The sequence below is a fragment of the Rhodococcus sp. NBC_00297 genome, assembly GCF_036173065.1.
Lineage (GTDB): Bacteria > Actinomycetota > Actinomycetes > Mycobacteriales > Mycobacteriaceae > Rhodococcoides.
The window spans coordinates 115,343-173,013 of sequence record NZ_CP108042.1 but is presented as its reverse complement, the minus strand read 5'-3'; the positions used below and the strand labels follow the sequence as shown (position 1 = coordinate 173,013).

The following is a 57,671-nucleotide window of genomic DNA, read 5'->3' as shown; positions in this document are numbered from 1 at the left end:
GTGGTCGGGGCTGTTCTGGATGTGCGACTCGTCGCGCAGGGTGGTGATGCCGGCGTCGAGGGCGCCCAGTGCGCCGGTCAGGTTGCCGATGTAGACGTCGTCCGGGGTGAACTCGGGTCCCCAGGTGAGCTGGATGTGCTGGCGGTACTTCGGGAAGTCCCATCCGGTGCCGACCTGGCGGATGGCGCCCTGCCAGGTGTGGCGGTGGGTGTCGACGAAGCCCGGCAGCACGGCGCGGTGGGTGCCGTCGATGACGGTGGCGCCGGTGGCGTCGAGATCGGTTCCGACCTCGACGATCTTGCCGCCGTCGATGAGGACGTCGCCGACGAAGTCGCCGAGGGTGTCGTCCTGGGTGAGAAGGTGGGCGCCGCGGATGAGGATGCGGCCTTCGGGGACGGTCTGCGTGCTGCTCATCGGTGCTCTCCTTCGGCACCCAGGCGGTCGGCGAACCAGTCGCCTAGCCGGGTGTGCTTGTCGTGCGAGTGGTTGTAGATGCAGTGGTCCCCGTCGGGGAACTCGCTGAACGTCTTGTCCTGCGAGGCGGCACCGTCGAAGAGTGCGCGCGCGTTCTCGATCAGGAAGATCTGGTCCGGGGTCCCGTGCATGACGTGCAGCGGGCAGGTCAGGGTCGACAGCGCCTGGTCGGTGAGTACGAAGGTGTTCATGACCCTCGTCGCCTGGTCGGGGTCGTCGATGCCCAGCAGCGCTTGCACTTTGGTGACGAACCGCTTGAAGCGGTCCAGGATCTCCGCCGGGCGTACGGTGCCGCCGTTGACTGCGCACGCGGCGATGCGCGGGTCGGTGGCGGCGACGAGCGCGGCGAGGAATCCGCCCATGCTGTTGCCCCAGATGCCGACCCGGTCGGCGAGGCGGTCGTCGGCGTACAGGTGGTCGATCATCGCCGAGAACGCCATGGGCACTTCGGAATCGAGGTGCAGGCCCTGCAGGATGCGGGTCTCGCCCTGGCCGGGGCCGTCGACGAGGAGCACCGCGACGCCGCGGGCGAGCAGGTACGTCGCCCCCACGTGGTACTCCTCACGCCACCCGTCGAACCCGCCCATGAGGATGACCACCGGCGGAGGGTCGTCGGCGGCGGGGTGAAGCAGCCAGCCGCAGAGGTTGCCGCCCCGGTAGGGGATCTCGACGTGCTCGACCGGTGGGTCGCTCAGTTGTCCTGCTGCGCCGTAGAACTCGATGAGTTTGTGGTACATCGGCTTCTTGCGCGGGTCCGAGTCGGGCAGGGGTACCTGCCCGGTCCGGTAGCAGGCGCTCGCCCGCAGATAGTTGCTGCGGGCGGTGACGCGGTGCCCGTGCGCCAGTGCCTCGTCGGCGGTCGCGGCGATCGCGTCACCGAGTTGTGCACCGGCGTCGGCCCAGGGCACGCCGGAGTCGGCGAGGGCGTAGAGCTCGATGACGTCCGCGTAGTCCAGGCCGTTGCCGATCAGTCGTTGCATCGGCATGGCCCGTTTGTGGGCGGCGACTTCCGCCGCCCACGGGTTCTCTTCGGTCGGGTGGTGGTCGGAGTCCGCCACCTCAGACACCTGCCGGGGTGGCAGCGCCGGTGTGGGCGGCGGCGATCTCGTCCGGCTGCGGCACCCGAGCGGGGGTGGGGAAGCGGCCGGCGAAGCCGTCGGCGAGCGAGTCGAGCAGGGTGCCGGCGTCGACGGCGTGCTCGGTGGAGCCGAACAGCCAGAAGTCCGGGCGCACCAGGACGGTGGTACGTCCGAGGTCTGTGAGCCACTGTGCGTAGGTGCCGTCGACGTCGACGATCGCTGCACCCGACCCGGGCGCTCCGACGTGGGCGAAGACGATACCGACGCGCTCCATCAGATCCTTCTGCTGCGCCGACAGCGAGGTCTGGGCGTCGGCGTCGGTGCTCAGCAGCACCCAGCCGGTGCCGACGAGGTCGTCGAAAAGTCCGGTGGTGCCGTCGACCTCGACGTTGCCCTGCACGCCGACGGTGCCGCCGGTGGGGTCGTTCGGGCGCACGAACGCGGTCGGGCCGGGGATCTCGGGCATCGGCGGCATCAGCGACGGGTCGGCGAGTGCGGCGCGCAGACCCTGATCGCGCATCGCGGCGATCTCCGGGTCGGTGATCACACACGGCAGACCGATCTCGCGGGAGAGGTTCATCCAGGCGACGAAGATCGGCTTGCGGTCGGCGGTGTAGCTGTCGAGGATCTGCGGCGATGCCTGCCCGCGCAGCACCAGGTTCAGCCGCCACGCGAGCGCGGACGCGTCGCGGATGCCGTTGCACATCCCTTCACCGGCGAAGGGCCACAGCACGTGTGCGGAGTCGCCGGCGAGGAACACCCGCCCGTCCTGCCAGTGCTCGGCGACGACCTCGCGGAAGTTGTAGACCGGTCGGCGCAGGATCTCCACGTCGTCGGGGCCCACCCAGGGCGTGAGCAGCTCCCAGACTCGTTCCTCGGTGAAGTCCTCGGGCTTCTCCCCCGGCAGCAGCGTCCACTCCCAGCGGTGGTGGTGGGCGCCGAGCTGGAACAGGCATCCCGGCCGGGCCGGGTCGGCGAACTGACCGTTGTCGAACTCGAAGTCCAGCTTGTGCTTCTCGCGGCAATCGACCACGAGCTGGTTGTAGTCGCAGTTGCCGACCCAGGTCTTGATGCCCAGGGCTTCCCGGATGGAGCTGTTCGCGCCGTCCGCGGCGATGAGGTACTTCGCGCGGACCTGGCTGCGCTCACCGCTCTTGCGGTGCTCGAGGGTGATGGTGACACCGTCGTCGTCCTGCTCGAAGTCCACCGCCTTCGTGCCCATAGTGAGGTCGACGTTGCCGGTCTCGGTGACGGCGCGGTGCATCGCGAGCTCGAGGTAGTTCTGGTAGAAGATCCAGTGCCCGCGGTGACCGTGGGGGCCTACCTGCGACCAGTCCATGCGCAGCAGCAAGTCACCGTCGAAAGCCTTGGTGCGCATGTCGTACATGTCCCACGGCACCGCGTCGGACTTGAATTCTTCGTCGATGCTGATCTTCTGCAGCGTGCGCACGATCTCGTCGTCCATGTGGCCGGCCCGAGAGAGTCCGTAGAGCGTCTCGTATGCCTCGAACGCAGCCACGGAATGCCCTGCCTGCCCGAGCTGGGCGCTGAGCATCTGCCCCACGGGTCCGAAGCCGATGACTACGACGTCGTAGTTCTTCATCGCTGATGGTCCTTTCGAAGTTCTGTCCTGTCGCCGCTGAGGCGTGTGGTGCCCGCGTCGGTTCGGTGAGCACCCAGCTGGTGTGCCGGTCGCATCGTGTGGTGCGACCGACGGTCCGGTTCGCCGTGGAGACTGTTCACGCTGCTAGATCCAATATTGTCCGTCTGACGGACAACAGTCCGTTATAGTGGTTTCTACTGTGCCTGTTCGAGGGACTGTGTGTCAAGCGTCATACGACTACCTCGGTGTGGTGCGGTGCACGTGAAGACGTCCAACGGCCGAGGTACACACTGGTGACCGAGCGGACACCGGGTGACGCGAGAGGAGGAGGGGACGTGGCCGAGCGAGGACAGGGGCCAGATTTCATCGAGGCTCTGGCACGGGGATTGCATGTCCTGCGATCCTTCTCGGTCGACAGGCCGATGATGTCCTTGACCGAGGTGGCCACACAGACCGACCTGGCCCGGCCGACAGCCCGCCGGATCCTGTTGACGCTGGAGGAGCTTGGGTACGTGAGGTCCGGTCACGATGGCTATGTGTTGACCCCGCGCGTTCTCGAACTCGGTATGGCCTACATCGGCGCACTGAACCTGTGGGACATGGCACGACCCCACCTCGAGGGGCTGGTCGCAGTCACCGGAGAGTCCTCGTCGATGGCTCAACTCGACGGTTCCGACATCGTCTACGTCGCGCGGGTTGCAGTGCCGAAGCTGATCTCGTTGCGTGTCGACATCGGCACACGCTTTCCCGCCATGGTCACCTCACAAGGGCGCGCACTGCTCTCGGCGATGGACCGGCCCTCCGTGCACGAACGCCTCGAAGAACCGAGCCGCTCCGGACTCCCGACGAAGTCGTACACGACCGGCGAGATCGACGAGATCCTCGACCGCACCGCCGAACGCGGATGGGCACTGGCCGACCAGGACCTCGCGCCTGGGGTTCGCTCCATCGCGGTGCCGGTACGCGACGGACGAGGAGTCGCACGCGCGGCCATGAACATCACCGTCCACGCCGCCGAAACCTCCATCGACACCCTGACCGGTGTGTACCTGCCGCTGCTTTTGACGGCCGCGAAACAGACGTCCTCGGACTGGAGTGCATGGCAGCGACGCCCGATCGAACCAGCGCCACGCGGGGCGTCGCGCTGACGTACGCCGGTGCCGGCGAGCATGCGTGGTCGAACCGCGGCCGGCAGGGGCGGCAGCCGATAGAGCCGTCCGTTCCGATTTGTCGTGCTGGCGCGACATCCGTTCCATCGCGGCGGGCGCCCGGTGCACGCTGCCTCGCAGCAAGTCTCAGGCCTTTAGCTGACAGAACGAAATTATCATCAATGATTACTGATGTCGAACTTGTTCACTTCAGGACCACGAGGCGTTGGGTGGCGCGTGTCATGGCCACGTAGCGGTCGACGGCGCGATCCACACCCGTCGGATCGATTCCGGGTCTGTCGACGAGGACGACGAGATCGAACTCCAGTCCTTTCGCGGAGCGTGCGCTCAGCGATCGGATCCTTCTCGTGTCCGGCAGGGATGGCATTCCGATGACGCAGGCCACGCCCTCGCTCGTCGCGGCCCACTCGTCGACAATTGCGTCCAGGTCGTCGATCCCGGCGTGGCGGACGCTTACCCCGGTGCTGCGGACCGAGCGCGGCACGTTGGCGTCGGGGAGGACCGCTCTGATGACGGGTTCGGCCTCGGCCATGATCTCGGAGGGTGTGCGGTAGTTGACGTCGAGCGTGGATACCGCGATCTCGGTGAATCCGACCCTCGTCAGCCGCTCCTGCCAGGGTTCCGGGAAGCCGCGGTGGGCCTGCGCGCGGTCCCCCACCACCGTGAGACTGCCCGACGGGCAGCGGGCGCGGACCATCTGCCACTGCGCATCCGTCAATTCCTGCGCCTCGTCGACGACGATGTGCGAGAACGGGCCGCCCAATCGATCCGGTTCGACTGTCGATGAGTCGATGTCGTCCAGCGTGTTCTGCAGATCGTCGCCGCGGAGCATCGACATGACGCGCAATTCCGAATCGTCGGACGCGACGAGATCGTCGATGACGGCGCGTCGTCGCGCACGCTCGGAGGCGACGACACGAACACGCCGTTCCCGCAATGCCGACGCCTTCGGGTCTCCGAGGCGCCGACGCGCGACGTCGAGAAGAGGGAGATCCGCTGTCGTCCAGGGAGCGCCGAGGTCTCTGCGGACCGCGGCCCTGTCGTCCTCGTCCAGCCAGGGCGCGCAGTGCCGCAGGTACGCCGGCACGGCCCAGAGGTCGGCGACGAGATCGGGAGCATCGATCACCGTCCACGACGACTCGACCCTGTCGCGGAGCTCGTCGATCTCCCGCAACGACGAGGCAAGGTCGGTGGCCGACACGTCGGCGGCGAGGCGGTCGACGACGGTGTCGCCCAGCGCCGCCCAGATTTCCTCCCGCGCATCGTTGTGCGGAGTCGCCGCATCCGGTGCCGCGAAGGCTTCCGCCCAGTCCGCTGCCCGGAGTAGCACTGCCCCCCACTCGGTGTCGACGACCATGTCGGTCGCGGGCGGTGTCTCGTAGAAGCGGATCGCGCGGTCGATCATCTCCACCATCGCTGCGGAACCTTTCACTGCGGCGGCGCGTGGTGAGCTTTCCGCGACGGCTTTCCGGCCCTCGGGGACCATCTCGTCGAGCAGACACACCCGGACGCCGTCCTCCCCTAGATCGGGGAGCACATCGGCGACGTACGACAGGTAGGGCTCGTGCGGCCCGATCACCAGGACACCACCGCGGTGGTGCCCGACCTGCGGATCCGCGTACAGCAGGTAGGCCGCACGGTGCAGCGCGACGATACTCTTTCCCGTTCCGGGGCCGCCGTCCACCACGCGAACTCCTCGGGACGGGGCGCGGACGATCGCATCCTGGTCCGCCGCGATGGTGCCCAACACGTCGCGCATGCGCGACGAGCGCGCCGCCCCGAGGTCGGCGACGAACGCCGACCGATCGTCCAATGCCACGGCGCCGACGGGGATCTCGGCGGTGAACACCTCGTCCCAGTAGTCGCTCACCCGCCCTGCGGTCCAGCGATAGCGACGCCGCCAGGCGATGCCCATCGGGCGTGCCGGGGTCGCGGCGAAGAACGGTGCTGCCGCCGGTGAGCGCCAATCGATGAGCAGAGGGCGACCGGTGTCGTCGAGGAGTCCGCGTCGCCCGATGTACACCGGAGCTGTTCCGTCCGCGGGTACGAGCCGCCCGAGGCACATGTCCTGGCCGACACGTCGCACCGCACGGATTTCGGCGGTGAGTCGGTGTGTCTCGAGGTCGCGTTCCATCGCGTCCTGGCCTGATCGGCCGGGGTCGGTGCGTGTCCGGGCGAGGCGTTGTTCGAGGTCCGCGAGGGAGCTACGCAATGCCGCGTCGATTCTGGCGAGATGTCGGTCGTCCGCCGCGATCGACGCGGGGTCGGCCTTGGCGCGGCGGTGCGGGGGCAGGGTGAACACGGTGTCCACAGGGCGGCTCCGATCGGAAAGATGCAGGTCGTGGCGTCGAGCGAGCCATTCTGCGCCGACGACGGGGTCTTGCCGCAAGCCCCACCGTGCGCTATACCTTGAAGGTGCAAGGGGTCTTTCGCCACGCCCGCTGTTCTTGGCCCACCCTTTGCGGTCGTGTGCGCACTACATCGCGATCAGGTGCGCCGGCTCGGGCGCACCGCGTTCCAGCGCGAGACACCTGCACCGCAGCTGATTATAGGCTTCAACTGACAGAACGCGAATATTGGCGACGATTGTCAATGTTGCCAAAGGTGTTGGCTGTCGACCTTGTGTGCGGTGGTGCCGGCCGAGCCGTACCCATCAGGACGGCGAGTCCGGCCATGATCAACGCGATACCGATCCATCCCGCGATGGTGGGTCGTTCACCGACGACGATCACCGCGAGAGCGGTAGCGAACACGGGTTCGCTGAGTGTGAGCGTCGTGGCAGTGGCGGCGTCGATCCTGGCGAGACCGTGACTGAACAGGATGTAGCCGCCGAACATGGGAACGATCGCGAGGTAGGCGATCACCGTGAGGGGTCGTGCTGACAGATCCGAGGTGAACGCCGAGGCCAGGACGATCGGGAGCAAGGCGATACCGCCGACGCCGAAGACGGCCCCTGTCGATGCGCCGCGACCGATGCCCCCGTTCATCAGCTCCCGGAGTGATCGGGAGTAGCCGGCGTAGGTGAGTCCGGCGACCAGTCCGAGACCGATCCCGGCAGCGGCGGAGGTATCGCCGGGCGAGTGGACGCCGCTGCTCATCAACATTGTCCCGCCTATCCCCAGAGCCGCGGCGACGATCCACGCGCGGGTGAGGTGAGTCCGGTCGAGTACGCGGTCGATGACAGCCGAGGCCAGCGGAGCAGAGCCCAGAGACACCGCAGTTCCCACCGCGATGCCTCCGACGCGCATCGAGGAGTAGAACGCCAGCGGGTAGATCGCCACGCACAGACCTCCCGAGAGCACCACTGCCCATCGGGCCGTCAGCGCTGCGCAAGCGCGGCGGAGAGCGGCGACGTTCAGTGCCGCCTGGAGCAGACCGCCGATGCCCATCGCCGCCGCGCCGACGGCGAGGGCACCGATCGACGGGGCGAAGGACGCGACGGTTCCGGTGGTTCCCCACAGAACGGACGCACCCAGTACGGCCGACGACCCCAGAACTGCCCTGTTCACAGGGTTGCGAGGATGTTCTCTGCGATGGCTCTGGCGGCGAGGAGTCGGTCCGGCGTTCCTTCGAGGCCTGCGCGCGACATCGCACCTTCGAGAATGAAGGACAGCTGCTCGCCCGTTGTCCGGGCGGTCGATACCGAGTGTGAATCGCTCAGTTCGTCGACGATGATCTTCTCGACCTGCTCTTTGTGAGCTCGGACGGCGACCCGGCCGGGGGCATCGGCAGGCAGCTCGGCGGCGGCGTTGAGCAGGCCGCAACCACGGAAGCCGTGCGGGTACGCCATGCGTGCGTGGTCGAGGTAGGCATCGAAGACTGCCAACACGCGATCATCGGACGTCGTTGCTTCCGCACGTCGACATTCATGGAGCCGTAGCCACTCCTCGTGCCGCTCGCCGAGATAGACCGCGACCAGATCGCTCTTCGATTCGAAGTTGTTGTACAGGCTCATCTTCGCCACTCCTGCGGCCGCGGTGATGGTGTCGATGCCCGTCGCCGCGATGCCGTCGGCGTAGAACCGTTCAGCCGCCGCGGACAGAATCCGGGTACGCGCCGACGGTGGACGAGTAGATGCCATGCAGACACCATGCCATCAGATAGGTAGACCTGTCTATCTAGTAGATGAGACAGTTTCGGTGCTGGAACACCGGTCTTGGTCGGTACGTACGACGACTAGTGACTCGAACGCCACACATGCGAACCGGGCGGTACTGTCCCTCTGTCCCCTTGTTGTGACTTCGTCCCGATCCCGAAGGGGAATCTCGTGACCTTGACCCACCCCGCCAGGCACAGGGAACGGGTTCCGGCCGAACACCGCGTGCTCGGCCTCGACCGCCGCACCATCCCCGCCGCTCTGATCGTCGTGGTGGTCTTCGTGATCCTCACCGTCGTCCTCCCGCGCGTGGACACGGCGATCGACTGGGACGATCCCGTGCGCCCCGGCGACCGCTTCGCTCTCGCCGACACCATCGAGATCACCCCCACTGCAGGGTGGAACGTCGAGAGCGGCTACCGCGTCGACGACCGAGACCCGAACCAGAAAGTGGGCGAGGTGACGGTCGTGGGAGACGGCGTCACCGTCGACATCTCCCCCGGCCCCTTCGACGGCACCCCGGCCGAGTTGCTCGACCAGACGGACAAGGTCACCACCCTCGCCAACGACCCCACCTTCCGGGTCGACGGCGACAGAACCACCATCACCACCGCCACCGGGCAGACCGGAATCCTGCAGCCCTACGCCAGTGTCCTCAGCGACGGACTCGCCGCAGCGTTCGTCATCGACGGGACCGGCCTGAAAGTGCGCGTGTACGGCCCACCCGCGCAGATGACCGCGTCCGCCGACACCATCGACGACATGCTCACCAGCATCCGCCGAATCGACGAGGACAACGCATGAGCGGCAACGACATCGACCCCTCGGCCGACTCCACCACCACCACCGAGACTCGACGACGCCAGCTCGAAGCACTGGAAACCTCCGGGTGGGGTGAACGGTTCCACTTCGTGCAACCCCACAACCTGTCGTTCTGGGTGTACGTCGTGCTGACCGTCATCGGCGCGCACCAGGTGTGGGCGTACTTCGCACCGGAAGCGTCGTTCTACGCCGGCGGATACGCCGTCGCCGCAGTCCTGTGCGCCTTGTGCGGACTCGCCTGGGTCGCATGGTTCCGACACATCGACCGCTGGGAACGCCAGCCCGCGTCGCTGGTGGTCGCCGCGCTCACCTGGGGCGCGGTCCCCGCCACCTTCGCGTTCGCCATGACCGCGAACACCGCGATGCTCAGCATCTACCCCAAACTCTTCGGCCAGGATTGGTCCGCGGACTGGTCCGCCGGCGCCACCGCACCGATCACGGAGGAGGCAGCCAAACTGTGCGGCTTCCTGTTGCTGCTGAGCCTGGCGCCGCGACTGATCCGCACCGCCAACGACGCTCTCATCGTGGGCGCGTTCATCGGACTGGGTTTCGGTGTGTTCGAGGACTTCCTCTACGCCGTCAACGCCTCGGCGTCGGACTTCGGAACCGATCCCGTCGGCAACGCCGTCCAGGTGTCCATGACCCGCATCGCATTCAGCTTCGTCTCCCACCCATTGTTCAGCGCGCTGGTCTGCGGGGGCGCCCTCTACCTCATTGGCACCGCAGCGCAGCCTCGACGACTCGGCCTCGGGTCGGCGCTGGTGGCGGCGGGGGTATTCCTGCACTTCACCTGGGACGACGGCGCCGGAATCAGCGGCGGCAACGGACTTCTCGCGATCGGCGTCATGATCGCCTCCATCGTCTTCGGTCTCACGGTTCTCACAATCGCGTTCCGCAGAGCGGCGCCGCGCGAGCACCAGTTCGTCCGCGACGTCCTACGACCCGAAATCGACCAACGGATCGTGACAGAGGCAGAAGTCGACAGTGTCGTGAACAAGAAGGCACGCAAAGCTCGACGAAAGGCCGCGCCGAACCGCGCCGCACGCCGAGCGGACACGCACCTGCGCACCGCGATTCTCGATCTCGCCCACGACATCGCACGCGACAAGGGCGCCGACACCAACGCCGTGCGGCACTCCCGCGCCGAAGTCCAACGACTACGAACCCGAACCGAACTCACCCACTCCTGAGCAGAACGGTTGCCGGTCGAGTCCAGCCCGGCGGCGGCCGGCCACCGGATGAGCGTCCCGAGGGATGACGTCCACTGGAAAGCGATCGTCGTTGCATGTCGTCCGGTCATCCCGTGCAAGTCACTCGGGTTGGCCGCACCGGTGCGGCGTACCCACCGGCTTCACGGATAGATACGTGTATGGCAGATCGTCGCGGCGAGAGCATGGATGTCCATACCTTGACGCTGCGCGTCGGCGGCGATTCGGGCGGTGGCCTCGAGAATGCCGACGTCGTCGATCACCATCACGATGCCCACCGCCATCGCCTCGATGCGCCGGTGGTCTAGAGCAGACCGCAGACGTGCGGCTTGTTTGGTGTCGTCGGGTGAATCGGCTGGCTGGTGCTGCGACATCGGGCACGCTCCCGGGTTCACGCTCTGTGGGAGACAGGCGCGCGACAGAGTTCGGACAAAAGATCCGAACGGCAGGGGCTGTACCGAACGAAGCCGACCCTACGCCGTCGGGTGTGACAAGGTGGCGCCACGATCCGCATACCCGGTACGTGCCCCATCAGCAGACGAAAAGGTGACCATGCCCGACAACCGGGAGAGCGGTGGCGATCCGGAGCCAGGATCGTTGGGACGGGCGCTGGCCGAGATGGCCCGCACCATTCAAGTCGATCATGGCAGCGTCGACGAGACCCTCGCTGCCATTACCGCCCATGCGGTGGAGCTGATTCCCGGCGCCGACCATGCCGGCATCACCCTCGTGACCAAGAACCACAAGGTCGACTACCGTGCCGCCACCGACGCCCTGCCCCGCGTCATCGATCGACTTCAAGAACAGTGCGGAGAGGGCCCCTGTCTCGACACTGTGTGGAAACACCACAGTGTCCGAGTGACCGACATGGCCGCCGAGGATCGGTGGCCCATTTTTGCCCCCGCCGCCGCAGGTCGAGGCGTGCGCTCGATGCTCACCTTCCGCCTGTACACCCACCACGACCACCTCGGGGCGCTCAACCTGTATTCCGACACTTCGCACGGGTTCGATGACACCGACGACGACGCCGGAGTCCTGCTCGCCACTCACGCCGCCGTCGCTCTCGTCGCCGCCGAACGAGAAGCGCAACTCGAATCGGCCCTCGTGACCAGGGATGTCATCGGTCAGGCGAAGGGCATCATCATGGAACGCTACGACCTCCGAGCCGATGCGGCGTTCTCGATGCTGGTGCGTCTGTCGCAGGACTGGCACATACCCGTCAACGACCTCGCCGAACGCATCGCCCGACGAGACAGCGAGTGACCATTCGTCAGCCCGGCGACTTCACATCCGGCTGACAGCGGTGCTCGTCTCCGGCGTCGGCGGGCCGTACTCTGATCACCCTTTCGCCCAGCGACCGCTGAGGGCTTACCGTCGGGCCTGCGCTCGCGCCCTCTCGTCGAGGTGGCATCGGGTTTCTGTCGGCACCGTGGCCGACGATCGTTATGTGTTCTGCACTAATAGTGTTGGGCGTGTTCCGTGTGCGGCTAGAAGATGGACAGTTGCGCCGGATCGAGTCGTGCTCGTCGGCGCCGCGGTGCGCTGCTGGGCCGGCGCGGCTGCGGTGCGGCAGCGGGATCCGCCACTCCCGCCCGCTCGGCGATGAGGGCTCGCAGCTCTGCGCGGCGGGTGCTGCGCACTGCGCGGGTGATCTCGTCGGAATTGTGGAACCGTGTGCGCCACTGCGGGCTGCCCGGTGGCGGCACGCCCATCACGGTGTCGGTGACTCGATGGAGCAGCACGGACCCACCGACACGGACGCATCGGCAGATCGCTCCCCCGCCCGGCGCACAGGGTCCGGTCGTTCTGGCGGGTGTCCGTGACTCGCCGGGTCATACTTGTGGTCATGGACAAGGAGGACGCGCACCGGGCGACGCAGGACTCGGTCCGCGAGAGCGACACTCCGCACGTGCGGTGGGGCCACCCCGGGCAGGAGGCCGACCTCCGCGGCGCGCTCGGGACGTCCGTCGACACCGATGAGGGACTCGACCGTGCGTTGCGGTCGTTGGTGGCGCTGTCGTCGAAGGCCATCGACGGCGCCGCCAGTTGCGGGGTCACCGTGCACGTGGCGAACCGCATGTTCACCGCCGTGCACAGCGACGCCCGCACCCTGCGCGTGGACGCCGACCAGTACGAAGCCGGATCCGGACCGTGCCTGCACGCCGCCCGCACCGGAGAGGTCGTCCGGGTCGACTCGGTCCAAGCCGAGCGGCGGTGGCCACGGTTCGCCGACACCGCCCGCGAGGAGAACATCCACTCGTTCCTCGCCGTGCCGCTCAGCACCGAACGCAGGCGATTCGGCTCACTCAACCTCTACGGGGAAGCGCCGTCGGCGTTCACCGAATCCGACGTCGACACCGCAGTCGGCCTGACCGCCATGCTCTCGGAGGTGCTCGGGGACTACGACCGCTTCGACACCCTGCGCTCCGAGGTGCAGGGGCTGCGCGAGGCGATGGCGCACCGAGGCCCGATCGAGCAGGCCAAGGGCATCCTGATGGCCGTGCACGGCGTCTCCGCCGACGAGGCGTTCCAGGTGATGGTGGAGCGGTCCCAGCACACCAACCGCAAGGTGCGCGACCTCGCCGTCGAGCTCATCGAATCGGTGCGGGACCCACAGAAACGGCCCCGCTGACTGCGGCACTCACGGGTGAAATCGGCAGGTAAGACTCGCGCCGCCTCGGCCCCGCTAGTCGAACACGACGTCGTCGCCACGCCGCCGCAGCTCGGCCAATCCCGCTCGGAAACTACGCAGGTACTCCGGTGAATAGTCGACCTAAGTCGGTCATCTCGCCGAGATCCTGGACCGGTCGTCGGCTGCGGTACGACCGGTCGGACTGCCGGGGAACTTCTTGCCGGTGACGTTCGGGTCAAGTACGCCCCGGACTCGTGCACCTGAGAACGCGCCGGCGTTTCGGAGCTCCTGCCATCGGAGCCCTCCGCTCGGTGATATGCCGGGCAATTGTGCGGTGCACAGTGGGTCTTGCCGCAATACGCCGACCCGGCGAAATTGTGAGGGGGGACAAGCGGTTAGCCGCGGACCGGATGGTCGATCACGCGGTACGCGAACACGCCGTGATCCGTTTCTGCCGTGAGTAGCATTTGTGGCCGTGCGAATCATTCGCCGGGTCGTCGTGTTCGACGCAGCCGACCTCCACGCCGAGAGCACGTTCTGGGCTGGAGTGCTCGACGGACGAGTCATGGCACACCGTGGTCGACTCGGCCGGGCTTGTGGAGCATCGGAGTGCAACTGGCACCGGACGTCGACGTAGCCGGTGCCTCTGGAACTGGCGACCTCACGGACGCGTTCGGCAGCTAGGGCCGAGACCGGGCGTTGCCTCACTCCAGACGGCCCGGCGTCAACGCCGCCGGGTTCGCCGCGATCCCGGTGGGACGGCATGGCGCCCGATAGATCTCCTTGTGCGGGGACGCCTCGGCCCCGGATGTAGGCGTCCTTCCACAGCTGTCGCGCAGCGGTCGACTCGGCGACAGCGCGTTATGAATCGGTCAGCGAATATGAACGGCATTGAAGTCGTCAAATGGTGCGGCATTCAGCGAAACGTGGCATGTCGAACTCCCTGTCGGTGCTGCGACGCGCGTTCGGCGGCGGTCGCGGGTGGACGCGCCGTAGGTGTAGCGCATTGACACCGGAATCAACGTGACACATTCTTGTTGGCACAATGCCAACTGGGATTGATCCCCCGCGGTCGTATGCAACGGCCACGCAGGGTCACCGAAGAGAGGTGGGGCAGATGACGACCGTTGCCGCCAGGGCGCACAGCGTCGACGAACTCAACGATGTCCGTGCCCTGGCGCGGGACTTCTTCGCGAGCGAGGTGGCACCCCGGCGAGAGGAGTTCGCCACAGCGGGTCGTCCTGATCGCGAGGTCTACCGCAGCGCTGGCCGCCACGGACTGCTCGGGATGTCCGTTCCCGAGCAGTACGGCGGCGGAGGCGGGGACTTCCGCCATGAGGCCGTGCTGTTCGAGGAGCAGGTCAGGGCCGGCGACTCGTCTCTCCAACTCGGAGTGCATTGCGGGATCGTTCCGCATTACTTGCTCGCGTACGCCTCGGAGAGAAACAAGCTGAGGTGGTTGCCCCGCCTGTGTTCGGGGGAATGGATCGGCGCCATCGCCATGACCGAACCCGGTACCGGGTCCGACCTGCAGGCGATACGGACGCGGGCAGTCCGGAACGGCGATGACTATGTCGTGACGGGAAGCAAGACCTTCATTTCCAACGGCGGCAGCTGCGACCTTCTCATCATTGCGGTCAAGACCGACCCGGACGCGGGGGCGCGAGGGGTGTCATTGCTGGTGGCAGAGGTATCCGACGACACGCCCGGTTTCACCCGTGGTCAGTTGCTGCACAAGATCGGACAGAAAGGTCAGGACACGACCGAGCTGACGTTCGACGGCATGCGTGTGCCTGTGCCTCATCTGCTGGGAGATACGGAGGGGCACGGCTTCGTGCAGCTGATGGAGCAACTTCCCCAGGAACGCCTCATCTGCGGCGTCGCCGCGAGCGCGATGATCGACTCTGCGGTCCGGGAGTGCGTCGCGTACACAAAATCGCGCAATGCGTTCGGACGCACCATTTTCGACCTCCAGAACACGCGATTCGAACTGGCCGAGTGCGCCACCCTCGGACGCGTCGTCGACACGTTCGTTCGCGATGCCGTCGACAAGCACCTCACCGGTGACCTCGATGTTCCGACGGCGGCAATGGTGAAGTACTGGACCACAGACCGACAGGTCGAGGTGGTCGATCGCTGCCTTCAGTTGTTCGGCGGGTACGGGTACATGGAGGAATACCCCATCGCGCGCATGTACCTCGACAGCCGCATCTCGCGCATCTACGCCGGCGCCAACGAAGTCATGAAAGACATCGTGGCTCGCTCGCTATGACCAACTCACCGACTCGAAGGACTCCCATGACCGAGAACGTCGTTCTCGAAACGCCCACCATCACCGTCGTCGTCGACGACGAGCGAATCGCCCGGCTCGTCATGGACGATCCGACACAGCCGACCAACACCATGAATGACGCGTTCGGGCGGTCGTTCGCCGACACGGTGGCGTGGCTGGAACGCCACCGAGACGACTATGTCGGAGTCGTGATGACCTCAGGAAAGGATTCCTTCTTCGCCGGCGGTGATCTGGAACTGCTCCGCGACGCCGGGCCCGATGACGAGGGTCGAATCGCGGCGGCGCTCGACTTCACCAAGAACAACCTCCGACGGCTCGAGACGCTGGGTCGCCCCGTGGTGGCCGCACTGACCGGCACCGCGCTCGGCGGTGGCTTCGAGGTCGCTCTGGCGTGTCACCGCCGCATCGCCCTCGACCGCCCGTCGTCGCGATTCGGTACACCCGAGGTCACCCTCGGACTGCTGCCGGGTGCAGGAGGAGTGACGCGGGTGACCCGAATGCTGGGGGTGACCACCGCACTGACCAGTGTCGTAGGTCGTGGTCAGCGCTACCGCCCAGCCGCAGCATTGAAGGTCGGTCTCGTCGACGAGATCGCCGACTCCCCCGACGCCCTTCTGCGCAGCGCGCACCACTGGATTCGGGCCAATCCCGGCGCCCGACAACCGTGGGACCACGAAGGTTTCTCGGTGCCGGGCGGGACCCCCACTCGGGCCGAGGCGTCCACGGCATTCACACCGATCCCCATCACCGATCGTGAACGACTTCGCGGCGCGCAGCGATCCGCCTCCGAAGCGGTGTTTCTCACGGCGGTCGACGGAGCCGCGCTCGACGCCGATGCCGCGTTTGCGCTCGAGACTCGGTACTGCACGGAACTGGTCTGCGGGGCCACGTCGGGAAATTTGATTCAGTCGCTTTTCTTCGACATGGGGGCCGTCACCAAGGGCGCGTCCCGCCCGTCGGGCGAGCCCCGGCGAGAACCGACCCGAGTACTGGTGGTGGGCGCGGGGATGATGGGCGCGGCGATCACCCACGTGGTCGCCTCGGCGGGCATCCCGGTCGTGTTACTGGACGTGACGGCTGAAGCGGCCGAACGCGGCAAGCAATACTCACGGACAATCCTGGGCAAGCAGATCTCCGCCAGCCGAACTACGCTTGCGCGGGCGGACGCGGTGCTCCAGCTCATCACTCCGACCGACGATCCCGCCGCCGCGGCGGGATGCGACCTGGTGGTCGAAGCCGTCTTCGAGGACCTCGCCGTGAAGGTAGGCGTCTTCGATCGCGTTGCCGGGCACGTCGCCCCCGATGCATTGCTCTGCACGAACACCTCCACACTTCCGGTGTCGAAAATCGCAGCGGGCATTGCCCGTGAATCGGATGTCATCGGCACCCATTTCTTCTCCCCAGTCGACAAGATGCCACTGGTGGAGGTGGTCGTCGGAGAGAAGACGACAGACGTAACACTGGCGCGCGCAATGGACTTCGTGCAGGCGATCCGCAAGACCCCCATCGTGGTGAGAGACAGTCACGGATTCTTCACCACCAGGGTGATCGGTCGATTCATGGACGAGGCGATCTCCCTCGTCGCCGAAGGGGTGCACCCGCAGACCGTCGAACGTGCCGCAGCCGGAGCGGGCTACCCCACCGGCGCTCTGGCGCTGATGGACGAAATTTCGTTGACGTTGTCTCGCCACATCCGCGTCGGCATGGCGGGAGCGACGCAGCGGCGCGGGGATCTGTGGACGGAGTCGAAGTCGTATGCGCTAGTCGACAGCATGATCGATGACCACGACCGCCCCGGCCGCAGGGCCGGTCGCGGGTTCTACGACTACGACGACACAGGGGCCCGGATCGGGCTGTGGCCGGGCCTCGTCGAGCGCTGGCACCGCCCGGAACACGGCATTCCTTACGAAGACATGATGGATCGCATGTTGGTCGCGCAGGCACTCGACGCGATCGCCTGTCTCGATGCCGGCATCGTACGCACCGCCGCCGAAGCAAACGTGGGTTCTCTTATGGGCATCGGTTACCCAGCGTGGACCGGTGGAGTGGTCCAGTTCGTCGACCAATTCGAGGGCGGACTCTCCGGCTTCGTGGAGCGCGCCGACACCCTGCGCGAACGGTACGGCGACCGCTTCATCGTCCCCGGGAGTCTGCGCGGTCGGACGAGGCCCCACAGATAGCGGTGGAGGTCCGCCGAGAGTCGATGTCATCATGGCGACCATGCCGCAGACCGATGCTCCTGGCGTACGAGCACCTCGCTTCAGCAGGCTCGAACCCGACGAACGGCGAACGCAGATTCTTGCGAGCGCTGTTCGTCTCTTCGCCGACCGTCCGTACGGTGAAGTGTCCATGGCGGACATCGCCGGATCCGCCGGGGTCGCTCGCGGCCTGATCCATCACTACATCGGCAGCAAGCGAGACGTGTACCTCGAATGCGTCCGATTCCTCGTGACCGTGCCGCCCGTGGACGACGTGAATCTACCGACCGGGACGCACGACGAACGCGTCGCGGGAGCGGTGCACTGGCTCGTCGGCGTGATCGAAGCGCACGGCCGAGCATGGGTGCGTATCGCGAGCGGTACCGGGGTGGATCCCGAAGTGTCGGAAATTCTGGATCGAGCCGACGAACTCGCTGCCGAGCGTGTGCTCGCGTCCGTCGGGTTCGACGGCACTCGGAAGGAGCGTGAACTCACCGTCTCCGTCATCCGCGCCTACGGGGGGTTTGTCAAGGCCGCAGGGCACGAGTGGCTCATTCGGGGCAGCCTGACTCGAGACGATGTCGAACGCCTCCTCGTGGCAGCACTCTCGACGTGCCTCGTCACAGCCCGAGACTTGCGTCGATAGTTGTGAGCTCACGTCGCTCGACGACGTTCGGGAACGCTTTCGACGTTGTTGACACTGTGCCAACAACGTGCAAGTGTGAGCCCACTCACCCACCACCCATCGCAGAGGTAGAGCGACATGTATCTCACCCAGGGCCTCCACCGGTCTGCTCGAACCACTCCTGATCGGCCGGCCTCCGTCTTCATGGGTCGCGTGCGCTCATTCGCCGAGCAACACGACCGTGTCGCGCGTGTGGCATCCGGCCTCCACGACCTCGGAGTCGCCGAGGGTGACCGCGTGGGCATCCTGGCGTTCAACAGCGACCGGTACTCGGAGTATCTCCTGGCCGTACCGTGGGCCGGCGCAGTCCTCAACCCGATCAACACCCGATGGAGCCCGGTCGAAGTCGCGTACGCCGTCAACGACTCGGACACCACCGTGCTGCTTCTGGACGACACCTTCGCCGCTATGGCACCCGCGCTGCGCGCCTCCTGCCCGGGTCTACGGACGATCGTGCACTGCGGCGAGGGACCCACCCCCGACTCGATGGTCTCGTACGAAGGTCTCGTCGAATCATCGGAACCGTGTGACGACGCTCGGCGTAGCGGAGCCGATCTCGCCGGGCTCTTCTACACCGGTGGGACCACGGGATTCCCGAAGGGCGTGATGCTGTCGCACGCGAACCTGGTGACCTCCGCGCTGGGCACGGTCGCCACTGGCCAGCTGCTCGACGAGGGCTCGGTCCTCCTCCATGCTGCTCCGATGTTCCACCTGGCCGATCTTGCGGCGTGGGTGGGCCAGATCATGCTGGGTGGCACGCATGTCATGGTTCCGTTCTTCGAACCGGACGCCGTCGCCGCGGCGATCGAAGCTCACGCGGCCACGGACGTGTTGTTGGTGCCCACGATGATTCAGATGCTCGTGGATTCCGGAGCGGTGGACCGCCACGACCTCGGGAGCCTCTCGCGCATTCTTTACGGAGGATCGGTGATCTCCGCCGGCGTCCTGGAACGGACACGGGCCCGGCTCCCCCGCGTTCGATTGACCCAAGCCTACGGAATGACCGAGTTGTCTCCGGTCGCCACTCTGCTGTGGCCCGAACACCACGAGGGCGAGCGCATCGCGTCGGCCGGTCGCGCCGCACCGCATTCCGAGGTCCGTGTCGTCACCGCGGACGGGGCACCGGCGCCGAGCGGTGTCGTCGGAGAGATCGTGGTACGGGGCGGACATGTGATGCTCGGGTACTGGAACAAGCCGGAGGAGACTGCCGACGCGCTGCGCGACGGATGGATGCACACCGGGGACATGGGATATCTGGACGGGGAAGGTTTCCTCTTCGTCGTCGATCGTCTCAAGGACATGATCATCACCGGTGGCGAGAACGTGTACAGCGCCGAGGTGGAGAGCGCCCTGAGCCTGCACCCGGCCGTTATGGCCTGCGCCGTGATCGGTGTTCCCGACTCCGATTGGGGTGAGCGCGTCCATGCGTGCGTCGTGCTGGCCGAGGGTGCCGACGCCACCGCTGACGAACTGCGTGATTTCGTCCGCACGCGCGTGGCCGGGTACAAGACCCCCCGCACCGTCGAGTTCCTCGAGGCCCTTCCGCTGAGCGGCGCGGGCAAGATCCTCGAGCGCGAACTGCGGCCGTCGCGCGACACGGTGCCGATGTGAATGCCGACGTGGCACCGGGGCTGCGGACGAAGAACACGTCGCCGACGACGTTCGAGTCCCGCTCCCCGGCGGACGGAACGCTCGTGGGGTGCTGCACCGTATCGACCGAGCAGGACGTCGGATCGGTCGTCGACACGGCGCGCCGTGCATTCGAGGCCTGGTCGTCGTTGCCGGTGGCAAGCCGGAGTCGTCACCTGCGACAGTGGCGCGCCGAAATCTGGTCACGCCGAGCCGAGTTCGCCGAGCTGATTCATCGCGAGACCGGCAAGCCCCTCGAAGACGCGCTCCTCGAGGTGGTTCTCACCCTCGAACACATCGCGTGGAACGAGAAGAACGCCGCACGCCTGCTGCAGACACGCCGCGTGCGGCCCGGTCTCCTGCTCGCGAACTCCCGCGCGCGCATCGACCGTGTGCCACTCGGCGTCGTGGGTGTGATCGGGCCGTGGAATTACCCGCTGTACACCGCCAACGGCGCGGTGTCCGCGGCGCTGGCCGCAGGAAACACTGTGGTACTCAAGCCGAGTGAGCACACTCCCGGTGTCGCGGTCCTCTACGCACAAGCCTTTGCGGCTGCGAATCCTGGCATACAGGTGGGCGTGCTGTCCGTGGTGACCGGCTTCGGTGACACGGGCGTCGCGCTCTGCGAATCGGGAGTGGACAAAATCGCGTTCACCGGGTCGACGGCGACCGGCACCGCGGTCATGGAACGCTGCGCCCGAACGCTCACACCCGTGGTTCTGGAGTGCGGAGGCAAAGATCCGGTGATCGTGGCGGCCGACGCCGACATCGCAGCGGCAGCCCGCGCGGTGGCGTGGGGTGCCTTCACCAATGCCGGACAGACGTGCGTCGGAGTCGAGCGCGTCTACGTCGATGAGGCTGTGGCCCCGGCGTTTACCGCCGAGCTGGTTCGACACGCGCGTAGAGCCGAGCCGGGGATGGGTAGGAAGGCGACGTACGGGCCGATGACCATGCCCGCTCAGATCGACGTCGTGCGCCGCCATGTCGATGCGGCGCTCGCCGCAGGGGGGCGGGCACTGTTCGGCGGGCCGAGCTCGATCGGTTCCGCTGTGATAGGGCCGATCGTTCTCACCGACGTTCCCGAGAACAACGACGCGATTCGGGAGGAGACGTTCGGGCCGACGGTGACGGTGACGACAGTGTCGAACGTGGACGATGCCGTCCGCCGGGCGAACGACCACCAGTACGCCCTCGGCGCATCGGTGTTCTCGCGTCGCCACGGCGACGCCATCGCCCGTCAACTCTCTTGCGGGCAGGTGACCGTCAATTCCGTCATCGCGTTCGCCGGCATGGGATCGGTACCGATGGGCGGTCTGCGAGCAAGTGGATTCGGTCGCGTGCACGGCGAGGAGGGGTTCTACGAATTTTGCCGAACCCGCTCGCGCGTCGAGAAACGGTGGCTCTTACCGGGATTCGATCTGACCACGCTGAAGCGGCGACCGTGGATCTCACCCGTTCTCGACCGCGTTCTCGGACTCAGGCATCGCAGCTGACGCCGTCGCTACCGGCGAGGGCGTCGTGGCCGTCAGGATCGGCACCACGTTCCGATAGCCGAATGCCACCAAGTCGTCGGTCGTGTCGAGCGGGACGCGGGCGTGTGGCGTCAGGAGTATCGAGTGCACCACACGCACGACGACCTCGGTTGCCTCCGGGATCACGTATCGATCGTTTGCACTTCCCGTCGGCCGGGCGATCGCGTCGGCGACGACTATCGCCCGCTCGAGGAACCGCGAGCCGTGGACCGTCAGTTCCTCGAGCACGGCGGACTCGCCGGATACGAACATCGCTCGCAAGATCGGGTTGGACCGCACGAGCACCACCGTGGCAGCGAAGGCGTGCGCGATGCGGTCCTGCGGCGACAGCAGGCCGGACGCCGCTTCGGACACGCGGACGAAGAGTCGGTCTGCTTCGCGCGCCATCACCTTCTGCAGCACGTCGATCTTGGAGCCGTGGCGGCGGTACACCGTCACCCGATTGACTTTGGCACGGTCGGCGATGTCGCCCACCGTGGTCCTGTCGATGCCGATTTCGCCGAACAGCTCCAACGCGGCGTCGAGGATCGGCTGGTCGTCGTTCTCCGCTGGCATCGAATGATCGTACTCGCGACACAATGCAACATTGCAACAATATTCGTTGCTCTGTTACATTGAACTCGACGAGGGAGATGATGTGAACAAGAGTCACGGCGTCGAGTACACCGACGAGTCGTACGCCATCACCGCCAGGGCGGTGAAATTCGACTGGACGGACGTGCCACTGCAGTACATCCCGAACGACTGGTACGCCACCCATTTCTGGAACGTCATGCACCTGGTTCTCCCGGAAGGTGAGCGCGCGATGGCCGATGTCTTCGCCCGTGCGCTCACCCTGATCGACGACCGGCGCCTTCACGAGGAAGTGGTGGGATTCGTCGGCCAGGAGACCACCCATGCCGCGTCGCACGAGAGCTTCCGCGACTACCTCCGCACACACGGAGTGGACGTCGACCCCGTGCTGACCAGAATCGGCTACGCCGTCGACGTCGTGTTCGGCGATCACGGACTGCGCGGCCGCGCAGGACGCGCCTGGCTCCACGAACGCCTTGGAATCTACGCCGCAGCTGAGCATTTCACCGCCGTGGTCGGTGAGTGGTTGCTCGACAACGCCGAGTTCGATCGGATCGGCGTGGATCCCACAATGCTGGATCTGCTGCGGTGGCACGGCGCCGAGGAGCTCGAACACCGCAACGTGGCGTTCGATGCGTACCAGTACGTCGACGGCGGTTACTTCCGGCGGGTCCGCACCGCCGTCATCGCCAGTGCCGGTCTCGCGCTCCTGTGGTTCACCACCGCCTCGCATCTCTATCGAGACCGCGTTGCCACACCCGCCCCGACGAGGCGAGGATATTTTTCCGGTCGCGCGCGGACGCCGTGGCCCCTCGCTTTCGCCCGTGCATCGCGTCGACACTTGATCCCCGGCCTGTCCTTCCTCTTCGTACAGTTGGCCCTGTACGTCAGGCCCGGATTCCACCCGTCGTCGATGGGCAATATCGACAAAGCCGTGCGGTACCTGGCTCTGTCACCCGCAGCCGTCGCGGCGCAACAGTGACGACGACGGTGCCGTCCCCCCCTGATGCCGGAGGCGCGGTGTTCGAACGCCTCGGTTCGGTCGCACCCGCTGAACCGGGAATGGTTCTACGCGGAATCGGCGCAGCTTCCGGCCTGTACGCCCTGCTTGCGGCGCACACGAAGACCGACTCGACCGCATCGCTCCGGCGCGTCGGCTACGACGTCGACATGGTCGTCGACGACGCCGTCGACGAGGCCGACGGTGTCCGCTCGCTGCTGCTGCGTCGGTCCGACGGGGCACCTGTGCACCGATGGAAGGCCGGTGCCCATGTCGACCTCACCACACCGTCGGGCGCAACGCGGCAGTACTCGCTCGCTGGCTCGGTCCCCGGTGGACGTCATCACCGGATCGCGGTCCGACGTGTCGAGGGCGGCTCGGTGTCCGCCGAGATCCACGCCCTACCCGTCGGGTCGCACGTTCGAGTCCGCGGACCACGCAATGCCTTTCCGCTGTCCGCGGCACCGAGCTACCTCTTCGTCGCCGCCGGTATCGGTATCACGCCCATCCTGTCGATGATCGAGGCGACAGCGTCGTTATCGACACCGTGGACCCTGTACTACCACGGCCGAGCGCGGGCGAGCATGCCGTTTCTTGCGATGCTCGGTGAACTCGCTGCCATGTCGGGCGGGCGACTGATCATCCGAAGCGACGACGAGGACGGTCTCCCCGACTCGGAGGCTATCGCCTCGCTGGCGCGGCCGGGGACCGCCATGTACGTCTGTGGGCCGGCCGCCCTGACGCAGATCATGCGAGTGCGCGCGCGCGCACTGCCCGACGTGGAGTTCCACGCCGAACTCTTCTCGCCCCCGCCGGTCGTAGACGGCGAGCCCTTCGCTCTGACCCTGATGTCGACCGGTGAGAAGATCGTCGTCGGGCCCACCGAAACCGCATTGGACGCGGTCCGCCGCCTGCGGCCCGAACAAGCGTTTTCCTGCCGGCAAGGCTTCTGCGGAGCGTGCGTCGTGCGCTATCGGTCCGGTGAACCCCGGCACCTCGACAGGGTACTCCGACCGATGGAGCAGTCCTCGTCGATGGCGCTGTGCGTCTCGCGCGCCGCTCGCGACACCAATCTCGTCCTCGACCTGTGACACACAACCCGGGAGACCGATGATCAACACTTATCCTCGCATCGACGTCGCGATCATCGGGGCAGGCTTCGGCGGTCTCGGTGCCGCACTGCGCCTCGACCAGGAGGGCCGCGGCGACTTCCTCGTGTTCGAGCGACACGACGCCGTCGGGGGTACCTGGCACGTCAACACCTACCCCGGAGCGCAGTGCGACATCCCCTCCGCGCTCTACTCCTTCTCGTTCGCCCCGAACCCCGAATGGACGCGCCTGTACGCGCTCCAACCAGAGATCGAGGACTACCTCCAGTCCTGCGTCGAGAACGGCGGAATCGCCGATCGCATCAAGTTGAATCACGAGGTTCGTCTAGCAACGTGGAACGAGCAGAGCGCGCGCTGGATCGTCGAGACGAGCGGTGGAACGTGGTCCGCGCGAATCCTGATCGGAGCGCTCGGTCCGTTCAGTGAGCCGTCGACACCCGATTTGCCCGGGTTGCAATCTTTCGAGGGCGCGGTCTTTCATTCCGCCCAATGGGATCACAGCCGCGACCTGGTGGGCAAGAACGTCGGGGTCATCGGCACTGGCGCCTCGGCCGTCCAGTTCCTGCCCCGAGTGGCTCCGGACGCCGCCCATCTCACGTTGTTCCAGCGCACGCCGACGTGGATTCTGCCGCACCCGGACAGGCGAATTCACTCCACCTTCGCCCGCATCTTCACTCTCTGTCCTCGAACGCAGCGTGCGCTCCGGTCCATGTTCTCGGGGGTCCAGGCCGCGTTCGTGCCAGGCCTTGTCCGTCACCCGTCACTGCTGTTCCCTGCGGCAGTGCTGGGACGGATTCATCTGCGTCGCCAGGTCCCGGACACCACGCTGCGTCGGAAGCTGACACCGACCTACCGGTTCGGGTGCAAACGCCCGACGTATTCCAACGCCTTCTATCCGGCGCTCTGTCGCGACAACGTGCACGTGGAGACCAACCCGATCGCGATGGTGCACCCGAACGGCATCGAAACTTCCGACGGACACCAGCACGAGCTGGACACGATCATCCTCGGCACGGGCTTTCAAGTGGCCGGTCATTCCGGGTTCCGCCGCATCGTCGGACGACACGGGATCTCGCTCAACGACGCATGGAGAGATGGGGAAATGACGTCCTACAACGGCACGTCGGTCCACGGCTTCCCGAACTTCTTCATTCTCCTCGGCCCGAACTCGGTGGTCTACACCTCGCAGGTTGTCACCATCGAGGCGCAGGTCGACTACGTGCTCGCGTGTCTCCGGGCGATGGACGAACAGCAAGCGGTGTCGGTCGACGTCCGCAGGGAAATCCAAGCGCGATTCACCGCCGACGTGGACCGGGCCCTGCAGAAATCCGTATGGAATGCGGGTGGCTGCAGCAGCTACTACCTCAGTCCCAGCGGGCGTAACGTCACCTTCTGGCCTGGTTCGGTACGCAACTTCGAACGGGCGTTGGCCGACCTCGACATCGCCGACTTCGAATTCGGGGTCGTCGGATGACCAGGCCGAACGCGATGGGCAACAAACGGTGCATCGTCACCGGGGGCGCGCACGGCATCGGCGCTGCCACGGTCGACCTCCTGCTTCGACGCGGCGCCTACGTCACCGTCATCGATCTCGAGAAGCCGGGCACCCGCTCGTCGAATGACCGCCTCCTCCGGTTGTACGGTGACGTGACCGATCACGACGCCATGGAGCGCTGCGTGCAGGAGAGCGCGCTCCATTTCGGGGCAGTGGACGTCGTGATCGCGAACGCCGGGATCACGCCGCCACCCGCAACGGTGAGAACCGCGGATATTGCCGACTTCGACAAGGTGCTCGCCGTCAACTTCGGCGGTGTCCTCAACGTCGTCCGAGCAGCGATCGACGACATCGTAGACAGTGGCGGCCACATCCAACTCGTCTCGTCCTGCGCCGCATTCACACCGGGACCAGCCGGCTCCCCCTATATGGTGTCGAAGGCAGCGGTCGAGCAGTTGGGTCGATCGCTGCGCATCGAACTCGCCGCCGTCGGCGCCACCTGCGGCATTCAGTACTTCGGGATCGTCGACACCCGATTGGCAACGGATACGTTGGACTACAACGAATTCGGGCGACGAATCGGACAGCTTTTGCCCTGGCCCCTGAATCGTCGGATGACGGTCGACGATGCCGCGCACTCACTGGTGCGCGCCGTCGGTCGGCGCGCTCCGGTGACCGTCTCTCCCGCCCTATGGAGGCCCTACTATCACCTCCGTGGACTGATCAACCCCCTGCTCGAGCGGCGACTGTCTCGAAGCGATTCGGTTCACACGCTTCTCCGAGACATCGAAAACCACGCATTCGACCGGCGCCCGGCCGTACGCGCGGCGTCAGTGCGGCCCCTGCCGCGTCTCGACGATTGACAAATCCGCGGCGGATCGACCCGGCCCCCAGCGGCCCGCCGGACCACGACAACTTCCCGATTTCGACCGAGTCCTGTACCTGACGCCTCACGTAGGCGGATCCTATTATCGGCAGTGATATCAGTATGAATGGCTAGTCGAAGCGACCGCATCGACAGACCTTTGCGCCAGCGCGGCCACGGTGGTAGATGCACCCTGGCCGCTGCGGGGGTCACTCTCCGATCGTCACACAGAGCTGCAGGTTCGGACGACACGTGGAGCGTCCGGCACCCCGTCCGAGCCGGAATTGTCATCCGACGAAATTGAACCCCGTACTTGTTGGTAGGGATAGTGCCCGTCGGGGGCGTTGCTGACCACGAGTGTGCGCCGTCGTAGTCCCACCGGGAGCAGATTGCGCCACCTGAGTGCTTCTGCGAGGTCGGTACTGGTCCACAACGCGGACACCAACTCCTGACCTCCGGTCGAATGGGGTGAGCGCAACTCGACCGTGAACACGTACGGCAGCGGCGCCGTCGATTCCACAAGCGGCCCCCACTCGCTCCGCGGAACGAGCTCGTTGTCGGGGCCCTCGATGAACCGCACGTGGCCACCCCAGGCGGCGCGATACGCACGGGCGGCCTCGGCCGCTTCGGGTAGAGATGACGCGGACCGCACCACCACGGTGTCCTTGTCGTCGACCAACCACACCAGGAACCCACCAGACCCCGATTCTGCAGACGCATCACCCGTCGAGCGCCGGCCGTTCACTCGGTCGATCGCCTTGTCGTCGACGAGGTCGAGAAGATCGCACGAGCGCGGCGCTTCGGGAAAGCGGTGGGGCATGCGTTGGCTTCGGTCACACCGATCGCGTGGATGGGGTGGCTCTCGTCACAACCGGATCGAGTGTGACCTCGGCCGGAAGGAGCTGACACGGGGTGCTTGGGTAGTGCGGTTGTCACCGGGTGGCGGCTCAGAGTGGGCGTGTCGCCTACTCGATGGCGGCCGATGACGCTCGTGCGGTAACCCCGTTCGGCTCGCACAGATCAGTGCGTTCTTTGATCGAGTCCAGAAGCGGTGTACAAGCGGGGCGGTCGTTGTCTAGCGTAGGTGCCATGACAGTGCAGCCGGACAACCGTGAACGGCTCCGCGCAGCCGGCTTACGCGTCACCCGGCCCCGCCTGGTGGTGATGGACGTCGTCCACGACCACCCTCATGCGGACACCGACACCGTCCACACACTCGCCCGCGACACGCTCCCCGGAGTATCTCGCCAAGCGGTCTACGACATCCTCGACGCCCTGACCGGTGTCCGGCTCGTCCGCAGGATCCAGCCCGCGGGGCATGTCGCCCGGTACGAGTCCCGGGTCGGCGACAACCACCACCACCTCGTGTGCCGCACCTGCGGCACGGTCGCCGACGTCGACTGCGTCGTGGGCGAGGCGCCCTGTCTTGCACCGTCTCACGAGAGCGGCTTCGTCCTCGGCGAAGCCGAAGTGACCTTCTGGGGCCTGTGCCCCGCCTGCGCCACCCCTGACCCGATCGCAGCCCCGTGATCGACCCGATACAGCAGTACACCCGAAAGGAATGCGCTTGACCTCCGACGCCCGCCCACCCCATTCCGATGCGAAGACCGCCAGCACCAGCGAGAGCGAAAACCCGGTCATCGAATCGCCGAAACCCAAGGCGCACGCACCCCGGACGAACAAAGACTGGTGGCCCGAGCAGATCGACCTGTCGATCCTGCACGCCCACACATCCAAGTCCAACCCCCTCGGTGAGGCCTTCGACTACAAGGCGGCGTTCGCCGACCTCGACGTCGACGAACTCAAGGCCGACGTCGCCGCGGTGCTGACGGACTCGAAGGACTGGTGGCCCGCGGACTACGGCAACTACGGCGGCCTGTTCATACGACTCAGTTGGCACGCCGCCGGCACCTACCGCACCTACGACGGCCGCGGCGGCGGCGGACAGGGCGCGCAACGATTCGCGCCGCTGAACAGTTGGCCGGACAACGCCAACCTCGACAAGGCCCGTCGACTGCTGTGGCCGGTCAAACAGAAACACGGCAACAGCATCTCCTGGGCCGACCTGTTGGTGTTCGCCGGCAACGTTGCACTCGACTCGATGGGCTTCCGGACCTTCGGCTTCGCGTTCGGCCGCGAGGACATCTGGGAGCCGGAGGAAGTCTTCTTCGGCCCCGAGGACACTTGGATGGGAACCGACAAACGCTACTCCGGTGAGCGTGAGTTGGCCAAGCCTCTCGGTGCGACGACGATGGGTCTGATCTACGTCAATCCCGAAGGGCCGGAGGGTGAACCGGACCCGGTCGCTGCAGCCCACGACATCCGGGAGACGTTCGGGCGCATGGCGATGAACGATGAGGAGACCGCCGCGCTGATCGTCGGCGGACACAGTTTCGGTAAGACGCACGGCGCCGGACCTGCCGACAAGGTCGGGCCCGAACCCGAGGGCGCCCCGATCGAGCAGCAGGGCCTGGGATGGAAGAACGGGCACGGCACCGGCAAGGCCGAGGATCAGATCACCAGCGGCCTCGAGGTCGTGTGGACCTCGACGCCCACCCGGTGGGGCAACGGGTACCTCGAGAACCTCTACGGCTACGAGTGGGAGCTCGAGAAGAGCCCGGCCGGGGCGTGGCAGTTCGTCGCCAAGGACGGTGCCGGAGCGGGCACCATCCCCGACCCGTTCGGCGGTGCGGGCAGGGCACCGACGATGCTCGTCACCGACGTCGCTCTGCGCGAGGACCCGATCTACGCCGAGATCACCCGGCGGTGGCTCGATCACCCCGAGCAGCTCGAAGAAGCGTTCGCCAAGGCCTGGTACAAGCTGCTCCACCGCGACATGGGACCCGTGTCGCGATACCTGGGGCCGTGGGTTCCCGAGCCGCAGCTGTGGCAGGACCCGGTACCAGCAGCCGACTACCGTCCCATCGACGACGCCGACGCCGCGTCGCTCAAGGCCCGCATCCTCGACTCCGACCTGACGGTGCAGCAGCTGATCGGTGTCGCGTGGGCATCGGTGAGCAGCTTCCGCAGCACCGACTTCCGCGGCGGCGGCAACGGCGCCCGGGTGCGTCTGGAACCCCAGAAGGACTGGGAGGCCAACGAACCCACTGTTCTCGCCGCATCGATGCAGGTGCTCGAACAGATCCAGCAGGAGTTCAACGCCTCGGCCGGGGACAAGCAGGTCTCGCTCGCCGATCTGATCGTCCTGGCCGGGAACGCGGCGGTGGAGAAGGCGGCACGCGACGCCGGCCACGAGGTGACGGTGCCGTTCAGTGTCGGCCGCACCGACGCCACGCAGGAGCAGACGGACGTCGAGTCCTTTTCGGTGTTGGAGCCGCGCGCCGACGGTTTCCGGAACTTCCTGAAGGCGGACGAGGACACGCCGGCGCAGGTGCTGTTCCTCGATCGCGCGTACATGCTCAACCTGACCGCGCCCGAGGTGACGGTGCTGCTCGGTGGTCTGCGTGCTCTCGGCGCCAACCACGGTGGCATCAACCACGGTGTGTTCACCGACCGGCCGGGGCAGTTGACGAACGACTTCTTCGTCAACCTCCTCGACTCGGACACCGAATGGTCCGAGACCGGCGATGGTCTCTACACCGGCACCGATCGCGCGTCGGGTGAACAGAAGTGGACCGCGACGGCCATCGACTTGATCTTCGGGTCGCATTCGCAGTTGCGTGCCCTCTCGGAGGTCTATGCCCAGGCCGACAACGGCAAGAAGTTCGTCGAAGACTTCGTCTCCGTCTGGGCGAAGGTCGCCGACAACGACCGCTTCGACCTGCGTTGACCCAGTGACCCAATGACCCGGGGGTCGGGTGGTGCGCGAGGCGCGCCGCCCGACCACTGTCAGCCCCGGGGGGTTGTCATGGCCAGTGATGTCTTGCGCTCTTGCGCCGTCCGGGCGGGCGAGTGTCCCAACTCAGGCAGCCAACTAGCAGCGGCGAACGGGGTGCGTTCGGGCTTCGATCGAGGGACCGCGTCAGTCGCGCGTCGAGGTGGTGCACGCGTGACGCATGTAGGTGGCTCGCTGCTGGCGTCGTTCGCGTCCACTGGCCATGGCGAGGAGCTGATGGTGCTTGTTCGATTGATAGAAAAAGCGGGCACGCCAACGAGTTGTACGACTAATTCTGGATCGAGCACGCGGAGAAGGTCGGCGGCAAGAAGTCTCGTCGGGAACGGATCCGCGGCAGCGCTGAAGAAGGGCCGCCAGGACCTGCAGGACGTGCGGGTGTGGGCCAAGGAGAACGGCTTCGAGGTCAGCACCCGGGGACGCATCAGCCATGAAATCCAGGACGCGTACGACGCGCCCACTGACGTCGGACCGGGCCGACCATAGAATTAGGGTAGGCTACCACGTCTTGCGTCCGACCGGTGGCGAGGCCCGGCGGACCGCGTCGAAGATCCGGACCCGATGGAGGTGCCCTGTGGCGCGACAACTGACCACCCTGACCGTCCTGCGGACCGAGCGACTGACCCCGCACATGGTGCGCGTGGTGCTCGGTGGCGCAAACTTCGACGAGTTCGCGCCGTCCGAGTTCACCGACAGCTATGTGAAACTGCACTTCGGCGATGCGGACGACCCGACGTTGCGTACGTACACGGTGCGGTCGGTGGACACGGACGCGCGTGAGGTCGCCATCGACTTCGTCGTCCACGGAGACGAGGGAGTGGCGGGCCCTTGGGCGCTGCGGGCCTCCGCGGGGGACGAGCTCTCGTTCTTCGGACCCGCGGGTGCGTATTCGCCCCGCTCGGACGCCGACTGGCATCTCCTCGCGGGCGACGAGACGGGCGTGCCCGCCATCTCCGCGGCGCTCGCCGCACTCCCCGAGGGGGCCGTCGCGCACGTGGTGCTCGAGGCCGCGAGTCCGGAGGACCGCCTGGAGATCGCCGCGCCGGCCTCGGCCCACATCCGGTGGGTCTATCGCAGTAACGAATTCGGTACCTCCGCGCTGGCCGCCGCTGTCCGGGCGGTCGAGTGGCTGCCGGGACAGGCCCACGTCTTCGTGCACGGTGAGGCGCAGTCCGTGATGCACGAGATCCGGCCTTACATCCGTAAGAAGCGTGGCGTGACGGCGGAATGGGCCTCGATCTCGGGATACTGGCGTCGTGGCCGCACCGAGGAAGGATTCCGCACCTGGAAGCGGGAGCTCGCTGTCAGCGAATCCTGATCGGACCGGGTTCACGGACCAATTCGGCTATCCGACAACTGACGCGCCTCACCATTGCGTAGCGATCGCCGCCGGTACAGGTGACTTCTTCTCGCGGCGATAGGTGGCCGCGATCTGCTCGGTTGCAAGCGGGTGATGTGATTCCGGGGCCGCCTCGTCCGCGGTGTTCGACGGGTGAAACCACGCCATGATCGGCGTCATCGCGATCAGGCAGTCGGGGCCGAGTCGTGGCGGCCACAGAGAAAGTTTGCGTAGCCTTACCTAAGTAGCTACGCTCCAGCGAGTAAAGGTCCGGTCAAGACATCACACCCTCTGGAGCCTCGTGAAGACCCCGAAAACCCCGATCCTCGCCCTCCTCGCCACCGTGATCACGGTGAGCGCGCTCGCGAGTTGCAGCACCGACGACACCACGTCCGCGGACTCCGCCACCACCGTCTCCATCGACACCGCCACCGGACCTGTCGAGGTCCCCCAGAACCCGCAGCGTGTCGTCGCCCTCGACAACACGTCGCTGGAGACCCTGCGCGCGTTCGGCGTCGAACCGGTGGCGCTGCCCAAACCGATCATGCCGTACGAAGGGTTCGAGGACTGGATCGACGACGACGCCATCCTCGACGTGGGGACGCACAGGGAGCCGAACCTGGAGATCGTGAACGAGGCGGAACCCGATCTCATCATCGGCGGTTACCGCTTCTCGGAGTACACCGACGAACTCGGTCGTATCGCCCCCACGCTGGACATCGCGCCATCCGACGATGCCGAGGGTGGTTACGTCGAGTCACTGAAGCGCCAGACCGCCTCTCTCGGCGTCGTCTTCGACCGCGAGGAGCAGGCGTCCGAGATCATCGCGGCTCTCGACGCCGCCGAAGACAACGCGGCGGAGCGGACCACCGGCCAGTCGGTGTTCCTGTCCGTCGTCTCGGGCGGCAAGATCGACAACGGTGCCGGACGGATCGGTCGGATCATCGAACCACTGAACCTGCGCGACGTCTTCGCCGGTGAGGCCGGCGACGTGCACGGCGACTCCGGCCTCGCGCCGGAGGCCGTCGCCGCGGCGAACCCGGAGTGGATGATCGTGCTGGACCGCGACGCCGCGGCCGGCGAACCCGGTGCCGCTCCGGCGAAGTCGGTGATCGATGCGCAGGAAGCGTTCGCCCACACCACGTTCGCGTCCGAGGACCAGATCGTCTACCTCGATCCGTACTTCTACACGCGCGAGAGCATCCAGGCGTACGCCGAGACGTACGAGCAGCTCGCGGACGCCTTCTCGAATGCATCGTAGGACAGCACTTCTGGGCTCGGCGGTGGTCACCGCCGCCCTGGTCGCGGCGTCGCTGCTCGTCGGCGAGTTCGACATCTCGCTCGGCACACTGCTCACCGACCCGGTGGCGCGGGAGATGTTCCTCATCTCCCGCGTCCCGCGGACCCTCTCATTGATCTTCGCCGGCGTCGCGATGGCGGTGTCCGGTGTGGTCATGCAGATGATCACTCAGAACAAGTTCGTCGAGCCCACCACCGCCGGCACGAGCCAGTGGGCGGGGCTGGGCATTCTCGCGGCCCTGTTGCTGGCGCCGAATCTCGGGCCGATGCCGAAGATGCTGATCGCCACCGCGTTCGCCTTCGTCGGCACCATGTTGTTCGTCGGCGTCCTGCGTCGAATCTCGTTGGAACAACAACTGGTGGTCCCCCTGGTCGGCATCATGCTGGGCGCCGTCGTCGGCGCGATCACCACCTTCCTCGCCGGCACATTCGACCTGCTGCAGTCCATGTCCGCGTGGCGGTCCGGCGGATTCAGCGGCATCGTGCGCGGTTTCTACGAACCCTTGTGGGCCGTCGTCGTCATCGCCGTGCTCGTCTACCTGCTCGCGCACCGCTTCACCGTCGCCGGCCTCGGGAAGGACCTCGCCACCACGGTCGGACTGAACTACGACGCGACCGTCGTGCTCGGCGTCGCGATGGTGGCGGTGTGCACCGGTGTCACCAGCGTGGTGGTCGGCTTCATCCCGTTCCTGGGCCTCATCGTGCCGAACATCGTGTCCATGGTCCTGGGAGACGACGTACGGAGGAACCTTCCGTGGGTAGCGGTGCTGGGCGTCGGACTGCTGCTGGCCTGCGACCTGATCGGGCGCACGGTGGTCGCGCCCATGGAGATTCCGGCCTCGGTGATTCTCGGCGCGCTCGGCGCCGCGGTCTTCGTCCTTCTCGTGGTGAGGCAGCGACGTCATGTTCTTGCGTGAATCACCCTCGATGCCGACGCTGGTACGCACCGACTCGAGACCACGTCCGCGACGACGACTTCTCGTGGCCTCCGCGGTGCTGGCGGGGGCGATCGCCTGCTTCCTTCTCCTGTTCGTCCGGGGTTCCTTCGAGTTCGCGGTGGAACGCCGCGCCACGATGCTGGGCGCCATGGCCGTCGCGGCCTTCGCCCACGGGCTCGGCACCGTCGTCTTCCACACCGTCACAGACAACCGATTGCTCACTCCGTCCATCGTCGGTTTCGACTCGCTGTACGTGCTGATGCAGACCGTCATGGTGTTCGTCTTCGGCGGCTCCGTCATCGCGCGGACCGACGGCACCCCGAAAGTGATCGCACAGACCCTCACCATGGTCCTGTTCGCCACGATCCTCTATCGCTGGCTCTTCTCCGGTCGCCTCGGCAGTCTCTTCACGATGCTGCTCGTCGGCGTCGTCCTGGGACTGGCCTTCGACAGCCTCTCGACGTTCCTGCAGCGTCTGCTCTCCCCCACCGAGTACGACCTCCTGTCCGTTCGCCTGTTCGGTCGCCTCAGCGGGGTGGATCCGGGCATGCTTCCCCTCGCGTTCACGGTGTGCGTCGCGGTGGGAGTGGTGTTGTGGCGCAGACGCTTCCGGCTCGATGCGCTGTTGCTCGGCCGTGACTCCGCGACGACCATCGGCGTCGACCACAAGCGTGAACTGACGCTCGTGCTCGTTCTGGTGGCGCTGCTGGTGTCGTTCTCCACCGCGCTGGCAGGGCCGATGACCTTCTTCGGCTTCATCGTCGCGACGATGGCCTATCAGGTGACCGGCAGCTACAAACACCAGTACGTGCTTCCGATGGCATTCCTGCTCGGCATGCTCACGCTCGTCGTCGGACAGTTCGTCATGCAGCACGTGTTCTACGCGGCCGGTTTCCTCACGGTCGTCATCGAATTCGCGGGTGGACTGCTCTTCCTCGTCGTCGTCCTCCGGAAAGGCAGACTGTGATCACGTTCTCGGACGTCTCCAAGACCTACCAGAGCGAGACGGTGCTCGGACCGGTCAGCGGCACCATCGCAGAGGGTGGCATCACCTCGGTCGTCGGGCCCAACGGAGCGGGCAAGTCGACCCTGCTCTCGATCATGGGCAGACTGCTCGAGCCGACCACCGGAACCGTGACCATCGGAGACGCCGTGGTGCAGCACACGGCCACGAGAGACTTGGCCCGCATCGTCTCGGTGCTGCGCCAGGACAACCACCTGACCGCGCGGCTCACCATCCGCGAGCTCGTCTCGTTCGGCCGGTTCCCGCACTGCGGCGGCCGACTCCGCGCACACGACCACGAACACGTCGACCGTGCGCTCGACTTCCTGCACCTCGACACCCTCGCCGGGCGCCACCTCGACCAGGTGTCAGGTGGTCAACGCCAGCGGGCGTTCGTCGCCATGGTTCTCGCGCAGGACACTCCGTACGTCCTGCTCGACGAGCCGCTGAACAATCTGGACATGAAGCACTCGGTGGCGATGATGGGCCATCTCCGACGCGCGGCCGACGAATTGGGGCGCACGATCGTGCTCGTGGTGCACGACATCAACTTCGCGGCGGCCTGGTCGGACGACATCGTCGCGATGCGGGACGGCCGGATCGTCGTCAGCGGGCCCGCCGGCGCGATCATGCACGACGACATCCTGAGCGACGTGTTCGATACCCGGGTGCGCGTCCACGACATCGACGGCGCGCGGACCGCCGTGTACGCCCGCCCTCGGAACGAGGTGCGCACCGCGGCCCCGACACAGTCATGACATGCACGACCAGGCACTCGAAGAATTCACCGTGAAACGACGAGGCACTCGTTAGATGGTAGGCAGCACCAGCAACGCCCACGACGCTAGCGGCGCGGCAACGCAGATGTAGCCGCAGTAGGCCAGCATCTTGCGTTGGAACGCGAGTTTGTCCTCCACCTGGGCCACGCTCAGCACGATGACTCCGTTCGTCGAGAACGGGCTGACGTCTACGACTGTGGCGCAGAAACAGACAGCGAGAACCAAAGGAATCGCCCCGACCTGTCCGCTCGCCATCAGCGGAGCAGCGAGCGGCAGTGCGATGAGGATGATTCCAAAGGATGAGCCGACTGCCGAGATCACTCCGATCGCGAACAGCAGAGCGAAGACGGTGAGCAGCACAGAAGGGATTCGAGCCGCCGTGTCACCGAGGTATTCGATAGTCCCGTTCTGGGTGAGCACGCCCATGTAGGTCACGACGCCACACACCAGCAATGCTGCCGGCCACGCGATCTGCTTCATGGATTCACTGACACGGGTGGGGCACACCAGGAGCAGCACCACCGAGATGATCAGGGACGCAACCCCCACGTCGACACCGAACATCGCACACGCGAGGAGGGCGACGATCGACGTGAGTGTCAGGCCTTGCTCCCAGTTCAACTTCTTCGGAACCGGTGTCAGCGTGGAGACGTCGAGTGCGGGCTCGGTGTGTGCAGTGACGACCCCGCCGCCACCGCTGTGCACCGACCTTGGTTCTGCGACAGTGTCCGCAACGCGCGTTCCGGAGCTCGGCCCCCCGGTGGGAGACGGCGTCTCCTGATCTATGCGGCGCTGGATATCCCGGCTCTCCGGACCCCAGATGTCACGGCCGAGGAATGCAAAGGCCACGCACGCGAAGGCCAGGTTCAATCCCAGCGGCACGACGAACAGCAAGAGCGGATCGACGACGACGTCGTAGTCCTTCAACAACTCCTGAATACCCACCGAATAGACGGTGATGGGCGAGAATGCGGCACCGAAGGCGCCATGCCCGATCATGGCGCTCATCAAAAGGGGATTGATGCGGTAGCGCTTGGCGAGGGGCATCGCGATCGGTGCCAGCATGCTCACGGCCAGCACCGCGCCGAGGGACATCAAAAGGGCAGACAGGACGAACATCGCCCAGGCAACCGCCCATCGCCTCCCACCCACGAGGTGCAGCGCGGCACGCATGATAGTACCGAGTGTGCCGTTGACCTGGGCAATTCCGAACAACAGTGTGATGCCCAGGACGACGATGAACATCTCACCGGGGAAGCCGGACATCACATCGTCGATGCTCATGTTCGAGATGAACGGCGCCACGAGAAACGCTGCGGCAAATGCGATAAGACCCATGTTGATGGGCCTGACGGTGGCAATGGCGAAAATTGCCACCAGAGCGAGAATCGATACGAGATAGACCACTCGGTACTCCTGAGTTGGGGTGGCAGCATGCGCGTGCCACGGTCCGAATGCATCGACCGGGTCGGTCTCGGCGCGCCGAGAGCCGAACGCGCGATGCATGCAGTAGAGAAGCTGGCCAACCTGGTGGTCGACTTCGGCTCATCTCCGATTACTGAGTGAATCTCATTTAATGAGATGCAATCACTCAACTAACAGGAATTTTATCGGAATGTAATCTGTGACACAAGGTTGTTGTCACACTGATCCAGATCACATCGGCGAACGTGACACAGCGCATCTCGGCTGTCGCCAGCCCTGCGGACAGCAGAGAATCGCTGACGTCATGTCACAAATCATGCGGAGCCGGCACCAGGTAGCGCCAGGGTGTGACGTTCGAGTCGAGCGGCATCGGAACGACGATGACAGTGGGGAGATCGCTGGCCGAGGCAGTGACGATCGCCCTCTCGAGTTCGTCCGGGGTCTCGGCCCTGGCGACGTGGGCGCCGTAGGCCAGTGCGAGGGCTTCGAAGTCCGGATTATGCAGTGTCGACCCGACCTCACGCCCGAACAGGCGGTGTTGATCGGCCTTGACGTTGCCGAATGCTCCGTTGTCGAAGACGACGACGATCACTCCCAGTCGGTACTGAACTGCAGTCGCCAATTCCTGGATGCTGAATTGGAACCCGCCGTCGCCGGTGACCGACACGACCACCGAATTCCTGTTGCCCGCTTTGACTCCGAGCGCGGTGGGGAACCCGAATCCCAGATTGCTCTGATGTCCGCAGGTGATGAAACGGCGGGGCTCGTCGACAGGGAAGGAGAAATACGACGAGAACCCGATCTGGGATACCTCTTCGACGAAGAACCCGTCGTCGGGAAGGGCCCGACGGATCGCCGCCAAATAATCACGGTGGGGCTGCAGCCACGCATCGATCTCGATGGCCTTGTCGCGCTTGTATTGCGCGAGCTCAGAACGCCGATCGACGCGGGGGGACGTCGTGCTCCGAAGTTGCGTGAGGAGGGCGGAGGCCGCGTCGTCGGAGTCCGCGGTGATGCCGACGGTCGGTTCCAGTCGGATGTGTGACGCCGGGTCGATGTCGATGTTGATGCTCGGCACCGCGTGCGATTTTTTCGGCCACCGGAACCACAGCAGCTCGGCCTTCGTGCCGATGGTGAGGACCAGGTCGGATTCACGCCATTGGTCGTACCCATCAGCGCACGTGAAACTCAGGGGAGACGATTCCCCGACGACACCCTTTCCGCTCCGGAAAGCGATGACCGGGGCCTGGAGGTGTTCTGCCAGCGCACGGATGGTCGCGCTGGCCTCACGTGCTCCGCCCCCGACGAGAATGACTGGGCGATTCGAGCCGGCGAGAAGCTCGGCGGCCGATGCGATCTCCACTGGATCGACAGCAGTATTGTCGAGCGCCATCGGCAGGACATGAGCAGCAGGCGCTTCTCGGCCGAGTACGTCCCACGGAGCCGCCACCACAGTCGGGCCGGGCCGCTCGGAACGCGCCGCGTGGATTGCCTGCGCCAGGATTCTCTTTGCATGCGAGGGGTGCATGACATTGTCGGAGCGTTTGGTCACCGTGCGCAGGGTCGCGATCTGACTCGGCATCTCGTGCACGTGGCCGAAACCCCGGCCCATGTAGTCCGAGGGAATTTCACTGGTCAGGCACAGGACAGGTGTACTTGTCCCCAGCGCGGTGAGCAACCCCGCGGAGGCATTGAGGATTCCAGGACCTGGCACGGCGCTGAACACGCCGAGAGCGCCGGTGGACTGGGCGTAGCCCATGGCCATGTACGCACATGCCTGCTCGTGCCGAGCACCGATGAGTTCGATTTGATTGGCTGCATCGGCGAGCGCATCGAAGAGCGCGTAGGTCTGCACGCCCGGGATGCCGAACACTGTGGTGACGCCGTGATCGAGCAGTCCTTCGACGAGGGCGTGCGCCGTGCTCTGCCGCTTTCCTGGTGAAGCGATGTCGTGCCCGTCGCCTGAGTCGGCGGTCGGGTCGAGGTGAAGTTCGGAGATGGTCATGGTGCAGTCCTTTGTCGGAGTGAGTGGTCGGGTCGAGTCACGAGGCGGGCAGCGGCGCTGCGCCTGCCACGACTTCGCGGGCAAGTCCTGCGGCCTGATGCAGAAGTTCTTCGTCGATTCCGGTCGGGATGCCGGCAGCGTGAAAGGTTCGTACGAGATCTTCCGTCGCCAGGTTGCCGTGGGCGCCGGGTGCGAACGGGCACCCCCCAAAGCCTGCGAGCGCACTGTCGAAGTGTTCGATACCGACTTCACGAAACGCGCGAACAGCGGTGACGAGGGCCTGATCCTGTGCGTTGTGCAGGTGGAGGGCAATCGTGAGTCCGGGTAGCGCATCACGTACGGCCTCGGTTGCTCGGATGACATGGTCGGGTGTCGCCACTCCGAGTGTGTCGGCCAGACCGAGCGCGCTGACTCCGGTGTCGGCCATCCTTCGACACACCTCGACCAGTCTGTTGATCGGAATCTCCCCCTCGAAGGGGCAGACGAACGACGTGCTGATTCCGCCGACGAACACCCGGTCGGTGTACTGCGCGATGACGGCCCCCATGTCCCGAACAGCATCGATCCACGGTCGGCCGGCGTTGGCTCGGCTGTGGGAGGCGCTCGCGGACGTCACGACCTGGATGATGTCGATCTCGGTCTTCGCTGCCCGCCGTACCCCGCGGCCGTTCAGCGCGAGTGCACTGAACCGTGCTGAACTCGGCCGCGGCGCTCCTGCCACCACATCGGCCGCGTCGGCCATCTGCGGTACCAGAGTCGGTGAGACGAAGGACGTGATCTCCGCAGTCGTGATTCCGCACTCGACGATGCGGTCGAGCACCTCGAGCTTGTCGGAAGTGGTGACGATGCAGTCCTCGTCCTGCAGACCGTCGCGTAGGAAGACATCGGTGATGTGAACGCGCGACATTTCAGATGACCTTTCGAGCGCGCAGCTCTTCGAGTTCGCGATCGTCTAGGTGCAGCGCTGCGCGCAACACCTCGTCGGTGTGACGTCCGAGATCCGGCCCTGCCCACCGAACCACGGTGGCCCGGTCGTCGAATCGTGGGACCACACCGGGGAAGCGAATGTCCTCCTCGACACCGGCGTCGATCTCCACCTTCAGCGATTGCAGCATTCCGCGGGACTCGAAGTGGGCGTCGCTCGCGATCTGCGCAGCGTCGTAGACCTCGCCAACCGGTACGCCGGCGGCGCCGAGTTCTTTGACAGCCACTGCGACGGTTCGCTTTCCGGTCCATGCGGTGATGGCATCGTCAAGTTCGGCCTCGCGGTGAAACCGGCGATTGCCGTCTGCCAGGTCGGGATCAGCGGCGAGATCCGGTCGGCCCACTGCGGTCATGAGCCGACCGAAGACGCCGCTGGAATTCCCGGCGATCACCACGCCTCCGTCCGAACAGTTGTACACCCCACCGGGCACCACACCCGGAAGGTTCCCGGCCGTGCGTTCCCTGACGATGCCGTAGGCATCGTGATCCGGTATCAGGCTCTCCATGGCCATGAATACGGCCTCGTGCAGTGCGACGTCTGCCACCTTCGGGCGGGAGTGGTCAGACCCAGAGCGTTCACGAGCGAGAAGCATCACCAGCGCTCCGACGGCCCCGTGCAGACCAGCCAGCACGTCTCCGATGGGTGCGGCCGGCCGGACAGACGGTCGGTCGGGATGTCCGGTCACGTGTCGAAGCCCGCCGAAGGCCTCCGCGACACCGCCGAACCCGGCACGGTCACGGTTCGGACCGGTCTGGCCGTACCCGGAGATGCGAACCATGACGAGCCGAGGATTGCGTTCCTGCAGCGTGTCCGGCCCCAATCCCCACCGTTCCAACGTCCCCGGCCGAAAGTTCTCGACGACGACATCTGCGGTCTCGATCAGCCGTAGCGCGAGATCCCGGCCCGCGTCCTCCCGGAGGTCGATTGTCACCGACTGCTTGTTCCGCGCGATCGTGCGGAACATCATCGAGGTGGTGCCCCTGTGCCGCCGCCATCCTCGCAGCTCATCCCCGCCGTCCGGCCGCTCGATCTTGACGACCTCGGCACCGAAGTCCGCGAAGAGACGGCTGGCGAACGGTGCGGCGATGAAATTCCCGAGCTCGATGACGCGGAACCCGTGCAGTGGACCATTCCCCGTCTCCTCATCGGAGGGTGATTCGCGATGGTCGTCAGGGCTCTGCATGTGGCTGCCTTCCTCGCACCTAGCGCAGTCTCAATAAATGAGACATTAATTCCTCTTTATTGATAGCAACAGTAGTGTTCTGGATCACCAATCGCAAGTACACCCGGGTCGGACCACGTCGGAAACGCCAACTCCCCCAGGCGTGCCGATTCGATGTGCCAGAGGGTCGCGCGACCGCGCTCTGTCGACCCTGATGCCGAGAGCCGATCTGGAGCACGCCGATCGCACCGACCGATGTAGTGGCCGACGCGCTCGGGACTTGCCCGGGCGCGCGGATGCGCGGCCATGAGGGCGGGCCGGGTCAGCACCCGTGCAAGCCTCCGTCAGCTCGGCTGCAATCGGAGCACGCACGGCTCCGCCCTGAGCGCGATCACCGCGAGCGGCGCCGCACGCGGCACCCTCGTCCATAGGTACGTGGCGAGTTCAGCGGTCTCATGGAGGGGATGAGGGTCGTGCACCCCGGACGAAGTGGACCTCGGCTCGCAGTGACGGACAACCACGTCAGGGCGCGAGCGACTTCTCTATGTCGCGGGCGGCGTCGAGCACGGCGCTCCCCCACATCTGTCCCGGCGTCGTGTCGATACGCTGGACGGGACCGGCGACACATACTGCGGCGATGATGCGCCCGTCTTTTCGCACAGGTGCACTCACGGATCCGAGTCCCGGGGTCCGCTCTTCCATGGCTTCCCACCATCCGCGCTCGCGGGCACTGCGGTCGGAATCGAGATCCCCCGACAGGACATGGCTCGCGGAGCCGAGAGTCATCGGTACGGCAGTTCCTACCGGCCCCACCGCCCGCAACACGTGACGGGAGTCCACGCTGACGGTGCACAGTCGGTCGTTCCCACGTGGAACCCACAATTGCGCGGTCTCCTCGGTGACCTCGCGCAGTCGCTCGAGCACCCGTTTCGCAACGTCGTTCAGGAGTGAGCTGGTATAGCGATCTCCTGGATGAATCAATCCGTCGTCGGCACGTCGAAGAAACGAGTAGCGCACCATCTCGCTCACGAGCCGGTACACCGTGGATGACGACAGACCCAATAAGCATGCCAGGTCCGTGGTCGAACGTGGTTGGATCTCCACTGCATCGATGATCGCAGCGGCACGTGGCAGGACTCCCACCGTCGGAGTGATACTCGAATCCGACTCGACTTCGGCCATGTCGTCTTGCCACCACCTCTCCGCGTTCGATCGGACGCTGTCGATCATAGGTGGACCCGTTCGGTGCGATCACACACGGACGTCGACGGGCGCTCGTTTCGTCGCGGTGATGACTCCACTGGGCGTTCCGCCACGAAGCACAGTGTCGAAGTTGTGCCAAACCATGGCGATTCGCCTCTGCACGTTCTCCCAGCCCACACCGGCCATATGGGGTGTGCACACGACTCGATCGAGTTGAAGCAATTCACTTGTCGGGCTTAGTGGCTCGCTCGCGTAGACGTCGAGGCCGGCACCGGCGATTCGGTCCGCACGGAGAAGTTCGATCAGGGCGGTCTCGTCCACGACTTCCCCTCGCCCGACATTGACCAGCACACCACTGCTCTTCATCGCGGCGAGTTCCTCGTACCCGATCATCTGATCGGACTCCGCGTTCAACGGAACACTGAGGCAGACGACGTCGGACATCGACATCAGTTCCTTCAGCTCGACACGGCGAGCCGGAATGAGTTCGGACACTGTCAGGGGGATCTCCGCATTGTCGTAGAACACGACGTCGGCCCCGAAACCTTGGTGCACGATCTTTCCGACCCAGCGGCCGATGTTGCCGAGGCCCACGATCCCGACGGTCTTACCGTAAAGTTCGGAATAGGACGTCTCGTCCAGATCTTCACGCCAACTCCCCTCCCGCATGAACTGCATCGATGCAGGTATTCGACGCAACACAGTCAAGATCAACGTCAGTGCATGTTCCGCCACTGATATGGAGTGGGTCTTCATCTGGGCGACCGGCACCTTCAGATCATTGAGGGCATCGAGCGGGAGTTGCCCGTAACCGGAACTCATGTACTGAATGAATTTGACCTTCTCGGCGGCGCGGAACACCGCTTCGGGAACGTTCACGCCGGAGATGATGAAATCCGCGTCAGCCGCCTCGGCACACATGGCCGACAGACCGGAGTCCAACGACATGATCGTCACATCGAAGCCGGCCGGTGCAGAGCTCACGATGCGATCGACGTAGTCCGGCAAGGGGTTGAGAAACAGAACTTTCAGGGACATGGGTTGCTTTCCGTGTGTGGTGCCCGGTCGGATGCCGATGGGCAAACCTCGAGCATTGGTGTCGTGATCGGTCCGTGTACTCGAGGAGCGAGCAGCGTTGCACGCACCTACCGGGGTAGGGCGCCGATGACTGCGTCCACTACTTCCTGCGTGCTCGCCGTTCCGCCGAGGTCCCTCGCCAGAGGGCCCGACGCGAGCGTCGATTCGACGGCGTCATCGATGTCACGTGCGGCCGACAGGCAGCGGCCGTCGTCGTTCTTCTCGCCGATCCACTGGAGCATCATCGCGGCGGAGAGAATCATCGCTATCGGATTGGCAATGCCTTTGCCCGCGATGTCGGGCGCGCTACCGTGTGACGGTTGAAAAACCCCGCGCTCGCGACTTATGTCGGCAGAGGGTGCGACACCGAGTCCTCCGACGAGGCCCGCCGCGATCTCCGAGACGATGTCTCCGAAGATGTTCTCGGTCACCACGACATCGAAACGCTCCGGTTCGGTGACCATGAGCATGGATCCGGCGTCGATGTACAACTTCGCGGTCGCCACGTCGGGGTTCTCGGCGGCGACCTCGTCGAACACTTTTTCCATCAGGACGTTGCTGCGCAGGGCGTTCGACTTGTGCAACAACGTCACGTGCCCCGGTGTGCCCCGAGTGTGGCGTGCTCGGGCCTGGTCGAATGCCACGCCGAACAGTTTCTCGCATGTTCGCCGTGTGATGGTCATGCGGTCACTTGCTTCATCGTCGCTCGGCTCGTGGAAATCGGACAAGCCGGCGAACATACCTTCCGATGTCTCCCGAATGACGAGCATGTCGATGTGGTCTGCCTTCACTGGGCTGTGGACTCCCGCGTGGAGACGAACCGGACGGAGGCTCGAGAACAGCCCGTAGTGCGCACGCATGTCGACCTGCGCACCGAGTTCGAGCCCGTTCGCATCGCGCACATCCGGCAATCCCATCGCGCCGAACAGGACTGCGTCCGCTTTTCCGATCTCGTCCATGTCGGCTTCGGTCATTCTACGACCGGTGCGACGGTAGAGGTCCGCACTGAAATCATGAAAGGTGTAGTTCAGATCTATCCCGCGGGAGGTCTCGCAATGCTTCAGCACCGCCATTGCGGCCTCGACGACTTCGGTCCCGATGCCATCGCCCGGGATGACGGCGATTTCGTACTGAGTCACGGCTCTCCTGCATGAGTCGTAGTCGGGCATGCGCGTTGCTCCGACTCGGGGATGGCGAGATTGTGTTCCTAATAATCAGTAACACAGTTCCCGATGGGTGGTAATACCGTAGCAGTGCGTGACTCGGCTCACAAGCGAGTCCTGCGCTGACAAGCACAATCGAAAACGGCACGGAACTACTCCGCGGCCGAGACGCGGAGGTTCGACGACCTGATTCGTGACACTGTCACAGCAGTGAGAATCACTGGCTTCGCACGCGACGGAGTGATTATCTCTCTGCTGTGCAGCGTGTTTCAATGAGTGGCGACAATGCGACTGCGAGCCGGGTATCACGATGGTCTGGCTACGCGCCCCTGTGAATGTAAGAACCGCACACCGAGAACCCCGTCGTCGACGAGCTCGGCGGTCCCAAGGCATTAGTCGTGCCGCGCCACTGTGTCGACGAACTTTCGCTGAGGATCCCCGGTCTCCGGGACTGCGTCGCGATCCACACCACCGACCCCGACACGATGAGCTCCAGCGCTCCGAGGTAGACCGGCAGATGCATGGCCGTGGACGCTCCGTTCACGGGAACCGAGACTTCATGATGGGCGTGCCCTACCCCTACGCGGCCGTCCATCGTCGCCAGGTGCACAGCGATCATCACAGTCGACATCAGCGCGGTGACGACCCACGCGCCGATCGACGGCCGTCGACACACGTGCACTCCGCACACCATGCAACCAGCCGCCATGATCGATGTGAGTGCGGTGGCCCCGGAGTGCCCCGACGGCACGAGATGCGCCGCCGCGGATACGGACGCGACGAGCACCGCAACAACAGCGGCGACCCTGTAGCCCGTGCTGTCCAGCGCCGCGTCGCCGCTCGAGTAGGACGCCGGGTGGACGGCCGACATCGTCATTCTCGGTGCCGACCCATGTCGGCGTATCGCCGACGGGACTTCGACTTCAGGACGAACGACGCCCCTACACCGAGCAGTGCGACGAGCACGAGCAGACCGGGCAGCACCCAGACGAGAGCGCCACCCGAGCTGATGAGGAGCTCGAAGTTGGCGACGGCGTACGCGAGGATGCCGAGCAGCGCGATGCCGGCGATGATCGGCGCCACCACGGTGCGGAGAACGTTGCGGTCGAGTTCGCGGTGGCGAGCGAAGAACGCCACGATGGCGAAAGACGACGCGGCCATCAGGGCGATGACTCCGAGCGTGCCCAGGTTGGTCAACCACGTGAACAGGGCGAGCACGGGGTCCTTCGCCGTGAGAGCGAACAGAACCACGATCAGGACAGCCAGGACGGACTGCGCCAGCGATCCGACGTGCGGACTGCGATGGCGCGCATGGGTTCTGCCGGCGCGATCGGGCAGCAGCCCCTCGCGCCCCAGGGCGTAGGTATACCGCGCCACGGCGTTGTGAAAGGCCAGCACCGCGGCGAACACACTGGTCACGAACAGTGCGCGCATGATGGTCGTGTACCAGGGTCCGATGTAGCCGTTCGACAGTTCGAAGATGAACGTCGTCGGATCCGCCAGCTTCGCCACGGCATCGGGGATGTTCGCCGATCCCGCACCGTTGACCATCAGGAACGTCACGACGGCGTACACGGACCCGATGGTGACCACGGACAGGAACGTCGCGCGAGGAACGGTGCGTGCAGGGTCCTTCGCCTCTTCGCTGTAGATGGCGGTGGCCTCGAAACCGACGAAGGACGCGAAGCAGAACAGCAGCGCGATGGGCAGCGAGCCACTGGTCAGTGCGCCCGGCGTGAGCGGGGTGATCTCGAGGGGCGCGGCGCCGTAGTCGGCGCCCTTGATCGCGATGACGATCGCGAGGCCGAGGACGACCAGGAACTCCGCGGCGACGAGCACCGACAGCACCTTCACCGAGAGATCGATCTGCCGATATCCGAGTACCGCGACCGCTGCGATCCCGATGAGCACGTATACCCACCACTCGATGGTGACGCCGAACTCGTCGGTGACGAACCCACTGGTGGCGGCGCCGAACAGTCCCCACAGGCCGATCTGCATGGCGTTGTAGCTGATCAGCGCCAGATACGCTGCTGCCCCGCCGAATTGCTGACGCAGCCCTCTGGTGACATAGGAGTAGAACGCACCGGTACTGGTGTGATGGCGGGCCATAGCGGTGTAACCGATCGCGAACACCAGCAGGGTGACCGCGGCGAGGACGTAGGCGCCAGGCACCCCCGGCCCGTTACCGAGAAGCATCGCCACGGGCGCTCCTCCTGCCATGGCGGTCAGTGGCGCGGCCGCCGAGATGACGAAGAAGGTGACACCGAGTGTGCCGAGAGATCCTCGGCGTAACCGGTGGTCGTGAGCGGGTGTGTCGGTCGTGGGACGGTCAGTGGTCATGATGGCTCCGTGTGGGAGAGGGTGGCGAGCGGGATTGTCGAGATGTCAGCCGTGGCAGTGTTTTCCGGAAGCGGGGACGTCGAGAGTGGGGTTGCGGTCGAAGAAGCCGACGGGCTTGAGCGTGAAACCGGTGTAGTCGACGGGCATGATCGGCCAGTCCTCCGGTCGAGGAAAGTGCGTGAGCCCGAAGGTGTGCCAGAGAACGATGTCGTCGTTCTCCACAGTGCGATTGCCGGCGACATAGGCGGGAAGCCCTGAGCCGCCGGGGTGCTGGTTGACGAAGTCACCTGAGGCGTACATCTCCGCCGGGTCGTACCGGGTGACCCACAGGTGCTTCGTGGCGAACGCGGCACGGGCTGCCACCGAGGAGCTCGGGTCGGCGAGCAGCGTGGGCTTCCCCTCGGGGAACAGTGCGTAGGCCACGGGGTGTCCGAGGCGGTTCGTCACACCGGGATTGACGATGTGCCAGAGCCGTCCCACTGAGTTGTCGGCCAGGCGTTGCGCCTCTGTCTCATTGCGCAACAACGTTTTTTGCAGAGTGAAGGCGTTTCCGTGCGGGTTCTGTGCGCTGATGGGAACGCGGGCGGCCTCGATCTCCTCGACGCTGTTGCGGTCGCCGTCGACGGTCATGTCCAGGCGTGCACTGAACAGGTGCTGGTGGTAGGGAGCGCCGAGTCCGGGCGCGATCTCCGAGCCGTAGGGGTAGTCGCCGCCGGCGTGAGCCGAGGTGAAGACGATTCCTGTGGCCTTGACCTCGAACTCGATGGTTCCGTCGAGGTAGAGGTACCAGAAGAACCCGTAGTCGTAATTGCCGATGGTGGTGAAGAACGAGATCACCAGTCGCCGTTGACGTCTTGTTTCGCTCGATCCCGCCCACTGGTCGGTGTGCTTCCACAGGATGCCGAAGTCCTCCTCGTGCATACAGATGGCATTGCGCAGGGTGCGAGCGTTGCCGAGCTCGTCGGCGACGACAGCGTCGAAGTAGGTGATGTCGCCGACGCAGTCGCAGCCGAGTTCGAGTGCGTTGGCGTAGCGGCCCACGAGGTATTCGCCGGTGTCGAAGTAGTTCTGCCAGCTCCGTACCGGTGACGGGTCTCCGTACGGAACGACCATCTCGGCGATCGAGGCCCGGTGGACGATGGGCCGCACCCGACCGCCGTCGGTGAAGCCGATCTGGTGCAGCGTCAGACCCTCACGAGCGTCGAATCCGATACGGAGCGACCATTTCTCCCACTCGACGAGGTTGCCGGTCACGGTGAAACTGGGCCCCTCGGGCTGGGTGATTTCGATCGGCTTCTGCGTGGTGCGCGCCGGCCCGGTGACGTCGGGATCGTCGAAGTTGCCTGATTCCATGGGGATCGGCACCGCCCCGTGGTCGTGCACCTGCAGAACCTCGCGGGCAGCGACGTCGACGAAGGCTACGAGCCCATCGATGGGGTGGGCCCAGGGGTGGTCGCCGGGGTGCGTCTGCAGGAAGGCCAGGCCGCGCAGGATGCGCTTGCCCTCCTCGCCGGGATAGTCGAACACTCCGGCGGACAGGGGCGCGACACGGACCTGGGCGACATCGACGTCGCGTGCGCCCAATGCCGTCAACCATCGCTCGTCGTTCGCGAGCAGCGCCTCGACGAGGTCGAACTCCTCGTCGAGCACGGGAAGCTGCCCGGCGGTCGCGGTGTCGAGCTCCTGGTGCGAGATCAGTCGAGCGTGCGTCACCGAGACGACCGCATCGATCGATCGAGGAATGGTGGGATCGAGCAGCATCGCCCGGTACCGACGGTCCGGCAGGGCATCGCTGTCTCGTAGTGCCGACTTGTCGGGCTCGACCAGGCCCACGTAGACGAAGCGGGTGCGAGGCGTGAGCAGGTCCGCGGAGGCGAGGATGTCACGGACCGATGCGATCTCCTCGGCCGTGGCCAGGGACAGCGGGTGGTCGACAGTGACGGGACCGATCGACATGCGATTCTCCAATCGTCGTTGTGCGGCAACGGTAACCGTTTTTCCTACGGTTGTAGGGAATAATGGCCGAACTGTGTTTCGGCAATGTTGTCGTGATGTCACGAGTCGGTGGCCCGGCACCGGAGGCCGTCGGGAAGGATGGTGGTACGCCGGACACGAGAGGAGTGAGGACCGTGCCCAAGGTGGTGGATCACGACCAGCGCCGCCGAGAGATCATCGACGTCGTCTGGCGCCTGTTGGCGACTCGCGGGATGGCCGCATTGAGCATGCGAGCGATCGCCGAGGAGGCCGGTTACGCGAACGGCGTACTCGCGTACTACTTCGCCGACAAGGACGCGCTTCTCCGCGCCGCACACGAACTCGTGTTCGCCGCGACGAACGAACGGATCGTCCGCGCCTCGGGTGACGCCCGCGGGTTGTCTGCTTTGCGAGCGGTGTGCGGAGAGATCATGCCCGTCACCGAGGAGTCCCTGCTCGAAGCACGGATCGCCACCGCACTGTGGCAGCGGGCGATGTACGACGAGGACACGCGGGCCGCCAGTACCGCCGCGTGGGACGAGTGGCGCCGCCTCATCGAGCGCCACCTCAAGGACGCCGTCACCGACGGGGAGATCGACTCGATCGACCTCCCCGTGGCGGCGGACAACGTGCTGACCGTTCTCATGGGGTTCCAGGTGACGGCGAGCCTGGCACCGGAATCCATGACGCCCGAACACCAGTGGAGCGTGCTCGAGCACTCGCTCCGACAGACCCGAACCGGACGATCATGCAGGAAGGAACGGTGATGGCGTCAGCGTGTACTTCGTCTGCAGGTACTCGTGGATGCCCTCGGTCCCGCCCTCGCGCCCCAGGCCGGACATCTTCCAGCCTCCGAACGGCGCTGCAGCGTTGGACACAACGCCCACGTTGAGTCCCATCATCCCGGTGTGCAGGCGTTCGATCATTCGCTGACCACGGGACAGGCTCTCGGTGTAGACGTAGGACACCAGGCCGTACTCGGTGTCATTCGCCAACCGCACCGCCTCATCCTCGGAATCGAAGGTGGCGACAGCGAGAACGGGCCCGAAGATCTCCTCCCGCAGCACGGCGCTGCCGGCGGTCACACCCGTGAGCACCGTGGGAGCGTAGAACGTCCCCGGACCGTCGATGCGCTGTCCACCGGTGGTGACGGCCGCACCACGCGAGACGGCATCGGCCACCAACTCGTCCGTCTTGGCGACGGCCTTCTCGTCGATGAGGGGACCGATGGTCACGTCGGGATCGGTTCCGCGTCCGACGACGAACTGCTCGACACGGTCGGTGACCCGCCGAGCGAACTCCCCCGCGACGGACGAGTGCACGATGAACCGGTTGGCGGCAGTGCACGCCTGCCCGATGTTGCGGAACTTCGCAGCCATCGCGCCGTCGACGGCCTTGTCCAGGTCGGCGTCGTCGAACACGACGAACGGTGCGTTGCCGCCGAGTTCCATCGAGGTGCGCAGCACCCCGTCGGCAGCTTGCCGCAACAGGGACTGCCCGACCGGGGTGGACCCGGTGAACGAGACCTTGCGCAACCGGGGGTCGGTGATGATCGGTTCGGACAGCGCCGACGACGACGACGTCGTCACCACGTTGACCACCCCCGCGGGCAGGCCCGCCTCCTCCAACAGTGCCACCAGGAACAAGGTGGTCAACGGCGTCAGAGCCGCGGGCTTGACCACCATCGTGCACCCGGCGGCCAGTGCGGGAGCGATCTTCCGAGTGGCCATCGCCAGAGGAAAGTTCCACGGCGTGATGAGGAAACAGGGCCCCACCGGGTGCTGGGTGACGATCATGCGTCCGGTGTTCTCCGGGTTGGGCCCGTAACGCCCTTGGATGCGGGTGGCTTCCTCGCTGAACCAGCGTAGGAACTCGCCGCCGTAGGCCACCTCGCCGCGCGCCTCGGCCAGGGGCTTGCCCATCTCGAGCGTCATGAGCAACGCGGCGTCCTCCTTGCGTTCCTGCAGCAGGTCGAAGGCACCCCTCAGGACGTCCGCGCGGCGTCGGGGCGACGCGGCTGCCCAGGCGGCAGCCGCAGTGTCCGCGGCGTCGAGAGCAGCGAGACCGTCCGCGGGTGTCGCGTCAGCGATCTGCTTGATGACGTCGCCGGTCGCCGGATCACGGACATCGAGAACATCTCCGGTCGACGACGGGCGCCACTGTCCGCCGATGAAGAGTCCGCCGGGAACCGAGTCCAGAAGCGACTGCTCGGTGATCGTCATACCAGTTCCTCCGTCTGCGCGGCCTTCGGCTGCGCGATCATGATGGCGGCGAAGAAGCTCGCCAGAGCTGCGGTGGCCTCGAGCGGCAGAACCTGCGCCACATACTGATCGGGACGTACCACCACCACGGCGCCGTCACGGTCGATGCCGCGCTCGTCGAAGATGTCCGTCTCGGGCCCTGCGGCGAACACGTTCTCGTAGTCGGTCAGCTCGAAGCGCCCCACCGTGGGCAGGAACGCCGCCGACACTTCTCCCAAGTCGATGTCGACATGCGGCTGCTGGTGGACGACCTTGATGTCGAACATGCTGTTCACATCGTGGCCGGGCGGCGTGTAGCGCACGACCGGCGAGTCCGGGGACTCGACGAGCCACGACGCGAGGCGTGACACCGCGGGACCGGCGCTGCCGGCGGCATCGGCAAAAACGTAGATGCGCCATCGTCCGTCCGCACGATGCTGGTGGCCGAGATGGACGGGATTCCCGTCGCAGACCCTGCTCACCTGCACCGACTTGAAACGCTTGCCGACCGGGAACCCGGATGCACGATGCTGATGCTCGGCGTCTCCGACGATCATCGACGGTGCGTACTCGGTCATGAAGCCCGCCGGAAACTCCGCTGTCTTGACGTAGAACTCCTCGAGCTCCGACGGATTGTCGAAGTCCTCGGGGCGGGTGGCCATCATCGACGACCATTGCTTGTCGAAGTCGATGAGGTTCTGGGCGATGACCTGCCGTTCGGCGGTGTACGTCGAGAGCAACGACTCCGGACTGCGGCCCTCGAGGACATGGCCGAGTTTCCACGCGAGATTGAACCCGTCCTGCATGGACACGTTCATGCCCTGCCCTGCTTTGGCACTGTGGGTATGGCAGGCGTCCCCCGTGATGAACACGCGCGGGGTGCGATGACCCACCTCGTCGGCGGGCACGTCGTCGAACCGGTCGGTGACACGGTGCCCCACCTCGTAGACGCTGTGCCACGCCACATCTCGGACATCGAGTGTGTACGGGTGCAGGATCTCGTTGGCCTGCGCGATGATCTGCTCGATGCTGGTGGTGCGGACATTGCCGTTGTCGTCCGGCGCAACCTCGCCGAGGTCGACGTACATGCGGAACAGGTGCCCGCCCTCGCGAGGAATGTGCAGGATGCTGCCGCCGGAGCCGGACTGAATGGCGCACTTGGTGCGGATGTCGGGAAAGTCGGTGACGGCGAGCACGTCCATCACACCCCACGCGTGGAAGGCCTTGTCGCCGACCGGTCTGCACCCGATGGTGTCGCGCACGGCGCTGCGGGCGCCGTCGGAACCCACGACGTATTTGGCATGCACGATGCGTTCCTGGCCGGCGTGCTCCCCGCCGGTGTGGACCAGGGTGACGGCTACCGGGTAGTCGCCCTCACCGATCTCGAGAGTGCGGAACTCGTATCCGAAGTCGGGTCGCATCCGGGTGGGGGCGTTCGCCATGAATTCGGCGAAATAGTCCAGGACTCGTGCCTGATTGACGATCAGATGCGGGAACTCGCTGATGCCGACGGCGTCGTCCGGTGTCCGCGCAGTGCGCACGATGCGCGACGGGTCCTGCGGGTCCGGCTTCCAGAACGCCATCTCGGTGATGCGGTACGCCTCGGCAGTGATCCGGTCGGCGAAGCCGAACGCCTGGAAGGTCTCCACACTTCGAGCCTGGATGCCGTCGGCCTGTCCGATGGCCAGTCGGCCGTTGCGCTTCTCGACGATGCGGGTGGTGACACCGGGGAACTGCGAGAGCTGGGCGGCGGTCATCATGCCGGCCGGTCCCGTTCCGACGATGAGAACGTCGACCTCGTCGGGCAGCTCGTCGGGTCGATTCACTCCGACGCCCGCGGCGGACTGGACGCGAGGGTCGCCGGAGACGTATCCGTGATGGTGAAATTGCATGTCAGACCTTTGCCGTTGTTCTGATCGGACTCACAGATTGTTCGGCCTCGTGGTCGGGACCGAGGGGTATTCCGCTGCGATCGCGCAGCATCAGGGTCGCGAGGACGCTGACGAGCACCACCGCGACGAGGTACACCGTCACCGCGGTGGTCGTACCGGTGACGCGCACGAGCGCAGCGGCAATCATGGGTGCGAAGGCCCCGCCGAGGATCGCACCGATCGCGTAGGAGATCGAGACACCGGAGAATCGCACGGAGGCGGGGAAGAGCTCGGCGTACAGGGCCGCCTGTGGGCCGTAGGTGAAGCCGAGGCCGACCGTCAGCAACATCAGCCCGAGGAACAGCACCCAGACGTTCGCCGTGTTGACCAGCGCGAAGAGCGGTACGAGGGCACCGAGCAGAAGGACCCACCCGATCAGGTACGTCGAGCGGCGTCCGATGCGGTCACTCACGGCCGCGCCGATCCACGTGAAGATCAGCCAGGTGACGGCCGACCCCGCGACCGCCCACAGCACGGGCCCGCGGTCGAGCCCGACGGGGCCGTCGGAATTCGTCGCATAGTTCTGGATGTAGCCGCCCGTGGTCATGTAACCCACGGCACTGTTCCCCGAGAACACAAGCGCTGCAACGATGACGAGCTTCCAATGGTGACGGAACAACTCCACGACCGGCGTCTTCGTCTGCTCCTTCCGATCGGCGATCTCGAGGAACACCGGACTCTCCTCCACCCGCCGGCGAATGTAGTGCCCGATCAGGATCAGCACGACAGAGAGCAGGAACGGCACCCGCCATCCCCATTGCAGGAACTTCTCACCGGGAGCGACGACAGTCATGAGCGCCATGACACCCGAGGCGAGCAGCAGCCCCAGGGGGACGCCGACCTGTGGGGCAGCCGCATAGACACCACGTTTGTCGTTCGGAGCGTGCTCGGCGGCCATGAGGACAGCGCCGCCCCATTCACCGCCGGCGGAGATGCCCTGCAGGATCCGCAGCACGATCAGCATGACCGGCGCGGCGACGCCGATGGCGGCGTAGGTGGGGAGGAGTCCCACGAACGTCGTGGCCACCCCCATCAGCACCAGCGTGACCATCAGGACGACACGGCGTCCGTATCGGTCACCGTAGTGCCCTGCCAGGAAGGCGCCGAGGGGCCGGAAGAGAAAGCTGATGCCGACGGTGAGGAAGGAGAGGATGGTCGCCACGCCCTCTCCCGCCGGTTGAAAGAACAACTGCCCGAACACCAGTCCCGCCGCCGCGGCGTAGACGAAGAAGTCGTACCACTCGACTGTGGTGCCGACGACGGCCGCGAAGACGACGCGTCGACGTTCCCTGTCGGTGATGGGACCAGGGTGACCCGGTCGGTGAGGTGCGCTCATTGCTGGCTCCTAGGTTGTCCCGCACCCCGTGTGCCGATGGACTCGAGGGGGATCCATTGCGATCTGCGTCACTCATCGTATATGATTTGAAATACGATGCAAGGCCCACCGGATGCAGGAGACCTCATGACCACCGATGTAGCGCCGGACTCCACGAATTCCGTGGAAGCACCGAAGCGGCCGGGGAAGATCATCGCCGTCCACCTCAGCTACGCATCGCGAGCCGATCAACGGGGCCGACGGCCCGCGCACCCGTCCTACTTTCTCAAGCCGTCGAGCTCGGTGTCGACGACCGGCGGTACCGTCGAACGGCCCGGTGGCACAGAGTTGTTGGCCTTCGAAGGCGAGATCGCGGTGATCATCGGTACCGCGGCGCGCCGAGTAGGCGTCGACGACGCCTGGAGCCATGTCAGTGGGGTGACCGCAGCGAACGACTTCGGACTCTACGACCTGCGCGCGAACGACAAGGGATCCAATCTCCGCTCGAAGGGCGGTGACGGCTTCACTCCGCTCGGCCCACGGGTCATCGACGCGCGCCGAGTCGACCCGGCAGCCCTTCGCATTCGCACCTGGGTCAACGGTTCCCTGGCGCAGACGGACACGACCGCCGGCATGATCTTCCCGATCGCCCAACTCGTTGCCGACCTCTCGCAACACCTCACCCTCGAACCCGGCGACGTCGTCCTCACCGGAACACCCGCGGGCTCCTCCGTCGTCGTCCCCGGCGATGTGGTCGAGATCGAGGTCGACGCTCCGGACTCCCCCACCGTGCCGAGCTCCGGCCGGCTGACCACCACCGTCGTGCAGGGCAGCACGCCGTTCGACGAGAGTCTGGGATCGATGCCCGCCGTCGACGACGTCCAGAGGAGCGAGGCGTGGGGGTCGACCGAGGCCGCCGGCCTGCAGCAGCCCGCACCCGCCTTCGAACTCACTGACGCGCTGCGCGCCAAGCTGATTCAGGTACCCGTCGCCGGTCTCTCCCAGCAACTCCGCAAGCGCGGCCTGAACAACGTGACGATCGACGGCGTCACGCCGTTGACCGCCGGGGTCAAGCTGGTCGGGACCGCCAGAACCCTCCGATTCGTGCCCAACCGCGAAGACCTGTTCGACTCGCACGGCGGCGGATACAACGCCCAGAAGCGCACCTTCGATGCCGTCGAGTCGGGCGAGGTCATCGTCATCGAGGCACGCGGGGAGAAGGGTTCCGGAACCCTCGGTGACATCCTTGCGCTACGTGCGCGCGCCCGCGGCGCAGCCGGAGTCGTCACCGACGGCGGCGTCCGAGACCGCGACGCCGTCGCCGACACCGGCCTCGCTGTCTTCTCCTCCGGCGTGCACCCCGCCGTCCTCGGACGACGTCACGTTCCGTGGGACCACGACATCACCATCGCCTGCGGCGGCACGACAGTGCAGCCCGGAGACGTCATCGTCGGCGACAACGACGGGGTCATCGTCATCCCTCCACATCTCGTGGAAGAAGTCGTCGATGCCGCACTTCTCCAGGAGGATCAGGATGCCTGGATTGCCGAGCAGGTCGCCGACGGTCACGCTGTCGACGGGCTGTTCCCGCCCAACTCCGAATGGAAAGGACGGTACGAGCAATGGCGTCAGGACAACCGGTGACCCGGAGCAAGTCACAACTCGCCTACCACTTCGTCAAGGACCGGATCGCGCGGCAGGAGTACACGCCCGGATACCGGCTCGTCCTCGGTTCCATCGCCAAGGACCTCGACATGAGCGTGGTTCCGGTACGTGAAGCCATCCGGCAACTCGAGGCGGAAGGGCTCGTGACATTCGAACGCAATGTCGGAGCACACGTCTCGATGGTCGACGACTCCCAGTACCGGTACAGCATGCAGGCGCTGAGCGTGCTCGAAGGTGCTGCGACAGCGATGGCCGCACGCCGACTCTCCGACGACGACATCCGACGCGCCCGCTCGGTCAACGAACGAATGATCGAGTCCCTCAGCGACTTCGAACCCCGCCTCTTCACCACCCTGAACCAGGAGTTCCACTCCATCCTGTTCGCCAAGTGCCCCAACCCGCGGCTGGCGGCCCTGGTCGACGCCGAATGGGGCCGACTCGGACATCTGCGCGCCTCGACGTTCACCTTCGTGCCCGGTCGAGCCCGCGAATCCGTCTCCGAACACGAGGACATCGTCGCGCTCATCGAGACGAGCGCGCCGCTCTCGCGCATCGAGGACGCCGCCCGTCGGCACCGCTCCGCCACCCTCGACGCCTACCTGACCCACGAACATCCCGGTGAGAACCTCGGCCTGCCCGACTTCTGATCCGAACCGAAAACCCTTCCGAACGGAGATCCCATGACCGACACCGTGTCCGACATCGCCCAGCGCCACGTCCCCGCAGACCTTCCCACCCGCATTCAGCACTACATCGGCGGACAATTCGTCGACTCGGTCGACGGCGACACCTTCGGCGTCCTCGACCCGGTGTCGAACGAGGTCTACCTGCAGGCCGCGGCCGGCAAGAAAGCCGACATCGATCTCGCTGTCGCTGCCGCCCGCACCGCCTTCACCGACGGCCCGTGGCCGACGATGCTGCCGCGCGAGCGCTCGCGGATTCTGCACCGCATCGCCGACATCGTCGAGTCCCGCGACGCACGTCTGGCGGAACTCGAATCGTTCGACTCCGGACTGCCGATCACCCAGGCACTCGGCCAGGCGCGACGCGCAGCGGAGAACTTCCGCTTCTTCGCCGACCTGATCGTGGCGCAGGCGGACGACACCTACAAGGTGCCCGGGCGGCAGATCAACTACGTCAACCGCACACCCATCGGAGTCGCCGGCCTGATCACGCCGTGGAACACCCCGTTCATGCTCGAATCGTGGAAGCTGGGCCCTGCCCTGGCCACCGGCAACACCGTCGTGCTCAAGCCCGCGGAATTCACTCCACTCTCGGCATCGCTCTGGGCCGGCATCTTCGAAGAAGCCGGACTACCCGACGGTGTGTTCAACCTCGTCAACGGCCTCGGCGAGGACGCCGGCGACGCCCTCGTCAAGCACCCCGACGTGCCACTGATCTCGTTCACCGGCGAATCGAGCACGGGCCAACTCATCTTCGGCAACGCCGCACCGTTCCTCAAAGGCCTGTCGATGGAACTGGGCGGCAAAAGCCCCGCCATCGTCTTCGC

The 57,671-nt window shown here is 65.8% G+C and carries 50 protein-coding genes (2 of these 50 running past the window's edge); 26 read left to right on the top strand and 24 right to left on the bottom strand.

Annotation, left to right across the window (positions count from 1 at the left end; translation table 11 throughout):
• The 3 genes from OG947_RS22480 to OG947_RS22470 form a co-directional block, all read right to left on the bottom strand.
• On the bottom strand, window positions 1-414 hold the 5' portion of the coding sequence (locus tag OG947_RS22480; protein ID WP_328814168.1) for an amidohydrolase family protein. The gene continues 948 nt to the left of window position 1, outside the view; only the first 414 of its 1,362 coding nucleotides appear in the window; its start codon is at window positions 412-414; its stop codon lies beyond the left edge, outside the window.
• Window positions 411-1,460, bottom strand: a complete 1,050-nt coding sequence (locus OG947_RS22475) for an alpha/beta hydrolase family protein (protein ID WP_328814167.1) — start codon at window positions 1,458-1,460, stop codon at window positions 411-413. The genes OG947_RS22480 and OG947_RS22475 overlap by 4 nt, the downstream gene beginning before the upstream one ends.
• Before the next feature lie 73 nt (window positions 1,461-1,533).
• Window positions 1,534-3,156: a bifunctional 3-(3-hydroxy-phenyl)propionate/3-hydroxycinnamic acid hydroxylase gene (locus OG947_RS22470; RefSeq protein ID WP_328814166.1), complete on the bottom strand. Its 1,623-nt coding sequence runs from the start codon at window positions 3,154-3,156 to the stop codon at window positions 1,534-1,536.
• A gap of 335 nt (window positions 3,157-3,491) precedes the next feature.
• On the opposite strand from OG947_RS22470, the gene OG947_RS22465 reads away from it, so the two are divergent.
• Window positions 3,492-4,304 (top strand): IclR family transcriptional regulator domain-containing protein, encoded by an 813-nt coding sequence (locus OG947_RS22465; RefSeq protein ID WP_328814164.1) that lies wholly within the window; start codon window positions 3,492-3,494, stop codon window positions 4,302-4,304.
• Between the two features lie 205 nt (window positions 4,305-4,509).
• On the opposite strand, the gene helR is transcribed toward OG947_RS22465, so the two are convergent.
• The 3 genes from helR to OG947_RS22450 form a co-directional block, all read right to left on the bottom strand.
• Window positions 4,510-6,636: an RNA polymerase recycling motor ATPase HelR gene (helR, locus tag OG947_RS22460; protein WP_328814162.1), complete on the bottom strand. Its 2,127-nt coding sequence runs from the start codon at window positions 6,634-6,636 to the stop codon at window positions 4,510-4,512.
• Window positions 6,637-6,880: 244 nt separating this feature from the next.
• On the bottom strand, window positions 6,881-7,834 hold the full coding sequence (locus OG947_RS22455; RefSeq protein WP_328814161.1) for a DMT family transporter: 954 nt from the start codon (window positions 7,832-7,834) through the stop codon (window positions 6,881-6,883).
• Complete coding sequence (locus OG947_RS22450; protein ID WP_328814160.1) at window positions 7,831-8,406, bottom strand: TetR/AcrR family transcriptional regulator; 576 nt, start codon at window positions 8,404-8,406, stop codon at window positions 7,831-7,833. Before OG947_RS22450 ends, OG947_RS22455 begins: the two co-directional genes overlap by 4 nt.
• 186 nt (window positions 8,407-8,592) lie before the next feature.
• Here OG947_RS22450 and OG947_RS22445 point away from each other — a divergent pair, with 186 nt between their 5' ends.
• Together OG947_RS22445 and OG947_RS22440 are read left to right on the top strand one after the other, a co-directional pair.
• The gene (locus OG947_RS22445) at window positions 8,593-9,225 is read left to right on the top strand and encodes a hypothetical protein (RefSeq protein WP_328814159.1); all 633 of its coding nucleotides are present in this window, start codon (window positions 8,593-8,595) and stop codon (window positions 9,223-9,225) included.
• A complete protein-coding gene (locus OG947_RS22440) occupies window positions 9,222-10,433 on the top strand; it encodes a PrsW family intramembrane metalloprotease (protein ID WP_328814158.1) in 1,212 nt (403 codons plus the stop codon). Before OG947_RS22445 ends, OG947_RS22440 begins: the two co-directional genes overlap by 4 nt.
• Before the next feature lie 161 nt (window positions 10,434-10,594).
• On the opposite strand, the gene OG947_RS22435 is transcribed toward OG947_RS22440, so the two are convergent.
• Window positions 10,595-10,825 carry an ANTAR domain-containing protein gene (locus OG947_RS22435; protein ID WP_328814157.1) on the bottom strand — a complete coding sequence of 77 codons (231 nt, stop codon included), beginning with the start codon at window positions 10,823-10,825 and terminating at the stop codon, window positions 10,595-10,597.
• 178 nt (window positions 10,826-11,003) lie between these two features.
• Between OG947_RS22435 and OG947_RS22430 the strand changes: the two genes are divergently transcribed.
• The gene (locus tag OG947_RS22430) at window positions 11,004-11,714 is read left to right on the top strand and encodes a GAF and ANTAR domain-containing protein (RefSeq protein WP_328814156.1); all 711 of its coding nucleotides are present in this window, start codon (window positions 11,004-11,006) and stop codon (window positions 11,712-11,714) included.
• Between the two features lie 224 nt (window positions 11,715-11,938).
• On the opposite strand, the gene OG947_RS22425 is transcribed toward OG947_RS22430, so the two are convergent.
• Entirely contained in the window at window positions 11,939-12,193 is a 255-nt protein-coding gene (locus OG947_RS22425; protein ID WP_328814154.1) for a hypothetical protein, read from the bottom strand.
• A gap of 104 nt (window positions 12,194-12,297) precedes the next feature.
• Between OG947_RS22425 and OG947_RS22420 the strand changes: the two genes are divergently transcribed.
• The 6 genes from OG947_RS22420 (at window position 12,298) to OG947_RS22395 (ending at window position 21,381) form a co-directional block, all read left to right on the top strand.
• A complete protein-coding gene (locus OG947_RS22420) occupies window positions 12,298-13,083 on the top strand; it encodes a GAF and ANTAR domain-containing protein (RefSeq protein WP_328814152.1) in 786 nt (261 codons plus the stop codon).
• A 1,117-nt stretch (window positions 13,084-14,200) separates the two neighbouring features.
• Window positions 14,201-15,355: an acyl-CoA dehydrogenase family protein gene (locus OG947_RS22415; RefSeq protein WP_328814151.1), complete on the top strand. Its 1,155-nt coding sequence runs from the start codon at window positions 14,201-14,203 to the stop codon at window positions 15,353-15,355.
• Window positions 15,352-17,556 (top strand): 3-hydroxyacyl-CoA dehydrogenase NAD-binding domain-containing protein, encoded by a 2,205-nt coding sequence (locus tag OG947_RS22410; RefSeq protein ID WP_328814150.1) that lies wholly within the window; start codon window positions 15,352-15,354, stop codon window positions 17,554-17,556. Before OG947_RS22415 ends, OG947_RS22410 begins: the two co-directional genes overlap by 4 nt.
• 169 nt (window positions 17,557-17,725) lie before the next feature.
• Window positions 17,726-18,220, top strand: a complete 495-nt coding sequence (locus OG947_RS22405) for a TetR/AcrR family transcriptional regulator (RefSeq protein WP_328814149.1) — start codon at window positions 17,726-17,728, stop codon at window positions 18,218-18,220.
• Between the two features lie 117 nt (window positions 18,221-18,337).
• The gene (locus OG947_RS22400; RefSeq protein WP_328814148.1) at window positions 18,338-19,870 is read left to right on the top strand and encodes an acyl-CoA synthetase; all 1,533 of its coding nucleotides are present in this window, start codon (window positions 18,338-18,340) and stop codon (window positions 19,868-19,870) included.
• Window positions 19,867-21,381, top strand: coding sequence for an aldehyde dehydrogenase family protein (locus OG947_RS22395; RefSeq protein WP_328814147.1), 1,515 nt, complete (start codon window positions 19,867-19,869; stop codon window positions 21,379-21,381). Before OG947_RS22400 ends, OG947_RS22395 begins: the two co-directional genes overlap by 4 nt.
• On the opposite strand, the gene OG947_RS22390 is transcribed toward OG947_RS22395, so the two are convergent.
• Window positions 21,337-21,975 (bottom strand): TetR/AcrR family transcriptional regulator, encoded by a 639-nt coding sequence (locus tag OG947_RS22390; RefSeq protein ID WP_328814145.1) that lies wholly within the window; start codon window positions 21,973-21,975, stop codon window positions 21,337-21,339. The genes OG947_RS22395 and OG947_RS22390 overlap by 45 nt on opposite strands.
• An 82-nt stretch (window positions 21,976-22,057) precedes the next feature.
• Here OG947_RS22390 and OG947_RS22385 point away from each other — a divergent pair, with 82 nt between their 5' ends.
• From OG947_RS22385 to OG947_RS22370, 4 genes are read left to right on the top strand one after another with little or no spacing between them, the layout of a single operon-like run.
• Complete coding sequence (locus tag OG947_RS22385; protein WP_328814144.1) at window positions 22,058-22,975, top strand: metal-dependent hydrolase; 918 nt, start codon at window positions 22,058-22,060, stop codon at window positions 22,973-22,975.
• 38 nt (window positions 22,976-23,013) lie between these two features.
• Window positions 23,014-24,084, top strand: a complete 1,071-nt coding sequence (locus OG947_RS22380; RefSeq protein ID WP_328814143.1) for a PDR/VanB family oxidoreductase — start codon at window positions 23,014-23,016, stop codon at window positions 24,082-24,084.
• Between the two features lie 19 nt (window positions 24,085-24,103).
• Window positions 24,104-25,576 carry a flavin-containing monooxygenase gene (locus tag OG947_RS22375; protein ID WP_328814301.1) on the top strand — a complete coding sequence of 491 codons (1,473 nt, stop codon included), beginning with the start codon at window positions 24,104-24,106 and terminating at the stop codon, window positions 25,574-25,576.
• On the top strand, window positions 25,573-26,460 hold the full coding sequence (locus tag OG947_RS22370) for an SDR family NAD(P)-dependent oxidoreductase (RefSeq protein ID WP_328814142.1): 888 nt from the start codon (window positions 25,573-25,575) through the stop codon (window positions 26,458-26,460). The genes OG947_RS22375 and OG947_RS22370 overlap by 4 nt, the downstream gene beginning before the upstream one ends.
• Window positions 26,461-26,685: 225 nt before the next feature.
• Here the strand turns inward: OG947_RS22370 and OG947_RS22365 are convergent, their stop codons facing one another.
• Window positions 26,686-27,282 (bottom strand): hypothetical protein, encoded by a 597-nt coding sequence (locus tag OG947_RS22365; protein ID WP_328814141.1) that lies wholly within the window; start codon window positions 27,280-27,282, stop codon window positions 26,686-26,688.
• Between the two features lie 269 nt (window positions 27,283-27,551).
• Between OG947_RS22365 and OG947_RS22360 the strand changes: the two genes are divergently transcribed.
• The 4 genes from OG947_RS22360 to OG947_RS22345 all read left to right on the top strand — a co-directional run bounded on the left by OG947_RS22360 (window position 27,552) and on the right by OG947_RS22345 (window position 31,633).
• Window positions 27,552-27,992 carry a Fur family transcriptional regulator gene (locus tag OG947_RS22360; RefSeq protein ID WP_328814140.1) on the top strand — a complete coding sequence of 147 codons (441 nt, stop codon included), beginning with the start codon at window positions 27,552-27,554 and terminating at the stop codon, window positions 27,990-27,992.
• A gap of 31 nt (window positions 27,993-28,023) precedes the next feature.
• Window positions 28,024-30,252, top strand: coding sequence for a catalase/peroxidase HPI (gene katG, locus OG947_RS22355; protein WP_328814138.1), 2,229 nt, complete (start codon window positions 28,024-28,026; stop codon window positions 30,250-30,252).
• A gap of 12 nt (window positions 30,253-30,264) precedes the next feature.
• Window positions 30,265-30,801: an Lsr2 family DNA-binding protein gene (locus OG947_RS22350; protein ID WP_328814137.1), complete on the top strand. Its 537-nt coding sequence runs from the start codon at window positions 30,265-30,267 to the stop codon at window positions 30,799-30,801.
• 88 nt (window positions 30,802-30,889) lie between these two features.
• Window positions 30,890-31,633 carry a siderophore-interacting protein gene (locus tag OG947_RS22345; protein ID WP_328814136.1) on the top strand — a complete coding sequence of 248 codons (744 nt, stop codon included), beginning with the start codon at window positions 30,890-30,892 and terminating at the stop codon, window positions 31,631-31,633.
• Between the two features lie 48 nt (window positions 31,634-31,681).
• Here the strand turns inward: OG947_RS22345 and OG947_RS22340 are convergent, their stop codons facing one another.
• On the bottom strand, window positions 31,682-31,834 hold the full coding sequence (locus OG947_RS22340) for a hypothetical protein (protein ID WP_328814135.1): 153 nt from the start codon (window positions 31,832-31,834) through the stop codon (window positions 31,682-31,684).
• 121 nt (window positions 31,835-31,955) lie between these two features.
• Here OG947_RS22340 and OG947_RS22335 point away from each other — a divergent pair, with 121 nt between their 5' ends.
• The 4 genes from OG947_RS22335 to OG947_RS22320 are packed head-to-tail and all read left to right on the top strand — an operon-like array spanning window position 31,956 to window position 35,652.
• Window positions 31,956-32,915 (top strand): siderophore ABC transporter substrate-binding protein, encoded by a 960-nt coding sequence (locus OG947_RS22335; RefSeq protein ID WP_328814133.1) that lies wholly within the window; start codon window positions 31,956-31,958, stop codon window positions 32,913-32,915.
• A complete protein-coding gene (locus OG947_RS22330) occupies window positions 32,905-33,870 on the top strand; it encodes an ABC transporter permease (protein ID WP_285189226.1) in 966 nt (321 codons plus the stop codon). The genes OG947_RS22335 and OG947_RS22330 overlap by 11 nt, the downstream gene beginning before the upstream one ends.
• 10 nt (window positions 33,871-33,880) lie before the next feature.
• Window positions 33,881-34,858 (top strand): iron chelate uptake ABC transporter family permease subunit, encoded by a 978-nt coding sequence (locus tag OG947_RS22325; protein ID WP_328814132.1) that lies wholly within the window; start codon window positions 33,881-33,883, stop codon window positions 34,856-34,858.
• Complete coding sequence (locus OG947_RS22320) at window positions 34,855-35,652, top strand: iron ABC transporter ATP-binding protein (protein ID WP_328814131.1); 798 nt, start codon at window positions 34,855-34,857, stop codon at window positions 35,650-35,652. Before OG947_RS22325 ends, OG947_RS22320 begins: the two co-directional genes overlap by 4 nt.
• Window positions 35,653-35,703: 51 nt before the next feature.
• Here OG947_RS22320 and OG947_RS22315 read toward each other — a convergent pair whose 3' ends face one another.
• The 10 genes from OG947_RS22315 to OG947_RS22270 all read right to left on the bottom strand — a co-directional run bounded on the left by OG947_RS22315 (window position 35,704) and on the right by OG947_RS22270 (window position 48,992).
• Complete coding sequence (locus OG947_RS22315; RefSeq protein WP_328814130.1) at window positions 35,704-37,080, bottom strand: SLC13 family permease; 1,377 nt, start codon at window positions 37,078-37,080, stop codon at window positions 35,704-35,706.
• Between the two features lie 325 nt (window positions 37,081-37,405).
• Window positions 37,406-38,971, bottom strand: coding sequence for a thiamine pyrophosphate-dependent enzyme (locus OG947_RS22310; RefSeq protein WP_328814129.1), 1,566 nt, complete (start codon window positions 38,969-38,971; stop codon window positions 37,406-37,408).
• Between the two features lie 169 nt (window positions 38,972-39,140).
• Window positions 39,141-40,010, bottom strand: a complete 870-nt coding sequence (locus OG947_RS22305) for a hydroxymethylglutaryl-CoA lyase (protein ID WP_328814128.1) — start codon at window positions 40,008-40,010, stop codon at window positions 39,141-39,143.
• Between the two features lies 1 nt (window position 40,011).
• Entirely contained in the window at window positions 40,012-41,271 is a 1,260-nt protein-coding gene (locus OG947_RS22300; protein ID WP_328814127.1) for a CaiB/BaiF CoA transferase family protein, read from the bottom strand.
• A 501-nt stretch (window positions 41,272-41,772) separates the two neighbouring features.
• Complete coding sequence (locus OG947_RS22295) at window positions 41,773-42,480, bottom strand: IclR family transcriptional regulator (RefSeq protein WP_328814126.1); 708 nt, start codon at window positions 42,478-42,480, stop codon at window positions 41,773-41,775.
• Window positions 42,481-42,501: 21 nt separating this feature from the next.
• On the bottom strand, window positions 42,502-43,491 hold the full coding sequence (locus OG947_RS22290; RefSeq protein WP_328814125.1) for an NAD(P)-dependent oxidoreductase: 990 nt from the start codon (window positions 43,489-43,491) through the stop codon (window positions 42,502-42,504).
• Between the two features lie 107 nt (window positions 43,492-43,598).
• Window positions 43,599-44,669: an isocitrate/isopropylmalate dehydrogenase family protein gene (locus OG947_RS22285; RefSeq protein ID WP_328814124.1), complete on the bottom strand. Its 1,071-nt coding sequence runs from the start codon at window positions 44,667-44,669 to the stop codon at window positions 43,599-43,601.
• A gap of 343 nt (window positions 44,670-45,012) precedes the next feature.
• Window positions 45,013-45,570: a hypothetical protein gene (locus OG947_RS22280; protein WP_328814123.1), complete on the bottom strand. Its 558-nt coding sequence runs from the start codon at window positions 45,568-45,570 to the stop codon at window positions 45,013-45,015.
• Window positions 45,567-47,036, bottom strand: a complete 1,470-nt coding sequence (locus OG947_RS22275; RefSeq protein ID WP_328814122.1) for an APC family permease — start codon at window positions 47,034-47,036, stop codon at window positions 45,567-45,569. The genes OG947_RS22280 and OG947_RS22275 overlap by 4 nt, the downstream gene beginning before the upstream one ends.
• 45 nt (window positions 47,037-47,081) lie before the next feature.
• On the bottom strand, window positions 47,082-48,992 hold the full coding sequence (locus OG947_RS22270) for a primary-amine oxidase (RefSeq protein ID WP_328814121.1): 1,911 nt from the start codon (window positions 48,990-48,992) through the stop codon (window positions 47,082-47,084).
• 173 nt (window positions 48,993-49,165) lie between these two features.
• Between OG947_RS22270 and OG947_RS22265 the strand changes: the two genes are divergently transcribed.
• Window positions 49,166-49,777, top strand: a complete 612-nt coding sequence (locus OG947_RS22265) for a TetR/AcrR family transcriptional regulator (RefSeq protein WP_328814119.1) — start codon at window positions 49,166-49,168, stop codon at window positions 49,775-49,777.
• On the opposite strand, the gene OG947_RS22260 is transcribed toward OG947_RS22265, so the two are convergent.
• Genes OG947_RS22260 through OG947_RS22250 form a run of 3 tightly spaced genes read right to left on the bottom strand, consistent with a single transcriptional unit; the run spans window position 49,757 to window position 54,517 of the window.
• Window positions 49,757-51,232: an NAD-dependent succinate-semialdehyde dehydrogenase gene (locus OG947_RS22260; protein WP_328814117.1), complete on the bottom strand. Its 1,476-nt coding sequence runs from the start codon at window positions 51,230-51,232 to the stop codon at window positions 49,757-49,759. The genes OG947_RS22265 and OG947_RS22260 overlap by 21 nt on opposite strands.
• Complete coding sequence (locus OG947_RS22255) at window positions 51,229-53,142, bottom strand: FAD-binding monooxygenase (RefSeq protein WP_328814116.1); 1,914 nt, start codon at window positions 53,140-53,142, stop codon at window positions 51,229-51,231. Before OG947_RS22255 ends, OG947_RS22260 begins: the two co-directional genes overlap by 4 nt.
• Window position 53,143: 1 nt before the next feature.
• Window positions 53,144-54,517: an MFS transporter gene (locus OG947_RS22250; protein ID WP_328814115.1), complete on the bottom strand. Its 1,374-nt coding sequence runs from the start codon at window positions 54,515-54,517 to the stop codon at window positions 53,144-53,146.
• Between the two features lie 126 nt (window positions 54,518-54,643).
• On the opposite strand from OG947_RS22250, the gene OG947_RS22245 reads away from it, so the two are divergent.
• The 3 genes in view from OG947_RS22245 to hpaE are tightly spaced (at most 33 nt apart) and all read left to right on the top strand, a layout consistent with a single transcriptional unit that may run on beyond the window.
• On the top strand, window positions 54,644-56,140 hold the full coding sequence (locus OG947_RS22245; protein WP_328814114.1) for a fumarylacetoacetate hydrolase family protein: 1,497 nt from the start codon (window positions 54,644-54,646) through the stop codon (window positions 56,138-56,140).
• Entirely contained in the window at window positions 56,098-56,808 is a 711-nt protein-coding gene (locus OG947_RS22240) for a GntR family transcriptional regulator (RefSeq protein ID WP_442973140.1), read from the top strand. The genes OG947_RS22245 and OG947_RS22240 overlap by 43 nt, the downstream gene beginning before the upstream one ends.
• A 33-nt stretch (window positions 56,809-56,841) precedes the next feature.
• On the top strand, window positions 56,842-57,671 hold the 5' portion of the coding sequence (hpaE, locus tag OG947_RS22235; protein WP_328814112.1) for a 5-carboxymethyl-2-hydroxymuconate semialdehyde dehydrogenase. It continues 703 nt past the right edge of the window; the window shows 830 of its 1,533 coding nt (coding positions 1-830); its start codon is at window positions 56,842-56,844; its stop codon lies off the right edge, out of view.

Excerpts from the sequence above, each read along its gene's own strand:
- OG947_RS22330 (WP_285189226.1), top strand. The coding sequence starts at position 32,905 with ATGCATCGTAGGACAGCACTTCTGGGCTCGGCGGTGGTCACCGCCGCC.
- OG947_RS22275 (WP_328814122.1), bottom strand. The coding sequence starts at position 47,036 with ATGACCACTGACCGTCCCACGACCGACACACCCGCTCACGACCACCGG.
- OG947_RS22350 (WP_328814137.1), top strand. The coding sequence starts at position 30,265 with ATGACCCGGGGGTCGGGTGGTGCGCGAGGCGCGCCGCCCGACCACTGT.
- OG947_RS22475 (WP_328814167.1), bottom strand. The coding sequence starts at position 1,460 with ATGCCGATGCAACGACTGATCGGCAACGGCCTGGACTACGCGGACGTC.
- OG947_RS22260 (WP_328814117.1), bottom strand. The coding sequence starts at position 51,232 with ATGACGATCACCGAGCAGTCGCTTCTGGACTCGGTTCCCGGCGGACTC.
- OG947_RS22400 (WP_328814148.1), top strand. The coding sequence starts at position 18,338 with ATGTATCTCACCCAGGGCCTCCACCGGTCTGCTCGAACCACTCCTGAT.
- OG947_RS22410 (WP_328814150.1), top strand. The coding sequence starts at position 15,352 with ATGACCAACTCACCGACTCGAAGGACTCCCATGACCGAGAACGTCGTT.
- OG947_RS22435 (WP_328814157.1), bottom strand. The coding sequence starts at position 10,825 with ATGTCGCAGCACCAGCCAGCCGATTCACCCGACGACACCAAACAAGCC.
- katG (WP_328814138.1), top strand. The coding sequence starts at position 28,024 with ATGCGCTTGACCTCCGACGCCCGCCCACCCCATTCCGATGCGAAGACC.
- OG947_RS22250 (WP_328814115.1), bottom strand. The coding sequence starts at position 54,517 with ATGAGCGCACCTCACCGACCGGGTCACCCTGGTCCCATCACCGACAGG.
- OG947_RS22290 (WP_328814125.1), bottom strand. The coding sequence starts at position 43,491 with ATGTCCCTGAAAGTTCTGTTTCTCAACCCCTTGCCGGACTACGTCGAT.
- OG947_RS22300 (WP_328814127.1), bottom strand. The coding sequence starts at position 41,271 with ATGCAGAGCCCTGACGACCATCGCGAATCACCCTCCGATGAGGAGACG.
- OG947_RS22270 (WP_328814121.1), bottom strand. The coding sequence starts at position 48,992 with ATGTCGATCGGTCCCGTCACTGTCGACCACCCGCTGTCCCTGGCCACG.
- OG947_RS22245 (WP_328814114.1), top strand. The coding sequence starts at position 54,644 with ATGACCACCGATGTAGCGCCGGACTCCACGAATTCCGTGGAAGCACCG.
- OG947_RS22240 (WP_442973140.1), top strand. The coding sequence starts at position 56,098 with ATGGAAAGGACGGTACGAGCAATGGCGTCAGGACAACCGGTGACCCGG.
- OG947_RS22415 (WP_328814151.1), top strand. The coding sequence starts at position 14,201 with ATGACGACCGTTGCCGCCAGGGCGCACAGCGTCGACGAACTCAACGAT.
- OG947_RS22420 (WP_328814152.1), top strand. The coding sequence starts at position 12,298 with ATGGACAAGGAGGACGCGCACCGGGCGACGCAGGACTCGGTCCGCGAG.
- OG947_RS22375 (WP_328814301.1), top strand. The coding sequence starts at position 24,104 with ATGATCAACACTTATCCTCGCATCGACGTCGCGATCATCGGGGCAGGC.
- OG947_RS22365 (WP_328814141.1), bottom strand. The coding sequence starts at position 27,282 with ATGCCCCACCGCTTTCCCGAAGCGCCGCGCTCGTGCGATCTTCTCGAC.
- OG947_RS22295 (WP_328814126.1), bottom strand. The coding sequence starts at position 42,480 with ATGATCGACAGCGTCCGATCGAACGCGGAGAGGTGGTGGCAAGACGAC.
- OG947_RS22440 (WP_328814158.1), top strand. The coding sequence starts at position 9,222 with ATGAGCGGCAACGACATCGACCCCTCGGCCGACTCCACCACCACCACC.
- OG947_RS22470 (WP_328814166.1), bottom strand. The coding sequence starts at position 3,156 with ATGAAGAACTACGACGTCGTAGTCATCGGCTTCGGACCCGTGGGGCAG.
- OG947_RS22430 (WP_328814156.1), top strand. The coding sequence starts at position 11,004 with ATGCCCGACAACCGGGAGAGCGGTGGCGATCCGGAGCCAGGATCGTTG.
- OG947_RS22340 (WP_328814135.1), bottom strand. The coding sequence starts at position 31,834 with ATGACGCCGATCATGGCGTGGTTTCACCCGTCGAACACCGCGGACGAG.
- OG947_RS22450 (WP_328814160.1), bottom strand. The coding sequence starts at position 8,406 with ATGGCATCTACTCGTCCACCGTCGGCGCGTACCCGGATTCTGTCCGCG.
- OG947_RS22370 (WP_328814142.1), top strand. The coding sequence starts at position 25,573 with ATGACCAGGCCGAACGCGATGGGCAACAAACGGTGCATCGTCACCGGG.
- OG947_RS22390 (WP_328814145.1), bottom strand. The coding sequence starts at position 21,975 with ATGCCAGCGGAGAACGACGACCAGCCGATCCTCGACGCCGCGTTGGAG.
- OG947_RS22255 (WP_328814116.1), bottom strand. The coding sequence starts at position 53,142 with ATGCAATTTCACCATCACGGATACGTCTCCGGCGACCCTCGCGTCCAG.
- OG947_RS22405 (WP_328814149.1), top strand. The coding sequence starts at position 17,726 with ATGGCGGACATCGCCGGATCCGCCGGGGTCGCTCGCGGCCTGATCCAT.
- OG947_RS22280 (WP_328814123.1), bottom strand. The coding sequence starts at position 45,570 with ATGACGATGTCGGCCGTCCACCCGGCGTCCTACTCGAGCGGCGACGCG.
- OG947_RS22360 (WP_328814140.1), top strand. The coding sequence starts at position 27,552 with ATGACAGTGCAGCCGGACAACCGTGAACGGCTCCGCGCAGCCGGCTTA.
- OG947_RS22325 (WP_328814132.1), top strand. The coding sequence starts at position 33,881 with ATGCCGACGCTGGTACGCACCGACTCGAGACCACGTCCGCGACGACGA.
- OG947_RS22305 (WP_328814128.1), bottom strand. The coding sequence starts at position 40,010 with ATGTCGCGCGTTCACATCACCGATGTCTTCCTACGCGACGGTCTGCAG.